Here is a 44661-nt window from a genome sequence, read left to right as displayed (position 1 = left end):
GCGCCCCGACAGGGCCCCCCCCCCGAACACGGGGGGCGCGCCGCCCCCATCAACCCCCGGACCCCCCCCCCCCCCCCCCCCCCAACCCCCCCCCCGCCCCCCCCCCCCCGGGGGGGGGGGGCCCGACGGCCTGTGCGCGATCTCTTGACGTGTACTTGTCGCAGTGGCTTTATGGGAGCGCTCCCACCCATCCTCCCGATGCCTGAGTTTCTGGCGCTCACTCCTGGAGTCGCAGTGAGAAGAGCACGCAGCACGACCCGAAAGAGGTTCCTGCCCGCTCCCGGCCTCGCCCCGGCCCCCGCCCCGGCCGGTCCACGTCACCTCGCCCCCTTCCTGGCCGGTCTGCTCGCCCTCGCCGTCGTCCTCGGCTTCCTCGCCCCGGCCGGCGCGCGGGCCGCCGAGGCCCCGCGCGCCCTCGCCACCGGCCTGCACATCAGCGGCGGACGTCTGCTGGAGGGCAACGGCAACGATTTCGTGATGCGCGGCGTCAACCACGCCCACACCTGGTACCCCGGTGAGACGCAGTCCTTCGCCGACGTCAAGGCGCTGGGCGCCAACACCGTCCGCGTCGTCCTCTCCGACGGCCACCGCTGGACCAGGAACACTCCCGAGGACGTGGCCGCCGTCATCGCCCGCTGCAAGGCCAACCGCCTCATCTGCGTCCTGGAGGTGCACGACACCACCGGCTACGGCGAGGACGCCGCCGCCGGCACCCTCGACCACGCCGCCGACTACTGGATCGGCCTGAAGGACGTCCTGGCCGGCCAGGAGGACTACGTCATCGTCAACATCGGCAACGAGCCCTGGGGCAACACCGCCCCGGAGGGCTGGACCGACCCGACGGTCGCCGCCGTGAAGAAACTGCGCGCGGCCGGCCTCCAGCACACGATCATGGTCGACGCCCCCAACTGGGGGCAGGACTGGCAGGGCGTCATGCGCGCCAACGCCCGGACCGTCTACGACGCCGACTCCACCGGCAACCTGATCTTCTCCATCCACATGTACAGCGTCTTCGACACCGCGGCGGAGATCACCGACTACCTCAACGCCTTCGTCAGCGCGAGACTCCCGCTGCTCATCGGCGAGTTCGGCGGGCCCGCCGACCAGTGGGGCGACCCCGACGAGGACACCATGATGGCCGCCGCCGAACAACTCGACCTCGGCTACCTGGCCTGGTCCTGGAGCGGCAACACCGACCCGGTCCTCGACCTCGCCACCGACTTCGACCCGACCCGCCTCAGCTCCTGGGGACAGCGGATCTTCAACGGCGCCGACGGCATCGCCCAGACCGCGAAGGAGGCCACCGTCTTCGGCGGCGGCACCCCGGGCGACACCCGGGCGCCGACCACCCCCGGCACCCCGGCGGCCTCCGCCGTCTCGGCCACCTCCGCGACCCTGACCTGGGGCGCCTCCACGGACGACGTCGGCGTCGCCGGGTACGACGTCGTGCGGATCAGCGGCGGTACCGAGAGCAAGGTCGCCGCGTCCACGACGAACACCGCCACGCTGACGGGCCTCACCCCGGAAACGGCGTACACGTTCGCCGTCTACGCCCGTGACGCGGCCGGCAACCGCTCGGCGCGCTCGGCCACGGTGAACGTCACCACCGGCAAGGGCGGTGGCACCCCGGGAGCGGCGTGCTCGGTCGGCTACCGCGTGGTGGGGCAGTGGCCCGGCGGTTTCCAGGCCGAGATCGCCCTGCGCAACACCGGTACGGCGGCGGTCGACGGCTGGACCCTCGCCTTCGCCTTCCCGGACGGCCAGACGGTGGCGAACATGTGGGGTGGAACCCCCACCCAGAGCGGGAGCGCGGTGAGCGTGACCGCGGCGGCGTACACCGCGAAGATCCCCGTCGGCGGCTCGGTGACCGTGGGCTTCATCGGCACCAAGGGCGCCGCCAACGCGGCACCGGCCGCGTTCACCCTCAACGGCACCGCCTGCACGACCGGCTGAGCGACCCGTTCCGTCGGCCGGCGCGGGCACCGGGCCCTCGCCGGCCGACGCGCGCCGAGGGGCCGGTCCCGGAAGGCGCGCACCCCTTCCGTTCCGTGCCCCCGGCCGCCGGCGCACCGGCCGCGCCCGCGGTCGGGGGCGACGGCCCCGGCCGCGGACGCGGCAGGCGTCAGCGGGCGGCCGTCCAGCCGTGGGCGACGTCGACGACGAGGCGGCCGTCGAGCCGCTGCACCCGGAAGGGCAGCCGTGCCCGCACTCCGAGCCCGATCTGCGTGTCGCCCTCGAAGCTGCCGGCGTACCGCGTGTCGCGGAAGGTCCGGTAGCCGGTGACGTCCACACCGGGCAGCGGCTGGGCGACGCGCGCGGGGTACGTCGGGGTGCCGGTGTCGGGGTCGTAGGCGGGCGCGCTCACCCGCACCTCCAGGATCGCTCCGCCGCCCACCGGGATGTAGCGGCCGGAACCGTCCTGGTAGAGGCGGTCCACGTAATGGACCGAGTAGCCGAGTTCACCGGCGGTCGCGCCCGGAACGTCGATGACGAGCCGGTCGTGGCAGTCGTGCTGTCCGGTCCGCGCGTTGCGCACCGGCGTCGCCGTGCCGGCGGTGTACGCCTTGTCGAGGCTGCCCCAGCCGGTGGGGCAGGCGGCGGCCGCGCGCGGGGCGGCCGCCGTGGCGGCCTGAGCCGGGACCGCGGCCGCGCCGAGCGTGGCGGTCATGACGGCGGCGATGACCCAAATGGTTCTGTTTCGCACCATGGTGTCCCCCTGGGGGTGCGTGTGACGGTTATCGGGTGAGACAGCCCGCTTGGCGGAATGGTTGCACCGTTCGGCGGATCCGTCTGCCGAGTCGGCGGATCCGTCACCCGGGCCGTCGGCCCGCCGGGCCGCGACCGGGTGCGGGCGCCGTGCGCGCCCCGGCGCGCACGGCGCCCGCACCCGTGGGTGTGCGGTCCTCGGTTCGGCCTACAGGCTGAGCGCGTCCTCCGCGTCGTTCACCCACGGGGTCACGGAGTTGGTGTCGGGGGAGACGTACAGGCCCGGGGTCGGGGCGTCGAGGGGGGTCTGTTCGAGATCGGACTCGGTGTCCATGGTCATCGCGATCGACGCGACCGTCCTGCCCTTGCCGTCGTCGGCTCCCCCCATGAGGCCGGCGTAGGCCGACTCGCCCGGTTCGAGCCGGAGCGCGTCCTCGATGCCGGGGGCCGTGCCCCGCTCCGTGGCCTGGCCGTCCAGCTCGCCGAAGGTCACGACCGGGTGGCCCAGCGCCCGGCAGGCCTTCCCGCTCTTGTTGGTGATCTTCAACAGGTAGCTGCCGGTGGTCGGTTCGGCGAGGTTCGCGGTGAACTTCACGTCGTACGTGCTGCACGGGAAGACGTCGTGGTCGGCCGGGGAGCCCCCACCCGACGACCCGCTTCCGGTGCCGGACGAGCCGCCGCCACCGGTCGAGCCGGTGCCGGACGATCCGCTCCCGCCGGTCGAGCCGCCCCCGCCGGTCGAGCCGGGGCCCGACGGACTTCCGGTGGGGGAGGCCGGCCCCGACGGTGGCGTCGACGGCGTCTTCGGCGAGGCCGCCGCCGAACTCGCGGGCGGCGTCGTGTCGGTGTCGTCCGCCGCGCCGTCCTCGGTGGGACCGCAGGCGGTCAGGGCCAGTGCGGAGAGGGCGGCGAGGACGACGGCTGCTCTGCGTGCGGTGCTCATGACGTGGATCCCCCGATGAGAAGCGTGGTGTTCCGGAGTGCCGCTCCAGCGTCCCGCGGGTTCTTCACAGCCCGGTGACAGGATCTCGCCGGATCCATCACCGTTCACGGCGCCGGGGGCCGGCGCCGTGAACGGGCGGGGCTCAGCGGACGTACTCGACGATCTGCATCATGCCCTGGTCCTCGTGCTGGAGCTGGTGGCAGTGCAGCATCGAACGGCCCTCGAAGTCCTCGGCGCGCAGCCGGAACGTGATCGTGCCGCGGGACGGGACGGTGACGGTGTCGCGCCAGACGGGGGTGGCCAGCGGGCGGCCGTCGACCGCCGTGAGCAGGAAGTGGTGGGTGTGCAGGTGGAAGGGGTGGTGGGGATGGCTGTGCGAGTCGTTGGCGACGGTCCACTCCTCCACTTCGCCCAGCCGGACGCGGTGGTTGACGTGATCGGGGGAGAAGCGGCCCCAGGCCGGGTCCCGTACGCCCGCCGCGGCATCGGCGTGCGGCGTCTCCCCGTCGCCCAGGATGCGGTAGGCGTTGGGGAAGGCGCCGGGGAAGACGTTGCTGTAGCTGCGGAAGGCCAGGTGCCGGGTGCGGGTGGGGGCGGGCAGGGTGGTGGGCCGTCCGGGCAGGCCGGCCGGCAGCGGCATGTCGCGGGGCGCGCCGGTGACGACCACCGTCATCAGGGGACGGTCGACGCCGTCCGTGACCAGTTCGTAGGTGCCGGGCTCACCGCCGCGGACCAGCACGTCGGCCCGGCCGCCCATGGGCAGGGCCACCGCGGAGGAGGGGACGGGGGCCATGAGGGTGATGCCGTCCTGGGCGATCCGGTGCATCGTGTGCCCGTCCAGCCGCAGGGTGAGCGGGGTGGTCGCCCCGGCGTGCACGATCCGCCACCGCTGGACCTCGCCGGGCGCGAGGGCGAGGACGGGGTTCTTCGCGCCGTTGACGAGGAAGGTGGGGGCGATGCCCTCGAAGGCGCCCTCCGACGTCATGTCCGGCACCCGTCCGCCGCTCAGGCGGAGTTCGTTGAAGCAGACGACGACCTCCCGGGCGGCGGCGATCTCGGGGACCTCGTCGACGTCGCCCTTCACGACGATGACGCCGGCCATGCCGTTGAGCACCTGGGTGGCCGTGGACCCGTGGTGGTGGGGGTGGTACCAGAAGGTGCCGGCGGGGTGGTCGGCCGGCACGGTGACGCTGCTGCGGTGGCTCGTGGTGCCGCCCGGCTCCGTGGCGGGCGCGAAGGCGCGGAAGACGTTGTCCGCCTCGCCCGTCGGGTCCACGTGCATGCCGTGGGTGTGCAGGTTGAGGGTGTTGAAACGGTGGGGGACGTTGATGTCCTGATGGGGGCCCGCGGCGTCGGGCGGCAGCGCGTTGACGTGTGTGATCTCCAGGCTGTCGCCGGGGCGCACCCGCAGGGTCGGTCCGGGGACCGTCCCTTCGTAGGTGCGGACGCGGACGGTGCCCACGCCGGGGAGCGCCACGTCGGTGAGGCCCACCGTGAGTCGTGTGTTCAGGGTGGTGCTCAGGGGCGGGGTGCCGCGCGTCTCCGGCTGGGGGAAGCCGGGGACGTCCTCGCGGCGCGGCACCGCGTGGGCAGGGGCGGACGACGCCGCGTGCGCACCCGTCGACGACGCCGCGTACGCGCTCGCCGCCGGGGCCAGGACCGCCCCGGCGGCGAGCGGCAGGCTTTTCAGTACACCGCGTCGGGGCAGAGCGGTCACGGGGCGCCTCCTCGGGCAGCGGACGGAGAGTGGACGGGGGCGTCCACATCCATGGGAAAAGTGGCAAAAGGGTATTTTTTGACACGGGAGTGATCGCAGTGTAGGGGGCGTCCGGCCGCGGCGACGGCGCAACACGGCGGGCGCGCACCCGGCGGCTGCCGGCCCGGATTCCCCCGCGTCGCCCGCCCCCGCCCGACGGCGGCCCGCCCGGCCGTGCGGCCGTGGCGGTCACCGCCGGGTGCGACCCCGACGACGCCGGCCCGCGCCCGGGATCCCGGTACGGCCGCCGAGGTACCGGGATCGCCGGCCGCCGGATCGCCCGCCGCCGGATCGCCCGTCACCGGGCCGCCGACGCACCGTGCCGCCGACGCACCGGGCCGGCGTAGGCGCGTCGGTGTGGGCGTGCGGGCGTGGGCGTGAGGGCCTTCAGTCCGCCGGCAGTGCCGACCACCGCGGCGAGCGGGTGGCGTGCAGGACGAGCGCAGCGCCGCCCACCACCGCGGCGTCCGTGCCGAGCGGCGACGCCCCCACCGCGCCGACCCGCCCCTCCGCAGCGGGCGGGCGCGGGAATGGGACCGGGACCGGTCAGCGCACGTGGGCGGCGATGGCACGCGCGCACGCCAGGGACTCGCTGTGCGTGGTGTCGACCTCCAGGTCGTAGACCACTCCCCGGTGCACCGCGTCCGCCTGCGAGGCGGCCATTCCCCGGGCCCGGTCCCCGCGCGCGATCTCGCGGCCCGCGGCGACCTCGCTCCCGCACCTGACGCCGACCCACAGCACCGCCACGTCACCCAGTGCCTTCTGCCACCGCTGCTGGGAGGCGGCCCCGCCGAGGAAGACCTCGTCGACGACGATCCGGGCGCCGGCGCGGGCCGTCGCCACGACGCCCTCGGTCCAGGCCTCCTCCAGCGCCCGGAAGTCCGCCCCGACGCTCACCCGGCCGTCCGCCGCGATCTCCAGCCCCGACCCGGACGCCCGGAGCGCCGCGGGCAGCGCGTCGACGAACGCGTCGACGCCGAAGGCGAGCCACGGATCGGGCAGTACGGCCTGGAGACAGCGCACGATGCCGGACTTCCCCGAGCTGGAACCGCCGTTGAGGATGATCATCCGGGTCGTCGTCACCGCGCCACACTACAAGTCGTCCCCCGGCGTGCGGGGGGACGATCCGCCGTGGTGGGGACCGTTGGGCGGCCGGTCCCGGACGAGCCGCGGGAGTCGTCGCGGCGGGTGGTGCCGGCAGGGCGCGAAAGCGCCCGGGACCGGCGCGGTCGCCGGCCCCGGGCGGGAGTCACGCCATCACCACCACGGGGTGCAGTAGGAGACGCTGCTCTCCCCGACCAGGCGGCCGCAGGCCCGGAAGCGGTAACTGGTGCTCGGGCTGGTCACCTTCGCCGCGCTGGTGTTGGGGCTGCCGTTCGACTGGACGGTGAAGGGACCGCACTGGATCCAGTGCACCCCGTTGTCCCAGGTCCAGTCCATCCAGACCCGGTCGCCCGCGAAGGTGTCGCCGTCGATGCGGGCCCACCCGTGGTTGCTGCCGTTGACGTACCCCTGCTGGAGCTTGACCGTGACCCCGCCGCCGATGCCGACGGAGTGCACCGTGCTGCCGTTCTTGTTGTACGGGATGCCGGTGAAGCCGTTGGCCCCGTTGGTGCACTCCGCGGCGGTGGCCTGCGCGGGCGGGGCGGTCATCACCAGGCCGGCCGCGGCGACCGCCGCGGCGGCCGTGGCGGCCAGGGACGTGCGTATCCGTGTCATGAGGTGACCCCCGGTTCGTGGACGGGCTGCCGGCGATCGCCGGGCCGCACCCATTGCGGCACGGACGCCGGGCCGCCACCAGGTGCGGCGGTCGCGTTGGGACGCCGGGGACGCCCGCGTCCCGCCTGGTCACGGGGTTCCGTCCGGTCGGTGGGACGCCGGTGGGACGCCCGGACCGTCGACGCTCTGGTGCGCGCGGCGGTGGGGCTGGCAATCTGGGACGCCGTCACGCCGACGGTGCGCCCCACGACCGTGAGCCTCCTCTTTCCCGACTCCTCCCCGAAGGGACGTCATGGCCGAACTCCTGCCGGAGGTCGCCCGGTTCGCGGCGCAGCTGCGGATGCTCAAGAACCGCGCGGGCGGTTCCTACGAGAGCGTGGCGAAGGCCGCGGGAGTGGGCAGGTCCAGTCTGCACCGGTACTGCGCGGGCTCCCACGTGCCACCGGACTACGGCACCGTGCACGCCGTCGCGGTGGCCTGCGGGGCGTCCAACGCGGAACTGCGCGAGCTGCACCGGCTGTGGGCTCTGGCGGACGCCGCGTCACGGCCCGACGCGCACCTCGGCGACGCCTTCGCGTCGCGGGAGCCCGAGCCGCCGTCGGCGGAGGCGCCCCCCGGCGCGGGACGGCCCGCCGGCGCGGCCGCCTCCGGTGCCGGCCGGCCCTCCGCCACCGGGGCCGGGCCGTCCCCGGCGGGTCCGGACTCCGTGCCGTCGCCGGACGGACCCGGCGCCGTACCGCCGCACGCCGGACCGGTGACGCGGTCCGGGCCGGCCGGCCCCCGTGTCCTCGGAACGCCGCCCCGGCGCCGGCGCGCGGTCCTGGCCGGCGTCGGCGCGACCGCCGTCCTGCTCGCCGCGGCGCTGGTCCTGCCGAACCCTTTCGGACGCGGCGGCGAGCCGGACGCGCGGGTCTCCCGCACCGCGACCGCTTCGGGGGAGCGCCTGCTGCTGTCCGCGGCGTGCCGTCCCGTCGTCACGATGGGCCAGCACGACGCGTGCGTGGCGGAGTTGCAGCGGCTGCTGCGGGCCACCGGCGGAAACCTGGCCGTGGACAGCGACTTCGGACCCGAGACGCTGCGCAGGGTGACCGCCTTCCAGGCGCTGGCGGGCCTGCCGGTGCGCGGCATCGTCGACGAGCCCACCGTCCGGGCGCTGTACGAGCGCCGGGTGAGCATGCGGACCTGGCCGGCGCAGCGGGTGGAGGCGCGAGTGCGGCAGGTCTTCACGGAGGCACCGGACCGTGCCGTCGGGATCGCGCGCTGCCAGTCCTTCCTCGATCCCCTGCACGTCCTGCCCAACACCAACGGCACCCGCAACTGGGGCGTCTTCCAGATATCCGACATGCAGTTGCGGCGGCTGGGCGGCGACCCGCTCCGGGCCCTGGACCCGGAGTGGAACATCCAGGCCGCGCATCGGCTGTGGCTGCGCCACCGCGACTTCCGCGACTGGCCGCACTGCGACCAGCCCTATCACTCCTCGTCACCGGTCCCGTCCACCGCCTCCGCCTCCGCGGGGTGAACGGCCGCCCGCGCGGGCGTGCCAGGGCGTCCGGCCGTCGCCGCAGGCGGCCGCGGTCGTGTCCCCGCGTGTTCCGGGTCGCCCCGGGGGACGGGGCGGACGTCACCGGGACGGCTCGGTGACGTCCCGGCCGACGGGCCGCGGCCGTCCCTCCCGGCCCGTCAGGGAGGCCAGGGACAGGGCGCCCGGCCCGAAGAAGACCAGCAGCAGGAAGCCCCAGCAGAACAGGGCGGGGGAGAGTCCGCCGTTCTGCAGCGGGAACAGGCCGTCCCGCTGGTGCTCGGTGAAGTAGGCGAAGGCCATCGCGCCCGAGCTGAGGAAGGCCGCCCCACGGGTCGCCACCCCCAGGAGGACGAGTACGCCACAGGTCAGTTCGATCACTCCGGCGTACCAGAAGGGCCAGTCGCCCGCCGGAGCGGCCTCGCGCCCCAGCACCCCGAAGAGCGTGGCGGCGCCCTCGCTGGCGAACAACAGGCCGAGGACCATGCGGAACAGGCCCAGCACGAGGGGCTGGTGCGTCGCCAGCCGGTCGCTGAGGCGCGGAGTGGTCATCGGTGCTCCTTGAGTGGCTGCGGTTTGAGTGGCTGCGGTCCGGGTGCGGGACGAGGCGTGTCATGACGCGGGGGCGGGGCTCCCGGTTCTCCCTACGTGCGGACCGCGGGCCCCGTTCACACGACGCGGCTCCGAATGACGGATTGACGGCCGCGCGACATGGGCAGAGGGCCAGCAGCATGTGACATGAGCACGCCCACCTTCCCCCACAGGAGGTCGACCATGCACTCACGCACCCGCGTCCCGGCCCTGGCCGCCGCCCTCACGGCGGCCGCCACCCTCTTCGCAGGCCCGGCCTACGCGCACGCGCAAGCCCCCGCCGACCAGCCCCTCGCCGCCCGGATCGTCACCTACGACGCCGGCGCGTCCGCGGAGTTCCGGGCCGCCGTCGACCGCGGCGCGGCGATCTGGAACGAGAGCGTGGACGGCGTCGAACTGCGGCCCGTCGCCTCCGGGCAACGCGCCAACATCCGGATCCTCGCCGACAACGGCTGGCCCCGCGCCCTGACCACCTCGCTCGGCAACGGCACCGTCTACATCGGACGGCAGGCCGTCGACCAGGGCTACAACACGGTCCGCATCTCGGCGCACGAACTCGGCCACATTCTCGGCCTGCCGGACCGCAAACCCGGCCCCTGCACCAGCCTGATGTCGGGTTCCAGCGCCGGTGTCGCGTGCACGAACCCCTACCCGAACGCGGCCGAGAAGGCGGAGGTCGAGGGCAACTTCGGCGTCGCTCCCGCCCGTCGGGCGGGAGCGACGGGGACGGTGACCGTCGTGGACTGAAGCCATCGCGCGCCCGGGCGGGCCGCCGAAGCTCTGGAGTTCCTCAAGACGCGCTTGCTCCCTCCGCCCCGCGGGGCATGGTCCTGACGGAAGTCGTCGTCGGACGGCCACGGGGGTGGAGTGCAGTGGAATTCGTCATGATCGCGGGGTTCGCGCTCGTCGTGATCCTTCTCGCGGGAGCACGCGCCGGCCGGCGCGGCGGCAGGTCGCGGCGCCGGTCCTGGGGCGGCGACGGGGGCGGTGACGGCGGCGGGGGCGACTGGTCGTGCGGCGGCGGTTCGTCCTGCGGAGGCGGCGGAGGCGACTGACCGTCACGGAAGGTCCCGTCGCGCGCACGTGGCGTCACCGTCCATCCATCGGCTGAGAACAGGTCACGATGGAGAAGTTTTTGAGCGCCAAGTGCGGATTGCGGGGCCCTTCGTGGGGTAGAACGGGTCTGGGACGCGATCCATGATCATGGATGGCGCCCACACCCATTCCAGCCGGCGTCCGCCGGCGAGAACGAAGGACACAGCAGTATGGCCAGCGGCACCGTGAAGTGGTTCAACGCCGAAAAGGGCTTCGGATTCATCGCCCAGGACGGCGGCGGCCCGGATGTCTTCGCGCACTACTCCAACATCTCCGGCAACGGCTACCGTGAGCTGGTGGAGGGAGAGGCGGTCACCTTCGACGTGACCCAGGGACAGAAGGGTCCCCAGGCGGAGAACATCGTCCGCGGCTGACCCCCTGTGCCCAGCCCGCCCGGATCGCCGTGTAGAGTGGCAGAACCGACGCGGGGTGGAGCAGCTCGGTAGCTCGCTGGGCTCATAACCCAGAGGTCGCAGGTTCAAATCCTGTCCCCGCTACCAAAGAGAGGGGCCCGGCATCAGCCGGGCCCCTCTTCTGTGCGCCCGTTCCGTCCCCCTGACGCCTCCGTGCGCCCATGACGCCGGTGCGCGGCCGGAGCGGTGCCGTCACAGCCGGGGTCTGATCTCGAAGCGGGGCCCCAGGTCCGGGGTGTCCGATCCGGCCAGTTCCGCGGCGAGGCCGTGGACGGCCACCAGGTCGTGCAGCAGCGCGGAGGTCTCCTCGGGCGGCAGGCGCGAGGCGCTCGCCACCTCCTCCAGGTGGACGGCCTCGCCCCGGTGCGCCCGCTGCAGGCGGCCCAGGACCTGGAAGACCCGCTCGTGCTCCTCGGAGTAGGGCCCACGGTCCCCGAAGGACCGGCTCCGCGGCGCGGTCCCGCCTCGCCCCACCCCCTCGTCATCCCGTCTCCCGCGGCCCATGACCAGGGGTTCCTTTCCCTCCGCCCCCGCCCGCGCCGGCGGTGTGTCCGTGCAGGATCCGCGTGACCTCCTCGTCGCCGACCTGCTCGAAGTCGGCGTACCACAGGCCGACCGCCCTGAAGTCCGGCGGCTGGTGCAGGCAGACGACGTCGTCCGCCTCCGCGCGCATCGCCGCCGCCGACTCGGGTGCGCCGACCGGGACGGCGAGGACCAGCCGCGCGGGCCCGCGCCGGCGCAGGTGGCGCAGGGCGGCACGCGCGGTGACGCCGGTGGCGAGCCCGTCGTCGACGACGACCACGGTTCTGCCCTCGACGCGCGGCGCGGGCCGGTCGCCGCGGTACCGCCTTTCCCGGCGCCGCAGTTCGGCCCGCTCCCGGGTCACGTCCGGCCGGAGCCCGTCCTCGCTCAGGCCGAGCATGGCCACCGAGCGCCGGTCGAACAGGGGAGGGTCGTCCCCGACGATCGCGCCGATGCCGGTCTCGGGGTGCCCCGGGACGCCGATCTTCCGTGCCACGAGGACGTCGAGCGGTGCGCCGAGCGCCCGGGCGACCTCGGCGGCCACCGGGACACCGCCCCGGGGGAGGGCCAGCACGAGGGGATCGACGAGAGCACTGTCCGCCGGCCGTTCCAGCAGCCGGGCGGCGAGTTCCCGGCCGGCGTGGCGGCGGTCCTGGAATCGCATGACCTGTGACCTGCCTTCCTCGGACGACGACGTGCGCGCGGTCCCCACAGCGGGCCGGCCGCGTCGCCGGGGACGTCCTCCGCCCGCAGAGGTGCGCGCGGTGCGCCCGGCCGTCCCCTCCCGTCCGGGGTTTCCTCCCGGACGGCGGCCAAACGGGACCCCGCTCCCGCGCACGGGTTCCCCCCGGCATCGTGGGTACGCGGTGCGGGACGCCCGGGTCGTGGCGATCCGCGCGATCGGCCGATGGGGAAGAGGCGGATACCGATGACCTCCGACATGGTTCTGGTGCCCGCCGGTGAGGTCACGCTCTCCGGCGATCTCGTCGTCCCGGCATCCGCGCGGGCCGTGGTGCTCTTCGCGCACGGCAGCGGGAGTTCACGGCACAGCCCGCGCAACCGCATGGTGGCCGCCGAACTGCGCACCGCCGGGCTGGGCACGCTGCTGATGGACCTGCTCGGCGAGCGCGAGGAGCGGCACGACGCGCTGACCGCCGAGCACCGGTTCGACATCGCGCTCCTGGGCGGGCGGCTGGTGGCCGCGATCGACTGGCTGGGGACGCGGCCCGACACCCGCGGCCTGCCCGTCGTCCTGTTCGGCGCCAGCACCGGCGCCGCCGCGGCGCTGGTGGCGGCCGCCGAACGGCCCGACCGCGTGCTGACCGTGGTGTCACGGGGCGGGCGTCCGGACCTGGCGGGGGACGCCCTGGAGCGGGTGACGGTTCCGGTGCTGCTCCTGGTCGGCGGGCGGGACCACCAGGTGCTGGCCCTGAACCAGGAGGCGGCCCGGCGGCTGCGGTGCCCGCACGCCCTGCACGTCGTCCCCGGGGCGACGCACCTGTTCGAGGAGCCGGGCGCCCTGGAACACGTCGCCGGGACGGCCGGGCGCTGGTGCGGCGACCGGCTGCGCGCCACGGACGAGGCCCGGACGACCGCCGGGGCGGGGCCGGCCCGGGCCCCGGACCGGGAGGGGACGTGACCGGCCGGACGCGGGGCCGCCGCGGCGCACGGGGACGGCACGACACGGCCCCGGCGGGGACGTCCCCGCCGGGGCCGGGCCCGGTCCTCGTTCAGCGCCGGTAGAGCGCCACGAGGGTGCCGTCGGCGAGTCGCCGGTCGTCGACGACGCGGTGCACCTGGTCGGCGCTCGGCGCCTCGGGCAGGACGCACGGCTCCCCGAGGGCGTACAGCCGGAAGCGGTACCGGTGCGCCTCGTCCCCCGGCGGCGGGTGCGGTCCGCCCCAGCCCCGTTCGTGGAAGCCGTTGACGAGTTCGGTGCCGCCGGCCGGGACCTGGCCCGCTTCCGTACCGTCGCTGCGGGGGTCGATGCCGACCACCACCCAGTGCACGAACGTGCCCGACGGCGCGTCGGGGTCCTCGCACAACAGCACCAGCTCGGTCGCTTCGTCCGGGATGCCGCTCCACGCCAGCGGCGGGGATTCGTTCTCTCCTTCGTACGCGTACCTGCGCGCCAGAACGGCGTGGTCGTCGAACGCGCTGCTGATGAGTTCGATGCCGGCCATGGAGTCCGGAGTACCCGCCCGGGCCCGTGCGTACCGGCGGGGGCCGCTGCGCGTACCGCGGGGCGGCGCGAGCCGGGTCGGCGTGCCGCCACCGGGCGCGCCGGACCGTGCAACGGTGTCGCAACGTACGGCCGGGCAAGGTGGGCGCTGCCCGGGGCGGCGGCCTCACCCGGGCCGGAGCGACCGGACCCGTACCGACGGCGGCACGGGTCCGGTGGCCGGCCGGGCGTGCGCCCGGCCTACAGCCCCGTGACCTTCGCGCTCGCCGACAGCTCGTACACCAGGGTGATCGTGCGCCGCCCGCCGGGAGGCAGGACGACGTCCCAGCGGGCGATGCCCTCCGCGTCGACCGTGTCGGGCACGGGGGAGCAGGCTTCCTCGCACAGGCGCACCTCCACCGCCGAGACCTCGGAGACGGGGACGCGCTCCCGCACGGCGACGCGTTGCCCGGCCCGTTCGGCGGGGGCGGAGAAACGGGAGAGGTGCAGCCGGACGGTGCGGGTGGTCACGGTCCGCTGGGTCAGGCCGGGAGAGGCCTGGGACTCCTCGGCGTACCGGACCACGCGGTAGTCGTCGCAGCTTCCGAAGGCCAGCTCGACGGGGGCGCCCGGAGCCGTGAAGTCCAGGGTGCCGCGGCCGGTGAACCCGCTGTCGCGGACCAGGTCCACGGGCCCGGCGAGCAGGGCGTGGCCGGAGCGGTTGTCGAACCGTGCGACGCGGGTGACCAGGGGGGACAGCTCGGGCGCGCAGGCGTACTCGCTCCGCGCCGCCGTGGTGAAGGAGGACACGGGCACACGGTGGGCACGGCCGTCCGCGGGCACCGAGACCGGCGCGGGGGCGTCGAGCACGCGTGTCTCGCCACCGTCGGCGACCCCCGGCAGGCCGAGCACGGGAGCCGGGCCGAGGTCACCGATCCGCTGCTCGCGCAGTTCGACGTCGACCGCACGGCGCTCCGCCGGGGTGCGGTCCGTCAGCGTCAGCCGGTCCTCCCGCAGGCTCGGCGGCTCGGAGGCCGACGCGGACCGGGCCGTCGACAACGTCAGCCGTACGTCCGACCAGTCCTCGCCGGTGCGCTGCCAGACCATCGCGTCGGTCTCCAGCGTGAGGGAGTCGCCGTCGAGCACGGCCCGGTAGGCGGGCCGCCACAGTGCGCACGGGGTGAGGTGGGTCAGGCGCAGCCCCACCGGGCCGGCGGCGCCGGTCTCCACGGTCAGCTCGACGTACCCGACCAGCTCGGCGGTTTCCGCCTCCGCGAGGTCCACGGCCCGCCGGACCTCCCCGAGTTCGGCGGCCAGGGCGGTCAGCCGGGCCTCCGCGGCGCGCAGTCGCTCACCGCAGGCGTCGCGCTCGGCGTCCACCCGGTCCAGCTCCCGACTCCAGCGCGGCCCCTCGGTCTCCCCGTGGCCGGCGCCCTCGCCGATCTCCCGCAGCAGGTCGGCGGCGAGGCGGCCGAGCAGGTCGAGGCGGGACCGCAGCCGGTCCCGGCGCTGCTCGACGGCGAGCCGTTCCTCCTCCAGGGCGTGCACGTGCCGGCGGAGGGCGGAGTCGTCGTCGGCGGACGGCAGCGGCCCGCGCGGCGTCCAAACGCGGACGATCCGCACGTCGAGCACAGTCGCGTCGTGCCCGGCGGTCAGTTCGGCGTGCAGGGTGCGGTCGACGGCCAGCGCGCTGACCGGTCCGAGCCGCAGCCGCCGGACACCGGCCGGCAGGTCGAGCACGGCGGAGCGTTCGACGTGGGCGCGGTCCTCCAGGCAGGTGACGGCGGTGACGGGGAGGGCGATCGGCTTCGGGGTTGTGGACATGGGTGGGTCAGCTCCTGCGGTTGCCGCCGACGAGGGTCTTGCCGGCCGGGATGCGGATCTCGTAGCCGCCGTCGAGAGCGGTGGTGCCGCCGGCGGGCAGCGTCACCCGCCAGACGCGGGTGGCCGGTGCGTGCCGGTCGGACCCGACGCCGTCCTCGGGGGCCGTCCAGTCCGCCCGCTCCTCGATCCGGACGTCCGGGTCGGAGGTCACCGGCACCGGCTCGCGCACCTCGACGGTCACGGGCCCGGAGAGCCCGTTGGCCAGTTCCACGTGCACGCGGTGGTCGAGCACGGTGATGTTGTTGCGCAGCCCCGCCGTCGACTCGCGCAGGTTCGTGCGGCGGGTGACCCGCACCCCCTCGGCCGGCCCGAGTCCCACCCGGCGCACACCGCCGGGCGCGAGGGTGGGAAGTGCGGCGGTCAGCAGGAAGTCGTCGTCGACGGTGACCTCCACCGGGCCGGCCAGCAGGGCCTGGTCGGTGGCGTTGGAGAGCACGAGGGTGGCGTACACGGTCGGCTCCACCGACGGTACGCACAGGTACTCGGTGCGCAGGCCGACCGGGATCTCGCCGACGGTGACGGTGTGCCAGGTGCCGTCGGAGGGGATGTCGGCGCGGGCGGCGGCGTCGAAGCGGTGGTCGAACGAGCCCGCCGACTCGCGGGGCCGCACGGCGTGTCCGGGCAGCGGCAGCGCGGCCACCGCCTCGGCGCGGCGGCGGTGCTCGACCGCCACCGGGTCGAAGGAGGAGTCGGGGAACAGCCGGCCCCGGCGGTCGCCCTGCTCGTCGGGGCCGCACAACACCAGGGCCGCGTAGTCGAGTTCGGTGCCGCTCGGCTGCGGCGGACCGACCGCCGGGGCGGGCGGCGGCGGGGGCGCGGGCCGCCCCGGAGCCGGGGGTGCCTTGGCTGCGGGAGCGGCGAAGGCCCGGGCGGCGCCGCGCGGCCCGCCGCCCGGACGCGCCATGGCCGGCTGTGCCGTGGACGGTTGCGCGAGGTCGGGCACCGGGCCGCCGAAGGGCGTCGGAGCGGCGGCGGGCGGCCCGCCGGGCCCCGCGGGCAGGGGCGGTGGCCCGCCGTAGGAGGGCGCGGGCGGGGGCGGGGCGACCGGGGGAGTGGGCGGGAGAGCGGATCCGGCCGCGCCGGCCGTGTGCGCCGCCCCCGAATTCCTGGGTGCGGCGGCCGTGGCCGGACGCGGGCCCGGGGCGTCGTACCCGGTGAACAGGTCGGCGAGCCCGGCCGGGGGCTCGCGCCAGCCCGAGGGGGCGGGGGCGGGCTGACGGCGTCCGATCCGGATCGAGTCGAGCCTCGGCAGACCGGTGCGGCGCCGCAGGTCGGCGGTGGACAGGGCGACCCGTACGCCCGTCCAGTCCTCGCCGGTGCGCTGGGCGACCGAGGCGCGCAGCACCAGACGGCCGCTGTCCTCGCCCCGGCGGTGGCCGAGACGGTAGGCCGGCACCCAGACGGCGCCCGGCACCCCGTACTCCAGTTCCAGTTCCGCTTCCGCGTCACCGGTGGCGCCGACGAGGGTGAGGACCGCGCAGACCGTGGTCGCCACGTGCGTCGGCGGTACGTCGGTGGAGGCGCGGGCCAGCCGGTCCGTGGTGACGGCGAGGTCGTGCCCGGCAAGGCGCAGCGCCTCGTCGAGTTCGGTGAGGCGGGCGTGCAGGGCGGTCAGCCGTCGCTCGACGAAGTCGCCGAGTTCCAGCCACGCGTCGACCGGGGTACGGCGATGCGGGTCGTCGCGCCTGCGGGCCGGCGGGACCGGGTGCAGGGCCGCGACTTCCCGGATCAGGGTCAGCTGCCGGTCCCGGCGCCCCTGTGCCGCCGCGTACGCCTCGCTCAGCCGCTCCACCTCGCGCCGCAACGCGTCGGGGGCGCCCGCGTCCCGCGGCTCGGCCCCGACCTCCACCCTGGCCTCGACGACGCGCACGCCGGGAGTGCCGAGGACCCGCGCCCGCAGCGAGCCGGGATCCAGCGAGCGGGGCAGCCCCGTCACCCGCACCCGCCCGTCCGGCGGGACGCTGCCGCGGGCCAGCCGGCGGCAGAGCGCGCCCTGCGCGTACACCACGACCGAATCGAGGGCCGACCCCCAACTCCGTGCTTCTTCCACCCGCATGTACGCCCCCACCGTGTCCGTGCCGAGCACAGCCTACGTCTCGTGCGCGTCGTGGCGCGATGATCGGATCGGGCTCGGTGACAGGTGACAGGTGACGGGCCACGGGTGATCCGGGAGGCGGGCGGGCTGGGGAGCGGGGCGGCGGCGTGGGCTCGCCGCCCGGGCCGGCGGGGACGCGAGCCTGCGGCCACGGCGAGCCGTCCGGCCGGCGGCCCAGGTGCCCGGCGCCGGTCCGGGGACGCCTCGCCGACCGCGGCGCACCGGTCGGCCTGTTCCGGGGTCCCGTCGCGATCCACCGGCGGCGCACGCGGCCGGGCCCGTCCCCGGGACCGGGCGGTCCGGGTCGCCGCGCGGCGGACGCGGCGACCTCGTGGACCACGCGGGTGGGGGCAGGGAGAGCCGCCGGTCCCGTCCTACGCGGACCGCCCCTCCCGTGGTGCCTCCTGCGTGCCCGTGGCCGGGGCGGCGGGCGCCTCCGGAGAGGTGTAGAAGACGGACGTGCCCTGCTTGCTGCGCTGGGCGTGGTTCTTGGCCACCAGCCCTTCGAGGGTGGTGCGCACGACGGTGGTCTTGATGCCCCGTTCGGGGTGCTGCTTACCCAGCGACTGGGCGACCTCGGCCGCGGAGCGCGGCTCGCTCTGCCCGGCGAGGTGCTCGCGGACCAGGGAGACGAGCGAGGGCTGATCCGTCTTCGGGGCCGTCTTCGGGGCCGCCTCGCGGGCGGCCGCCTTCTTGACCGCGGGCTTGGCGGCTGCCGCCGCGGGCTTGGCGGCCTTCACCCGGCGGGAGGCGCCGGTCGGGGCCTTCTTCCGGGGAGCGGGCACCGCCGTCGCCTTCTCCACCGCGGCCTTCCCGACCCCGGCCTTGCCGGTCGTGGTCTCCTCGACGGCGGCCTTCCCGGCCGTGGGCGCGGTGGAAGCGGGCTCCACACCGAGGGCCTGCTGCACGTTCAGCAGCACCGTGCGGTCCTTCTCCAGGGAGGCCAACTGCTCCTGCAGCGAGGCGATCTCACCGGCGACGCGGTCCTGCTCCTTGAGGTTGCGCTCCAGGTCACCGGCGACCTGCGCCACATACTGGCTGGTCACCCCGTTTGTCTGTGCGGTGGTCTCCGACATGACGCTCACGCTCCTTGATAGGACCCGGCAGGTCGTCGCGGGCCGCCGACCCACGACCCGTACGGCGTTGTGTCGAAGTGATACTACGGAGCGCGGCCTTCCCGCGGTCAGCCCCCGGTCGCAGCGCGTTGCCGCCGCTCGCACGGCGCGACCGGCGCGACGTAAGGATTCCGTCATCGGTCACGGAGCGCGTGACGGCCGTCCGCGCCCGTTGAACGGACGGACGATGAAGTGAACTCCTGAGGATCGGGGCGGAGACGGGGCGTGTGCGCAGGGTGCTGACCGGACCGTCGGTCATCGCGGTGCTGGTAGTGGCGGTGACGGGCGCCGGGTTCGGCTTCTCCTGGTTCCAGCCGTGGAAGCTGCGGCAGGACGAGTTCGTCCAGGAGGCGCTCCCCGGAGCCGTGCGCATTTCGGCCCCTCCGGCGTCGGCTCCCGCGGCAGCCCTCTCGGACGAGCCCTTCGGGCAGTCCGTCCCGGCCACCGGTCCGCACACAGTGGCGAGTGGTGAGTTGATCAGCCACGAGCACGCGACCTCGGGCACGGTGAAGCTCGTACGGCCGGCCGACGGCTCCCACGTCGTCCGGCTGGAGAACCTGGACACCAGCAACGGGCCGGACCTGCGCGTCTGGCTGACCGACGCGCCGGTGCGGCGGGGCAGCGCCGGATGGCACGTCTTCGACGACGGAGACCACGTCGGCCTCGGCCGGCTCAAGGGCAACAGGGGGAGCCAGAACTACGTCCTTCCCGCCGACGTGGACCCGTCGGACTACCGTAGCGTCAGCATCTGGTGCGACCGCTTCGACGTGTCCTTCGGCGCGGCCGAACTCGCCCGCACCTGAGGGCCGTTCGTCCGCGCGGGGAGGTGCGACGGTCGCGCGGCGGGCGGGACGCCGCGCGACCGCGGCTCCCGGTCAGCCGCTGCCCGTGAGTTCGCCGCTGAGCGTTTCGTGGATGCGGGCGCTGGGCTCGTTGAGACCGGTGATCTCGACGGTCTTGCCGCGCTGGGCGTACTTGTGCTCGACGGCGTCCAGGGCGGCGACGGAGGAGGCGTCCCAGATGTGGGCGGCGGACAGGTCGATGACGACGCGGTCGGCTTCGGTGGCGTAGTCGAAGCGGTCGACGAGCTCGTTGGAGGAGGCGAAGAACAGCTCACCGGTGACCCGGTGGACGACGGTCGAGCCGTCGGGGTCGGTGACCACGCTGACCTCGGTGAAGTGGGCGACGCGTTTGGCGAAGACGACCATCGCCGTGACCGAGCCGACGACGACACCGATGGCGAGGTTGTGGGTGGCGACCACGCAGACGACGGTGACCACCATGACGGTGATCTCCCCGGCCGGCATTCGCCTGAGCGTCTTCGGCGCGACGGAGTGCCAGTCGAACGTGGCCACCGACACCATGACCATCACGGCGACGAGCGCGGCCATGGGGATGTCCGAGACGACCGGGCCGAAGACGATGCACAGCACCATCAGGAAGGCGCCCGCCAGGAACGTCGACAGGCGGGTACGGGCACCGGACACCCGTACGTTGATCATCGTCTGACCGATCATGGCGCAGCCGCCCATGCCGCCGAAGAAGCCGGTGACGATGTTGGCCACGCCCTGCCCGACCGACTCACGGGTCTTGGACGAGCGGGTGTCGGTGATGTCGTCGACCAGTTTGGCGGTCATCAGCGACTCCATCAGCCCGACCAGGGCCATGGCGAGCGAGTACGGGGCGATGGTGGTCAGGGTGTCCAGCGTGAACGGAACGTCCGGCAGGCCGGGCACCGGCAGCGCGGAGGGAAGGTCCCCCTTGTCGCCGACGGTCGGCACCGCGATCCCCGCCGCGACGGTGACGACCGTGAGGACGGCGATGGAGACCAGCGGGGCCGGGACCACCGTGGTGACCTTGGGGAAGAACACCAGGAGGGCCAGTCCGGCGGCGATCAGCGGATAGACCGGCCAGGGCACGTCCGTCATCTCCGGAACCTGTGCCATGAAGATCAGGACGGCCAGGGAGTTGACGAAGCCGACCATCACGCTGCGCGGCACGAAGCGCATCAGCTTCGCCACCCCGAGCGCGCCCAGCGCGATCTGGAAGACGCCGGCCAGGATGACGGCCGCGACCAGGTGGCCGAAGCCGTGCTCGCGGTTCAACGGGGCGATGACCAGGGCCACCGCGCCGGTGGCCGCGGAGATCATCGCGGGCCGGCCGCCGACCACGGCGATGGTCACGGCCATCGTGAACGAGGCGAACAGACCGATGGCCGGGTCGACACCGGCGATGATCGAGAAGGAGATCGCCTCCGGGATCAGGGCCAGGGCGACCACGAGACCGGCCAGTACCTCGGTGCGCAGCACCTTCGGATCGGACAGCCAGGAAGGACGCCGGGAGCCGCGCAGCCACGCGGCCGGGGACAGGGGGGACGGTGCGGAGGAGGGCAAGGGAAGGCAGACCTGTCGTGCTCGGGCGCACCCGGCCTCACGGCGGGCGCGCGGAGAAGGCATGGGGACATGGGAGGCGTGCGGACCCGGAGCGCGCGGGCGGCCGGTCCGGCCCGCGGGGAATCCGGGAGGGCGGGGCGGGATCCGCGGAGCGGTTCGCAGGAGAGCCGCGGGGACGGCGGAGACCGCCCGGCGGCTCGGGCTCACGGCGGGAAGGGGGTGACGCCGGTCGTCACGGACATGCGCACGCTCTCTCCTGCGGACGGCGGACCTCGCCGGGGGCTTCGTCGGCCCCGACACGGCGGACTGCGCGGGACGACGGGCCCGCACCGGGAAAAGCACGGCGCGGAGCCGCCCCCGGGCCGGAGCAACTCTACCCTAACGTTAGGGTAGGGATCGGCGCCGGTGTCCGGCGCTCGCCGCCAGAGACGAGAAGGGCTCCCGCGTGAGCAGCGAGCACATGCAGATCGGCGAGGTCGCCGCACGGACCGAGCTGTCGTTGCGCACCATCCGGCACTACGAGGACGCCGGCCTCGTCGTCCCCTCCGCCCGCTCCCAGGGCGGTTTCCGCCTCTACACCGAGGCGGACGTCGCCCGCCTCATGGTCGTCCGCCGGATGAAGCCCCTCGGCTTCACCCTCGACGAGATGCGCGGCCTGCTCGACGCGACGGACCGTCTGGACGCGGGCGGCGAACTGTCGCCCGCGGAGCGGGACGAACTGCGGACGCGCGTCCGCGGCTTCGAACAGGCCGCCCGGCGGCGGGTCGAGGATCTGCGCGTCCAGCTGGCGCGCGCCGAGGAGTTCGCGGCCACGCTCGCCGAACGGCTGACCCGGACCGCTGCACCCTGACCGGCCGGCCCGGTCCGCGCCCCCTGGCCGACCTGCCGGTTCCGACCGCGCCCCTGGCCGACCTGCCGACCGGCCGGCGCCCACCGTGACCACCCGGCCGGCTCCGCCCGCGCCCCGGCCGACCGACCGGCTCCGTCTGTGACGCCTCGGCCGGCCGGTCGCCTCCGACCGTGACCACCCGGCCGTTCGGCCGACCTGCCGGATCCGCCTGCCGTGCCCTGGCCGACTGCCTCGCCGACCCACTGGCCGCCCGGCCGGCTGATCCACTGGCCGGCTGACCACTGGCCGCCTGGCCGGCGCCGCCCGTGACGCCCTCGCCCGCGGTCCGGTGGACGCTCGCGTCGGTCGAGGCGGTGCGGGGGCGCCCGGCCGGTGCCGCCCCGGAGGTGAGGGCTGCCGCGGCCGTGGCGATCGCCCCGGCCTCGGCGGGGACGGCGAGGCCTTCATGGTGGTGCCGCCCGGACTCCCCCGCTGATCACGTACATCACTCCAGTTCACGTATGGGAACGCGAAGTGAGGGTGGGCGTCATGCCGCCTGGGGAGCCCGGTTGCGGCGGAAAGGGCCGGGCGGGCAGGGGAGTGCCTTCGCGGAAGCAACATCGCAGCCAGGGTGGGGGTGCTGCGGGCCCGGAAACGGAAAGGGGCGGCGGGTGATTCCCGCTCTCCGTACCCGCCCCTCTCAAACCCTTGCCACCTCGCTGCGGGACCCCTATCGTCGCCGCACGGAAAGCGCTTTCTCGGAGCCGGGACCGTTCCGGGAAGGGCCGACCGTCGCGGTGGACGCCGCGACTTGTGCACGAGCCGCCAGTGACCCGGCATCAGGTGTCCCGCGACGCCGACGTGCCGTCGAACGAAAGGTGCACGTCATGACGAGCCGGCATGCGACTGTTCCCCCTGCTCTCCTCGCCGGCCTTGATTGACGGTCCACGGACAAGCTTTCGCCGTGTGCGGCAGCAATGCGAGGCCGGGCAGAACGAAGAATCAGGAGACATCCATGCAAAGAAAAGTCGCCCTGCGACTCTCCGCAGCATCGGCCGCGATGGCCCTCGCGGCCGGGGTCGGTGTCGTGCTGTCGATGCCGGAGGCCTCCGCGGCGACCGGTGCCGCGACCGGTTACGCGACCCAGAACGGCGGTACCACGGGCGGAGCCGGCGGTCAGACGGTGCGGGCCACCACGGGAACCGCGATCCACGCGGCCCTGTGCGCCAGGGCCAGCAGCAGCACCCCGATCACCATCGAGGTCGAGGGGACCATCAACCACGGCAACACGGCCAAGGTGTCGGGCAGCAGCTGCAACACCGCCGCCGGGGTGATCGAGCTGAAGCAGATCAGCAACGTCACGATCGTCGGCGTCGGCGGCGGAGCCGTCTTCGACCAACTGGGCATCCACATCCGTGAATCCAGCAACATCATCATCCAGAACGTGACGATCAAGAACGTGAAGAAGTCGGGCTCGCCCACCTCCAACGGCGGTGACGCCATCGGCATGGAGAGCGGCGTGCGCAACGTCTGGGTCGATCACGCGAACCTGGAGGCGTCGGGCGGGGAGTCGGAAGGCTACGACGGCCTCTTCGACATGAAGGACGACACCAAGTACGTGACGCTGTCGTACAGCGTCCTGCGCAACTCCGGGCGCGGCGGTCTGATCGGCTCCAGCGAGAGCGACCTGTCGAACGGGTTCGTCACCTTCCACCACAACCTCTACCAGAACATCGACTCCCGCACGCCCCTGCTGCGCGGCGGAACGGCCCACATCTACAACAACCACTACGTGAGCCTGAACGAGTCCGGCATCAACTCCCGTGCCGGGGCGCGCGCCAAGGTGGACAACAACTACTTCGAGGACTCCAAGGACGTCCTGGGCACCTTCTACACGGACGCGGCCGGCTACTGGCAGGTCAGCGGCAACGTCTTCGACAACGTGACCTGGTCGAGCCCCGGCACCGAGAACAAGCCCGCCGGGCCCGACCCGCAGTCCAACACCACGGTCAGCATTCCTTACGCCTACACGCTCGACGCCGCCGCGTGCGTGCCGGACGTGGTGAGCCGCACGGCCGGGGCGGGCAAGGGCCTCCAGGTGTCGAACGGCAGCTGCTCGGTGCAGTCGCCCACGTCGAGCCCGACCGCCCCGCCCACGTCGGCGACGCCGACCCCGTCCTCCAGCCCCACCTCGGGACCGAGCCAGCCCAGCGGGACCAACCTGAGCATCGGGGCCGGGTCGGACGGCTCCAGCAAGGCCGGTGGCACGAGTTACGGCAACGTGCGGGACGGCGACATGAGCACGTACTGGTCGCCCGCCGCCTCGACCGGCGCCATCTCGATCAAGTGGGGCTCCGCCACGTCCGTCTCCAGGATCAACGTCCGGGAGGCGGCGGGGGCGACGGGTGTCATCGGCGCCTGGAAGGTGCTCAACGGTGACACCGGCGCCGTGCTCACCTCGGGCAGCGGCGCGGGGTCCATCACCTTCCCGCGGACCTCACTGAGCAAGGTCACCTTCGAGATCACCGGTTCGACGGGCACGCCGAAGGTCGCCGAGTTCGAGACCTACGCCCAGTAGGCGAGCGGTCCGGCCCGCCCCCGGTGCCCGACGCGGCACCGGCACGGGCCGGACCGGTCCCCGCTCCCGACACCGGACCTGCTCCACCCCCGCGTCTCGCGGGGGCGGAGCAGGTCCGGTGCGTCGCGGGGGCCGCCGGCGGGCGCGCCGTCGCGCTCAGCCGGGGAGCGCGTCGTCGCTCTCCGGATCCCGCAGCCGGGGGATGAACAGGGAGAGGGCCAGGGCCGACAGGGTGACGAGGGCGCCGAGCCAGAAGACCCAGGCGTAGCCGGCGTCCTGGTAGAAGGCGGTGCCGTCGACCACGGTGCTGTGCGCGTTGAGGAGGGCGTAGGCGCCGGCGGTGACGATCGCGCCGAACAGGCTGACGAGCATGTTGAGCATGCCGCTGCCCAGCCCCTGTTCGTCGCGTGAGACGACGCCGACGACGAGCACCGGAGCGGTCGCCACCACGATGCCGGAACCGATGTTGGCGACGCACGACGTCAGGATCAGTTCCGTCTCGTCGCCGTGGAGGAAGCCGACGAGCGCGTAGCCCAGCGCCATGACCGCCAGGCCGGCGATCCAGACCTTGCGAGGGTCCAGGCGGCGCAGGAAGCGGCTGACGAGGAGGCCGGTGCCGAACATCACCAGGTTCCAGCTCACGCTGACCACGGCGTTGTGCTGTGCCGTCCAGCCGAGGCCGGCGGAGACGCCGGGGATGTGCGGGAAGAGCGCGAGCAGGATGGCGAGGCCCGGCATCGTGAACGCGACGGTCTGGGCGAGACCGCCCGCCGTGAGGGCGAGAGCCACGGGGCGTCGCCGGAGGACCTCCAGGTCCAGGATCGGGTGCGCGCTGGCCCGCTCGACGAACAGGAAGGCGACCAGCGCGGCGGCCCCGGCGGCGAGCCAGCCCAGGGTCCTGCCGTCCGCCCAGCCCCAGCTCTGCCCCTGCCCGACGGCGTAGACCACGGCGGTCAGACCGCCGCCGAGGACCAGGCCGCCGAGCCAGTCGAAGCCCGTGTCGAAGGCGTGCCGGGGTGTCTCCGGCACCAGGAACGCGACCAGCAGGAAGGCGACGGCGGTGGCGGCGGCGAGGAACCACAGGGCGCCGCGGTATCCCCAGCCGTCGACGAGCCGGCCCGCCAGGAACGGTGTGCCCAGGGCCACCAGTCCGACGCTGCTGCCCATGATGCCGCTGGCCGGCTTGACCAGCTTCTTCGGGAAGACGTCCCGCACCGCAGCGAAGGAGAGGGCACCGAACGGACCGTAGAAACCGGCGACGGCCCGGCCGACCAGCACCAGCCAGAAGTCTCCGGCCAGTGCGGCCAGGGCCTCGCCGCCGGTGCCCAGCGCCATCATGGCGAGCATGACGCGCTTCCTGCCGTACAGGTCGCCCAGTTTGATGGCGAACGGCGTGAGCAGGACACTCGCCAGGGTGAGCGTCAGGCCGAACCACGCGACCTGCGTGGTGTGGAAACTCTGGGCGACGCTCGCGGTGGCGTTGGCACCGAGGATTCCGCCCGCGGCCAGCAACTGGGTGGGCCACGCGAGGGCGATCAGCACCGCGACCAGGCGGGGATTCCATCGTTCGCTCGTCTCGACAGGAGGTGCGCTGTCGAGTGAGGGGCTTGGTGACGTCGGTGTCACGCCATGCCCTCCTTTCACGGAGGTGCCGAAGGGAGTGAGAGGAGATGTGGGGGGGCGGTGCGGGGCGCACGGATGGACGGGCCCGCCGTTACGCGCCGGTGACCGGGAGATGACGGCCCGGCGATCCGTCGGCGCGTGACGTCGATGATGACCCGAACGCCTAGTGGTCGCTAGGTTTCCGTCGAGTGACCCACGTCACAGGCGGACACCCCGCTTCCGGTCCGTCGCCGTCGCCGCGCACCACCCCGGTACGGTTCTGGCATGGCGACACCCAGGGGGCCGCGCGGCGGCTACACGGCAGGCAGGGCCCGGCGTACCCAGATCCTCGAAGCGGCACTGCTGCGCTTCGGGCAGGACGGCTACCGCAAGACCTCGCTCGCCCGTGTCGCCCGGGACGCCGAGATCACCGACGCCGGCCTGCTCCACCACTTCCGTGACAAGCAGCAACTCCTGCTGGCGGTCGTCGAGCACTGGCACGACCGCATGGACACCCGGTGGCAGCGGGTCTCGGGATCGGTGCGCGACGCCTTCCGCTGTCACCTGGAGGACACCGCCCAGCGGCTCACCATGCCCGGCATGGTGGAGCTCGCCGTCGTGGTCGCCGCCGAGGCGACCGCCCCCGACCACCCCGCCCACGACTTCTTCACCCATTGGCAGGAGAAGGGCGTGCGGGAGCTCGCCGAGCGGCTGGAGGCCGGCAGCCGGAGCGGGGAACTCCTGCCGGACATCGACCACGGCGGCATCGCCCGCGAGTGCGCGGCCCTCGACGCGGGCCTGCGCCAGCAGTGGCTCGCCGGTGGCCGCTCCTTCGACCTCATCGCGGTCATGCGCGCGCACCTCGACCGCCTCATGCGCTCCATATCCGTCGACGGGCAGGGGCTGTAGGGAGCCGGACCCCGGCGGCGGGCCGTACGGCTCCGGTCGGCCGGGCGCCGCACGGAGCCCTACTTTGTCATGAACTCGACAGAGCGAACGCGTCCCGGTCGGGCGCGTGATCCACGTCACGCAAGTCAAGGCCTAGCGTTCACTAGGTTTTGGGGCGCATGATCGACCCTGCCTCCCTCCCCCCGCCCGACGACCGCACCCGCCGACGACCCCACCCGCCCCAGGCACCACCCGCGCCCACCGCGCCGAGGACCCGACATGCGCCACTTCCGGACCGCCCGCGTCATCGCTCCCCGCCGACAGGCGGACCCCTCCGTCACCGGGGCCCGCCCCGCCGCCCTGCTGCGCGCCGAGTTCACCCTGCGCGCGGCGCCCGCCGCGGCCCGGCTCTCCGTGACCGCGCTCGGCGTGTACGAACTGCAGCTCAACGGCACCGTGGTGGGCGACCACGTCCTGGCCCCCGGCTGGACCAGCTACCGCCACCGCCACCGCTACCAGGAATTCGACGTCACGCACCTGGTCCGCGAGGGCGCCAACGCCTGGGGCGCCCAGCTGGCCGACGGCTGGTACCGGGGCCTGCTCGGCTTCAACGGCGGCACCCGCGACATCTACGGCACCGACACGGGCCTGCTCGCCGAGCTGCGCATCGAGTACGCCGACGGCACCACCGAGACCGTCGCCACCGGCGACCACTGGCGCTGGAGTCCGGGCCCCGTGCTCGCCGCCGGACTGTACGAGGGCGAGGAGTACGACGCCCGCCGCGCACAGGCCGGCTTCAGCGAGACCGGCTTCGACGACTCGGCGTGGGAAGCCGTACGGCTCCTGGAGTTCGACACCGGCGTGCTCTTCCCGGCGGACAGCCCGCCGGTGCGCCGCATCGAGTCGCTCGCCCCGGTCGCCGTCACCACCTCACCCGCCGGCCGCACCCTCGTCGACTTCGGCCAGAACCTCGTCGGACGCCTGCGCATCCGCGTCCGGGGCGAGGCCGGCCGCACGATCACCCTCCGCCACGCCGAGGTCCTCGAGGACGGCGAGCTGTGCACGCGCCCGCTGCGGCACGCCACCGCCACCGACCGCTACACCCTGTGCGGGGATCCGGAGGGCGAGGTGTGGGAGCCGCGCTTCACCTTCCACGGCTTCCGCCACGTCGAGATCGACGGCTGGCCGGGCGAGCCGGACCCGGCCGACGTCACCGCCGTCGTCCTGCACAGCGACCTGCGCCGCACCGGGTGGTTCTCGTGCTCGGACGCCTCCCTGGAGCGGCTGCACGAGAACGTCGTCTGGGGGATGCGCGGCAACTTCCTCGACGTGCCCACCGACTGCCCGCAGCGCGACGAGCGGCTCGGCTGGACCGGCGACGTCCAGGTCTTCGCCCCCACCGCGGCCTTCCTCCACGACGTCCGCGACTTCCTGCGCTCCTGGCTGCGCGACCTCGCCGCCGACCAGGGCGACGACGCGCACGGCGTACCGCCGGTGTTCAGCCCCGCGATCCCGGTGATCACGCCGGTGCCGATCCCGCCCGGCAACCCGCCGATGGCCGGCTGGTGCGACGCGGCCGTCATCGTCCCCTGGGTGCTGTACGAGCGCTACGGCGACGTCGAGGTGCTGCGCGAGCAGTACCCCTCGATGCGGGGCTGGGTCGACGCCGTCGACCGGATCGCCGGACCCGGCCGGATCTGGGGCGAGGGCTTCCAGTTCGGCGACTGGCTGGACCCGGCCGCGCCCGCGGACGACCCCGGCCGGGCGATGACCTCCTCCTCCCTGGTCGCCACCGCCTATTTCGCGCACTCCGCGCGCCTGCTGGCCCGGACGGCCCGGCTGCTGGGGGAGGACGACGACGCCGGGCGCTACCTCGCGCTGGCCGACTCGGTCCGCGACGCCTTCCTCGGCCGCTTCCACGGCGGGGGCGGCCGGCTGACGGAGGAGACCCAGACCGCGTACGCCCTCGCCCTGTGCTTCCGGCTGATCGAGGACCCCGCCGAACGCGCCGAGGCCGGGCGCCGGCTGGCCGCCCTGGTCGCCGGGGGCGGACACCGCATCGGCACCGGGTTCCTCGGCACCCCGCTGGTGTGCGACGCGCTGACCGACACCGGACACGTGGACACCGCCTACCGGCTGCTGACCCAGCGTTCCTGCCCGTCCTGGCTCCACCAGGTCGACATGGGCGCCACCACTGTCTGGGAACGCTGGGACAGCATGCTCCCCGACGGCCGGGTCAACCCCGGCGAGATGACCTCCTTCAACCACTACGCGTTCGGAGCCGTCGCCGACTGGCTCCACCGCACCGTCGCCGGCCTGGCACCCGCCGAGCCGGGCTACCGCCGGCTCCTGGTCCGGCCCCGCCCCGGCGGCGGCCTCACCTGGGCGCACGCCGCGCACGAGACGCCGTACGGCCGGGCCGAGACCGGCTGGCGCGTCGAGGGCGGCACGCTGCTCGTCGACCTCCTCGTGCCACCCGGTGCCACCGCGCTGGTCGATCTGCCCGGCGGGCCGCCCACCGAGGCCGGCCCGGGCCGGCACTCCTTCCGCGTCCCGCTCACCACGGTCGCGCCCTGACCACCACGGCCGCGCCCCGACCGCCGGGGCCCTGCCCCCTTCACCTTCCGGTTCGCCGGATCACCCGAGGAGCACCCATGACGCACAACCGCCTGCCCGACGGCTTCCTGTGGGGCGTCGCCACCGCGGGACACCAGAACGAGGGCGACAACCGCGCGAGCGACACCTGGTTCCTGGAGCACACCACCCCCTCGCTCTTCCGCGAGCCGAGCGGGCCGGCCTGCCGGGGCTACGAGCACTGGGAGAGCGACCTCGACCTGGTGGCGGGGCTCGGACTCGACGCCTTCCGGTTCTCCGTCGAGTGGGCACGCGTCGAACCCGAGCGCGGTGTCGTCTCCGCCGAGGCGCTCGACCACTACGAGCGCAGGATCGACGGCTGCCTCGCACGCGGCCTGGCACCCCTGGTGACGTTCAGCCACTTCACCGCACCGCACTGGTTCGCGGCGGACGGCTCGTGGACCGGGGCCGACGCCGCGGGCCGGTTCGCCGACCAGTGCGACCGCGTCATGGCGCGCTTCGGCGACCGGATCGCCTACGCGGTCACCCTCAACGAACCCAATCTGGAACAGCTGCTGCAGGCGGGCGCGAAACTCCCGGCCGAGGCGGAGGAGCTCAAGAGGCGGATGCTCGCGGCGGCGGCCCGCGCGGCCGGAAGCGACGGCTACGCCAGCGCGAACGTCATCCCCGCCGACCGGCAGGAGGAGTTCCAGGAGGCGTTCACCCGCGCCCACCGCGCCGCCCGCGAGGCGATCAGGGCGCGCCGCGGCGACCTGCCGGTCGGCGTCTCCATCGCCATCGCCGACGAGGTCGCGGTCCCCGGCGGCGAGCGGCGCCGGGACGCCAAGCGCGCCGCCGTCTACGACCACTGGCTGCGCGAGGCGCGCGACGACGACTTCATCGGCGTGCAGAACTACGAGCGCATCGTGCACGGCCCCGACGGCGAGGTGACGCCCGACGGGGAGCTGAACGGCATGGGCACCGTCATCGAGCCCGGCTCCCTCGCCGGGGCGGTGCGCTACGCCCACGAGGTGGCCGGCGTACCGGTGCTCGTCACCGAGCACGGCATCCAGACCGCGGACGACACCCAGCGCGCCGCGTTCGTCCCCGCCGCGATCGAGGCCCTCGCGGCCGAGACCGCCGCCGGCACGCCCGTCCTCGGCTACTGCCACTGGACGCTCATGGACAACTTCGAGTGGATCTTCGGGTACGGCGCCCAGCTCGGCCTGCACGAGGTCGACCGCGAGACGTTCGAGCGCCGTCCCAAGCCGAGCGCGAAGGTGTACGCCGACGTGGTGCGGAGCCACCGCGGGGTGCCCGCCGGCCGCGGCTGACGAGCGGCGGGCGGGGGCCGGCCGGGCCGCCGGCGGACGCGGCCGGCCGTCACCGGCGGGGCGGCGCCTGCCTGTTCAGCTCGGCCGTGAACTGGGCCCCGGCCAGCAGCGCGAGGTTGGACAGCCACAGCCAGATCAGGAAGACGACGATGCCGGCGAGGGAGCCGTACAGCCTGCTGTAGGTGCTCAGGGCGGAGGCGTAGAGCGCGAAACCCGCGGAGACCGTGAGCCACAGGCCCGCCGCCAGGGCGCCGCCGGGCAGGCTGTGCCTGCGCCGGCGCGCCGGGGCCGGCCCCATGTGGAAGACGACGACGACCAGGAGCGCGACCAGCCCCAGCAGCAGGGGCCAGCGCAGCAGGGCCCAGGCCCGTGCCGCCACCTCGTCGAGCCCGAGGAGACCGCCGACGGCCTCGGCGACCGGTCCGGTGAGCAGCAGGAGCAGCGAACTGACGAGCAGCAGGGCCAGCAGGGCGAGAGCGGTGAGGACGATGCGGGGGGCCTTGCGCAGGGGCGAGCGGCGGTCGGCGACGTGGTGCATGCGGTGCAGGGCCCGGCGGAACACGGCCAGGTAGCTGGAGGCGGACCACAGGGCGCTCACCGTGCAGGCGGCCAGCAGCGTCCAGGCCGCGGAGCTGCGCCGCGCCATCCGGACCATGACGCCCTGGAGTTCGCTCCCGGACTGCCCCGGGGCGTAGGCCGTCACGTGCGCGATGAAGTCCCCCGCGGTGGCGGGGCTGACCAGGCTGAAGGCGATGACGGTGACCAGCAGGGAGGGCAGGACGGCCAGGATGGAGTAGTAGGTGAGTGCGGCCGCGTAGTCGGACACGTCGTCACGCCACATCGACGCGGGGGTGCGGCGCAGGGCGGAGCCCCACGAGGGCGGTGACCGCCGTGCCGGGGCCGTGGGGACGACGACGGGCGAACCGGTGCGGGACGCGGCCCGCCGCCCGGCCGGCAGGGGGCGGGGACGCGGACCGTCGTCCCTCCGTCGTGCGTACGCCTCCATGGCCCGTCCTTCCCGCCGGCCGGCGGACCGCTTCCACCGTGTGAACCGACCCGGCCGCGGGACCGGCCGGTCGGCCGTGTCCAGGACGCGGAGGTCCGGGTCTGTGGGGCGGATACCCGGGAATCGCCCGCCCACGTCCTCGCCGGACCGGGGCACGGGTGCCGCACGGGCGGGCCGGTGAGGGCCGAGCGGGAGCGGGGCGGTGTGCGTCCGGTCGCGCTACCGGGGCCCGTACGACGGGACGGACCGGAGGGGACCGGCGGCGTTCGGCGAGTCGGGTGGGCGGGGCCCGGTGCGTGCGGCTGCACGGCGGAGGAGGGCGTCGATGCGATGAGGACCCCGCCGGCGGGGCCCGGAACGGGGATTCGCCGACCGGCGGCGCCGGGGGAGCGCGTGCCGGCCCCCGCGACACCGGCGCCGCCCGCCGGGCGGGCCTTACCGCGTCAGGTCCAGCGGTCGCAGCGTGCTCCAGTGACGGTGCAGCAGGTCCTCGGGCGACATCGCGCGGGGATCGCCGGGTGACGGGGGACGGACGGGGACCGGGTCCCGGCCGGTGTACGGGCGCCGCTTCCACCACAGGAGGGCGGTGACGGCCACTCCGCTTCCGGCGAGCGCCGCCGCGGCGACGGTGAGCGCGTGGCTGGTCCTGACCGGCATGGTGTCTCCCTGGGGACTGGGGCGGCGGTCGTGCCGCCGGAGCATCGTGTGACCCGGCCGGGCGCCTTCATGCCGAGGGACGTTCACTCCTGCGCGCGCCCCGCCGCCGGCTCCCACGCCTGCCGGTCGTCGTCCCCGCCCCGCCGGCCCTCGCTCTGCCGGTCGTCGTCCTCTGCCTGTCGGCCGGTCGCCGAGATCCCGGACCTCCGCGAGGAGTTCGTCGTCGACGCGGACGCGACGGGACGGGCGGTCCGCGGCCCCAGCTGCGTCATCTCGGCGAACCACCAGGTGCCCGCCACGGCGAGGGCCCAGACCAGCGCGTGCAGCAGCGACTCCGACCACGTGGCCCGCTCCGACTGCCGTTCCACGACGGTGAAGAAGGCCCAGCCGACCATCAGGACACAGGTGACGCGCACGCGTCGATGCTTGAACATGCGTGCCCGGTTACCCGAGCCGTCCCCGGTCCACACCCGGCCGGCCGCGGACCCCGCGCCCGGCACCGCCGACGCCACACCCCGAGCAGGTAAGGCAAGGCGAACCTAACTTGAGTTAATGTTCGAGGTGCAACCACTTGTCGCACGCACCCCCTGGGAGTCCGTCTTGCCGTACGCGATCGACGTCACCGTGGACGGGCCGGACGGAGCCGTCGGGGACGGCTGGGTCGAGCTGGGCTCGCGGGCCGAGCTGCGCGAAGTGCTGGGCGAGCCCTGGCCCGTGGTGATCGAGAAGGTCCATGACCGGCTCACCGGTCAGGACCTGGACATCCTGGCCCGTTCGCCCTTCTGTCTGCTGGCCACCTCCGACGCGGACGGCAACTGCGACGTCTCCCCGCGCGGCGACGGCCCGGGCTTCACCCATGTCGTCGACGCGCGCACGCTCGCCCTGCCCGACCGGCCGGGCAACCGGCGCGGCGACAGTTTCCACAACATCCTCGACAACCCGCACGCCGGCCTGCTGTACCTGATCCCGGGCGGCAAGGAGGTCCTGCGGGTCAACGGGCGGGCCCGCATCCTCACCGACGCCCCGTTCTTCGACGCCATGAGGCGGGACGACCGGCGTCCCGCGCTCGCCCTGGTGCTGGAGATCGACGAGATCTACCTGCACTGCCCGCAGTCCCTGCGGCGCTCGGGCCTGTGGGACCCGACGTCCTGGCCGGCCGGACGGGGCGGCCCGGCCCCCGCGTGATCCAAGTCGATAAGGTTAGGCTAACCTTATCGACGTGAGATCTGGTGGAGAAAAAGCCGGCACCCCGCGCCTGCGCGGCCACGAACTGGCCGCGACGGACGTCACGGTGTCGTACGACGGCGTCGACGTCGTCCACGCGGCCGAGGTCGGGCTGCGGCCCGGTGAGGTGACCGCCCTGGTCGGCCCCAACGGGAGCGGGAAGTCCACGCTCCTGCGGACGATCGCCCGGTTGCAGCGGGCCCGGCACGCCGCGATCCGGATCGACGACGACACCGACGGACTCGCCCTGACACCCCGTCAGTTCTCGCGCCACGTCGCCCTGCTGACCCAGAGCCGCCCGACACCGAGCGGACTGACCGTGCGCGACATCGTCGAGTTCGGCCGCTACCCGTACCGCGGACGCTTCGGCCGGCCCGACCCGGACGCGGCCGCCGCGGTCGACCGGGCGCTCGCCCTGACCGGCGTCACCGACCTCGCCGGACGCGGCGCCGACCACCTCTCCGGCGGACAACTGCAGCGGGTGTGGCTCGCCGGCTGCCTCGCGCAGGAGACCGGCGTACTGCTCCTGGACGAGCCCACGACCTACCTCGACCTGCGCTACCAGGTCGAACTCCTCGACCTGATCCGCGACCTGGCGGACGAGCACGGCATCGCCGTCGGCGTCGTCCTGCACGACCTCGACCAGGCGGCGGCCGTCGCCGACCGGATCACGCTGCTCGACGCGGGCCGCGTCGTCGCCGACGGCCCGCCCGCCGACGTCCTGACGCCGCAACGCCTCACCGCCGTCTACGGCATCCGCATCGAGGTCGACCACGACCCGCTCACCGGCCGGCTGCGCACCCGCGCCATCGGCCGCCACCACACCCGCCCCACCCTCAGCGAAAGGCTCGGCACCACCTCATGAGACGCCTCCTGCTCACCGCGGCCACCACCGCCGCGGCGCTCACCCTCGCAGCCTGCGGCACCACCGAGCCCGCCGCCGACGACGCGAAGAAGACCTCCGAGGCGATCACCCTCACCGGCGCCACCGGTACGAAGGTCACGCTCGACGGCCCCGCCACCAAGGTCGTCACCACCGAGTGGAACGTCACCGAGAGCCTCCTCACCCTCGGCGTCGACCCCGTCGGCGTCGCCGACGTCAAGGGCTACAAGACCTGGGACACCGCCGTCCCGCTGACCACCGAGCCGAAGGACGTCGGCACCCGCGGCGAGCCGAGCATGGACACCATCGCCTCCCTCGCGCCCGACCTCGTCCTCGCCACCACCGACCTGCCGCCCGCCGCCGTGAAGCAACTGCGCCAGATAGCCCCCGTGCTGGAGGTGAAGTCCGCCGACTCCGCCGACCAGATCGGGCTGATGCTCGACAACCTCGACCTCATCGCGCGGGCCACCGGCACCACCGACAAGGCCGAGACGGTCCGCACCGCCTGGGAGACCAAGGTCGCCGAGGGCCGCAAGGCCCTCGCCGACGCCGGTCTCGACGGCACCGGACTGGCCTTCGCCGACGGGTACGTCACCTCCAACCAGGTCTCCGTGCGCCCGTACACCGCCGGTTCGCTGATCGGCAGCGTCAACGAGGCGCTCGGCCTGAAGAACACCTGGACCGTCGAGGGCGACGCGAGCTACGGCCTCGGCACCACCGACGTCGAGGGCCTCACCGCCCTGCCGAAGGACACCCGGTTCGCCTACATCGGCAGCGACGGCGACAAGAACAGCACCCCCTTCACCGGTGCCCTGGCGAAGAACGCCGTATGGACGTCCCTGCCGTTCGTCAAGGCCGGCGAGGTGCACCGACTGCCCGACGGCATCTGGATGTTCGGCGGACCCGGCTCGATGCAGGCCTACGTCGACGCCCTCGTCGACGCCCTGACGAAGTAGGGGCGACGCAGCCGTGGCCGTCACCGCAACCGCCCCCGCCACCCGTCCGCAGGCGGCCCCGCCCCGCAGGGGTGCCGCCGCGGTGACGGCCGCACTGGCGCTCCTGGTCGCCGCCCTCGCCGTCGTCGACATCACCCAGGGCACGGCCGCCGTCGGACCGGCCGAGGTCTTCAAGGCCCTGACCGGGCGGGCAGATCCGGCGGACGCCTCCGTCGTGGTCGCCTCCCGGCTGCCCCGCATGACCGCGGGCCTCCTGGTCGGAGCCGTGCTCGCCGTGGCGGGCGCCGTGCTCCAGGCCGTCAGCCGCAACGTGCTCGCCTCGCCCGACACCCTCGCCGTGAACGCCGGTTCCTACCTGGCGCTCGGCGTGGTCGGGGCCACCGGCGTCTCGCTGCCGCTGCTCGCCTCCTCCGGGGTCGCCTTCGCCGGCGGACTCCTGGCCGCGGGCGTCGTCCTCGCCCTGTCCGGCCTCGGCACGGGCACCGTACGGCTGGTCCTCGCCGGCACCGCGCTGGCGCTCGGCCTCAACTCCGTGACCGAGGGCCTGCTCCTGCTCTTCCCCGAGCAGACCGAGGGCCTGTACCAGTGGAACCAGGGCAGCATCGGTCAGAACGGCTTCGACGGTGTCCTGCAGATGCTGCCCGTCGCCGCGGCCGGCCTCGTCGGCCTGCTGCTCACCGCCCGCCGCGTCGACGCCCTCGCCCTCGGCGACGACGCCGCGCGCGGACTCGGCGTCCCGGTCCGCGCCACCCGCGTCACGGTCGTCGTCCTGGCGGCACTGCTGTCGGCCGCCGCCGTCACCCTGGCCGGGCCCATCGGCTTCGTCGGCCTGTGCGCCCCGGCCCTGACCCGGCCGCTCGCCCGCCGGTTCCCGGCCTTCGCCCGCGCCCGTGCCGGCTGGCCCGTGGCCGGCCTGGCCGGTGCGGGACTGGTCCTCGGGTCGGACGTCCTGCTGCGGGCCCTGGTGCCCGCGGACACGGCGGTGGCCGTCCCCACCGGAGTCGTCACCGGCCTCGTCGGCGCCGTGTTCCTGGTGGTGACGGCCCTGCGGCTGCGGGACACCGCCGAGGCCGGCGCCCCGGACCGGCTGCGCACCCCCGGCCGCACCGCGTTCCGGGTCACGGTGGCCGTCCTCGTCGTCACGGTCGCCGGCGTCACGGTCGCCGGCGTGCTGCTGGGCGACACCGGGCTCCTGCTCGGCGACGTCGTCAACTGGGCGCGAGGGCGCGCCGGGCAGACGGTCTCCTTCGTCCTCGACACCCGGGTGCCGCGCGTGCTCGCCGCCCTGTGCGCCGGCGCGGCCCTCGCCCTGGCCGGCACGCTGGTGCAGGCCGTCACCCGCAACCCGCTGGCCGAACCCGGCGTCCTCGGCGTCTCCGGCGGAGCCGCGCTGGGCGCCGTGCTCCTCGTCACCACCGCGCCCGTCGCCGGATCCTGGGCCGTCGCGGGGGCGGCGTTCGCCGGGGCCGCCACGGCCTCCGCCGTCGTCTTCGGACTCGCCGCCCGGGGCGGTTACCGGCAGAACCGGCTGGTCCTCGTCGGCGTCGGCGTGGCCGCCGCCACGACGGCGCTGATCAGCCTGCTCATCGTGCTGACCGACCCCTTCAACGCCACCAAGGCGCTGACCTGGCTGTCCGGTTCGACGTACGGGCGGACCCTGCCGGACGTCCTGCCCGTCGCGCTGGTACTGGCGCTGGGCATCGGGGTGGCGGTCGCCCGCCGCACCGAACTGGACCTCGTGTCCCTGGACGAGGACACCCCGCGGCTGCTCGGTCTGCGGCTGTCCCGGGTCCGCCTGGGCCTCCTCGTGGTGAGCGTCCTGCTCAGCGCGACCGCCGTCGCCTCGGCCGGCACCATCGGCTTCGTGGGCCTCGTCGCACCGCACGCGGCGCGCACCCTCGTGGGCCGGCGGCACGCACGGGTGGTGCCGGTCGCCGTCCTGCTCGGCGCGGCCCTCGTCTGCGTGGCCGACCTGATCGGCCGCACGGTCATCGCGCCCGCCCAGCTCGGCGCGGGCCTGGTGACGGCGGTGATCGGGACGCCGTACTTCCTGTACCTGCTCGTGCGCGGCCGTCGCTAGCGCGTGTCCGGCGCCCCGCGGTGCGGCCGGTACGGCCGGTCCCGGTGAGCGCGCTCACCGGGACCGGCCGTACCGGGGGAGCGGTTCCCGCTGCGACGCGAGGACCCGCCGACGCTGGATTCCGTGACCCCCGGGACGGAAGAATGCGCCCTCCGATGATTCTCCCGGCCCCCGAGCCGGGGCCGTCCGTCCCGGAGGCTGTGATGTCGACCCGCTCGCGTATCCCGTCGGAGACCGTGGAGACGAGGACGGGGACGGCGGCGGCACCCGCCTGGCCCGTCCAGGTCGCCGGGGCGCTCGTCGAGGAGGCGGACCCCACCGACGGCCTCGGGCACCTCGGCGCCGGGGTGCCGTTCGCGGCCGTCCACCTCTGGCACGCCGGCGCGGTCGCCGAACTGCTCGCCGAGGCGGTCGCCCGGCGCGGCGGCGATCCGGCCCCGCACGAGGCGCTGCGGGCGCTCCACGAACGCGCGGCGCGGGGCGAGACGTTCGGCGAGGACGTCTGGTCCGCCGCGCTGGAACCGGCGCTGCGCGAGGTGTACCGGCTGGCCTATCCCCGCGAACAGGTCCGTGCCCGGGCCGCCGCGGCCGCCTCCTCCTTCGCGCTCGCGCGCGGCTGGGCCGGGAAGGACGCCGAGGAGTACGGCGAGACCTACGCCCGGATGGACACCGAGGTGAGCGAGCGGGTGCACACCGAGGCCAACACCGTCGCGAACGCCGCCGCCTACGCCCTCGCCTTCACCACCGGTGAGGCGGACGAGTACGCCCGTGCCTGGCCGTTCGCCCTGGTGCAGGCCTGGATCGCCGCCTGGGCGGGAGCGGACGGTGCCGGCGGTCCGGCCGCCCGGCAGGCCCGGGCACGCCTGCGCCACGGTCTCGCGCAGGCGGTCCGGCACGCCACGGCGTGAGCGGGGGAACACCTCAGGCGTGGTGCCCGGGCCGTGGAGGCCCGGGCACCACGCCTGAGGCTTCGTCGCGTCGTCAGCCCTTGACCGGGCCGCCGTCGATGGCGACGCGGCGGCCGTAGCGGGTGTAGGGGTAGTAGTCGTAGACCGCGTGGTGCTGGACGCAACGGTTGTCCCAGAAGACGAGGGTGCCCGGGCTCCAGCGCACGCGCAGGTGCAGGACGGGCCTGCCGGCGACGGTGTCGAAGAGCAGGTCGAGCAGGGCTCGGCTCTCCTGTTCGGAGAGTTGCGGGACGCGGCTGGTGTAGGCCTTGTTGACGTACAGCAGCTTGCGGCCGGTCTCGGGATGCCGTGCGACGAGAGGGTGTTCACTCCTGGGGACGACGTAGTCGGCCGGCGGGGTGTAGCCCGCGAGGGCCTGCGCGCCGTCGTGGACGGCGGTGAGCCCGTCCAGCAGGGAGCGCAGGGCCGGGGAGAGCATCTCGTAGGCCAGGTGCATGTTGGCGAACAGGGTGTCGCCGCCGGAGCCGGGGCCGGGGATCTCGGTGATGTACAGCATCGACCCCAGGGACGGTTCGGCGTCGGCGGTGCCGTCCGCGTGCCAGCCGTTGCCCGCCACGTTCGCCGCGGCCGAGGTGGTGCGGATCTCCAGGACGCAGGGGTCGCCCTCGGGCGGCGGGGGGTTGACGGGCCGCAGCTCGCCGAAGGCGGAGGCGAAGCGCTTGTGGTCCTCGACGGAGATGTCCTGGTCGCGGAAGACGAGGACGTGGTGGTCGCGGAACGCGGTGCGTATCTCGTCCAGTTGCTCGTCCGGGATCTCCCCGGACAGGTCGACGCCGAGGACCTCCGCGCCCAGCACGGGGGTCAGCCGCTCGACCCTCAGGGTGCGGTAGTCGTGCACGGGGCGGGTGGTGACCGCTTCCAGTGCCTCGCGTTCGTAGGGCTCCATGACGTCCTTCCGGGGATCGGGTGTTCTACAGGCCTCGGTCGAGCAGTTCGGCGAGGACGATGCGGCCGAAGGCGAGGTTGCCGTGGATCTCGTCGTCGGCCTCGCACAGTTCGGGGCGTTGCAGGCCGTCCGGGCCGGTGGTCCGGCCGCGCAGGTCCACGACGTCGACGCCGAGATCCGTCACGGCCAGCCGGACGCGCTCCTGGGCAGCCAGGAACACCGCGGGGTCGGAGCGGCCGGGTATCCGCTGCGGGGGCATCACCGCGACGACCCGCAGACCCAGGCCGACGGCGTGCCGGTAGAACGCGAGGGCGTCCCGGACAGCGGCGCGCACGATCGCGTCGAACAGGGCGCCGGCCAGGAAAGCGGCGGGCACGGCGCCGGCACGGTCGCGGTACAGGTCCCAGTTCTCCCGCAGCGCGATGAAGTGCGCGCAGAACCCGAACGTCGCGACCAGCGGTACGCCCAGTTCGGCGAGGCTGTCGGCGCCGAGCTCCCCGAGGAAGCGGCGGTAGTGTTCCTGCGCCTCCCGGGAATGGAAGACGATGTCGCCGCCGTGGCGGACGGTGAAGAAGCTGTCGGTGAAGTCCCGTCCGGCGCCGACGGGGCCGCCCTGGAACGGGATGCCGGACTGCCGGGCGGCCCGTCCGATCGGACCCGCGTGGGAGTCGCCGAGCAGCAGGAACCTAGCGGGGGCTGTAGTAGTCAAGGACGGCGTCCTCACAGGCGGCATCCGCCGGACGGGATGCGGTGGTGGAGGCGGACGGGGGCTGCGGCGCGTGCCCGTGGAGGCCGGCGACGAAGTGCCGCATCACGAAGTCGACGCCCTCGGCGGTCACGGTGCGCTGGTTGGGTCCGAAGAACCTGCCGCCGAAGACCGGCCCGGTGACGAGCTCGTAGGACGGGAAGTAGTCGACCTCCGGGTCCTCCAGGGCGAGCTGGCCGGCGACCGCGCGCAGCACGGACTTGGTGTAGCCGTTGGCGGGCAGCGCGTGGTCGCCGGTGGCGGTCGCGGTCAGCGGCTGCGGGGACACCGTGAGCAGGACGCGCAGACCCGGATTGGCCTGGCGCGCCATCGCGATCGCCTCGGCCATGTCCCGGTGCGCCTCGGCGAACGTGAAGTGGTGCAGGACGTGGCGTGAGGCGTCGAAGACGCCGCGCACGGTGCCGGGGCAGGTGGGGTGCACGGTGTCGTCGACGGTGTCGCGCCAGGCCTCGGTGAGCCCCATGGTGAAGACCAGGCAGCTCGCCCTCAGGACGGCGGAGCGGACGGCGTCCAGGGTGACCTCGCGCGCCAGGAGCATCTCCGCGGGCGAGCCGAAGCCGTCGGGCTCGATCGCGGGACGGTAGGGGTCGACGTAGCGGTCCCCGTCGGGCCACGCCTCCCGGGGCGGGCGGGTGTGCCCCAGGGCCCACGACAGCCACTGCCGCAGGACGGCCGGCGTGTAGATGTTGCCGGTGCGGAAGGAGAATTCGCCGTAGTGGCGGGCCCGGCGCTCCTCGCGGGTCAGGCCCGGCGGGGCGGGCTCGGTGTCCAGCCAGTTCATGCCGGAGTCCAGCAGCGCGCGGCCGAGCCGCGCGGCGAAGCAGGACCCCGCGGTGACGACCGGGTCGTCCTGGCCGAGGGCGAACTTGGGCCTCCACACGTCGGTGATGGCCAGCGGGTCCGGTTCGGCGACGGCGGGGCGCCAGAACGACCGCGCGGGCAGGGACTGGTAGGGGTTCACTGATCGGTCTCCGATTCGTGCGCGCGGTGGGGCCGGGCACCGGCGGCGTCCGCGAGCGTCGCCGTGACGGCCTCGGCCACGGTGTGGACGTGGGGCGGCGCGACGATGCCGTAGTGGTCGGTGGGCAGCGTGCGCCGCACGGCGGAGGAAGGCAGGAGCGCTTTCCACCGGCGGGCGGTCTCCCGCGGGTCGCCGGGCGCGGGCAGACCCGCCGTGGGCTGCCCGGCCAGCCACAGGAAGGCCGGGGTGAGGGCGAGCGGACGCACCTCGTGCTCGCCCAGGGCCCGCAGGTTCGCACGGCAGCAGCGGGCCAGCCGCTCGGCGTACACCTGCGCGTGCTCCGCGGTCGGGGAGGCGGCCCCGGTGCCGAGCTCGGCCGCGAAGACCGCTTCGAGACGGGTCTCGTCGTAGGCGGCGACCAGCGCGTCCGCCCGCGGCGGCGGCGGGTCGAGCAGGTACAGCGCGTGCACGGGACGCCCGGACGCCTCGGCGAGGGCGGCCATCTCCATGGCCACCCGGGCGCCGAACGACCAGCCCCCCAGGTGGAGCCGGCGGTCCGGGCCGCCGAAGCGGTCGCGCAGCGCGGTGTCGTAGAGGCGCGCGCGTTCGGCCAGCGACCACGCGGGCAGGTCCGCTTCCCGCAGTGCCGGGTCGGCGATCAGACACACGGTCGGTGCGGGCCCGAGCGCCGCCACCAGCGACCGGTAGGCCTGGATGTCGCCGCCCACCGGGTGCACCAGGCACAGGACGGCCGTACCGGTTCCCTCCTGCCAGACATCGAGGACCACGTGCGGGGCGTCGTGCGCGGCCGCCCGGGGAAGGGGCGCGACGGGCGCGAGGGCCTCCTCGAGGTGCTTGAGGATCTCGGCGAGGCTGACCCGGTGGCTCAGGGAGGCCAGGTCGAGCGCGACGCCGAGCTCGTCCTCGACGTCGGCGATCAGACCGAGCAGGGTGAGCGAGTCGGCGCCCAGGTCGTAGAGCGAGTCGTCGGCGCCGAACCCGTCCGTGCCCAGCAGGTTCCGGATCAGGCGCGCCACGGCGGCCGCCTGTTCCCCGGGGCCGCCGGTGTCCGTGGCCGTCGCCCCGGGGCGGCCCGGGTCCGTGGTCGCCGCCGCGTCGTCCGGGGCCTGGGCGGTGGCCCCGGGAGCCGCGGGAGCCCGGCCGGGGTGTCCGGCGGCCGCGGTGTAGAAGACGCGGGACGCCTCGATGTCGGTGGTGGAGACCAGCAGGTGCGGCAGTTGCAGGGCCAGGGCCCGGGCGAAGACCGCCGTGCCCTCCTCGTCGCTCAGGCCGACCTCCAGGTGGGCCCGGTGACGGCCGTCCGCGGCCAGGGCCCGGGTCGCCATGCCGCTCTCGCGCCAGATGTCCCAGGACACGGCGATGCGCGAGGTCGTCTCCGTCTCGTCGCGGCGGTGGTGGGCGAAGGCGTCCAGGAGGCTCGCCCCGGCGGCGTAGTCGCTCTGCCCGACACCGCCGAGCAGGGCCGACATCGAGGAGCAGTAGACCGCCCACCGCGGGTGGAACGTCTCGATCAGCCCCTCCACGACGAGGGCGCCGTTGTCCCGGACCGCGGCGGGTCCCCGCATCGCGCGGGCCTCCCGCCGTACGAGCAGGCCGCCGAATCCGACGCCGGCCGCGTGCACCACGCCGTCCAGCCGCGACGTACGGCCGGTGACGGCGGCCACCACCTCGTGCACGGGCGCGGTCGCCAGATCGGCTGCGATCAGCTCGACGCGGTCGGCGAAGCCGGCCAGTTCGGCGGGCAGCTGCGCGGTGCGCGACAGCAGCAGGACCCGGCCCCTGGTGTGTTCCAGCAGCCAGGCGCCGACGGCGCGGCCGATGCCGCCCGTGCCGCCGATGACCAGGTGGACCGCGTCGTCCCCGGACGCCGCGACACCCTCCGCCCCCTCCGCCGAGGTCGGTGCCGGCACGGGCGTGGTGGCGGACCTCCACCAGAAGCCGTCGCGCAGTGCCAGCCGGCGGGGCGGCGCCGGGTCGCCGCCGGCGGCCGCCCGGCGGGCTTCGGCGACGGCCGACGCCACGTGCCCCGCCCAGCGGGAGAGGTCGCCGTCGGGAAGGTCCAGCCAGTGGCCGGACAGGGCGTTCTCCTGGGGGCCGACCTCGACCGGACCGGCGAGGAGGGCCAGTTCGGGCCGCTCGACCGTCCCGGTCACGGGCTGGGCGCCGTACGACAGCCACCACACCCGCGGCGATCCGGTCCGGCCCGACAGCGCCTGCGCCAGGGCCGCCGTGCTGTCCAGGCAGGCGTGGCGCGCGTGCTCCAAGGTGCCGGGGCCGACCGGCCCCGCCACCGCCAGGGGCAGCGCGTGCACCCATTCCACGTCGTCCAGGCCGCCGTCGCCGGTGCCGTCCTCGGACAGCGCGTCGAGCAACCGCCGCAGGGACGACGGGTCGGCGGGATCGACCTCGAACGCGTCGGGTCCGCTACGGGCGAAGGCGCCGCCCGGGCGCACCCGCACCACCCGGGAGGCCACGGCCTCGAACGGCGTGCACGCCTCCCGCGGCACGGACTCCGCGGCCACGACGACCACGACGGACGCACGGGTGGCGGACGCACGGGTGCTGGACGGGATGGCCGCGGCCGCGCGGCGCAGCCGCACCCAGTGCGGCTGGTGCAGCCACGCGGACCGGGGAAGCCGCCGGGGATCCGAGGGCCGGGCCGGGGGCGTGCGGTCGAAGTCGTGTTCGGCCAGCGCGAAGGACGGCGGCGGGAAGTCCCACGGCGCCGCGGCGGGGCCCGGCTGCCACGCGACGGGCCGCCCCGCGGTCCAGTCGGCGGCGAGATCCCGCGCCGTGCGTCCGGCGGCGGCCACCGGGGCGGCGTCCGGGTCGGCCGTGCCGTGCGGGACCTCCCCCGCCGCCACCGCGCGCAGCCAGCGCACGGCGGACCCGGCGTCGGCGAGGGCCGCCGCGGTCCGCAGGCGGCGGGCCGGCCGCCCGGCCTGGAGATGGCGCAGCACGGACGCGTACTGCTCGGGCCGGAGCCGGAGGTGGTCGGCGATCCTGCCGGCGTCCGCGGCGAGGGCGTCCGCGCTGGAGGCGGACAGCACCAGGCAGCGGGGCACCTCGCCGGCCGCGGCGGGCCGTGTCGTGGTCTCCTCCTCGACGACGACGTGGGCGTTGGTGCCGCCGATGCCGAAGCTGCTGACGGCGGCGACCCGTGGGCGCCCCCCGGGCCACGCGGTGGACCGGGTGGGGACGTGGAAGGGGGTGGGATCGGGGCCGATCTCCGGGTTGAAGGCACGGAAGCCCGGGGTGGGCGGGATCACCCCGTGGTGCACGGCGAGAACGGCGCGCACCAGGCCCACCACGCCGGCGGCCGCGCCCATGTGCCCGAGCTGGCTCTTGACGGAGCCGAGCGCGCAGCGGCCGGACTCGTCGACGTCGAACGCCTGGCGCAGCGCGCCCACTTCGACGGGGTCGCCCAGCCGGGTGCCGGTGCCGTGCGCCTCGACGTAGCCGAGATCGGCGCCGGTGCGTCCGGCGCGGGCCAGGGCGGTGCGGATCACCTCGCGCTGTCCGGCCAGCGACGGAGC

The 44661-nt window shown here is 74.6% G+C and carries 37 protein-coding genes and 1 tRNA gene (1 of these 38 cut by a window edge); 17 read left to right on the top strand and 21 right to left on the bottom strand.

Annotated elements, in window-relative coordinates; translation table 11 throughout:
- Window positions 1-333: 333 nt before the first annotated feature.
- Window positions 334-1953 (top strand): cellulase family glycosylhydrolase, encoded by a 1620-nt coding sequence (locus ACZ5FU_RS25655; RefSeq protein ID WP_451530903.1) that lies wholly within the window; start codon window positions 334-336, stop codon window positions 1951-1953.
- Between the two features lie 169 nt (window positions 1954-2122).
- On the opposite strand, the gene ACZ5FU_RS25650 is transcribed toward ACZ5FU_RS25655, so the two are convergent.
- The 5 genes from ACZ5FU_RS25650 to ACZ5FU_RS25630 form a co-directional block, all read right to left on the bottom strand.
- Complete coding sequence (locus ACZ5FU_RS25650) at window positions 2123-2707, bottom strand: AMIN-like domain-containing (lipo)protein (protein ID WP_469046715.1); 585 nt, start codon at window positions 2705-2707, stop codon at window positions 2123-2125.
- A gap of 207 nt (window positions 2708-2914) precedes the next feature.
- Window positions 2915-3649 (bottom strand): DUF4232 domain-containing protein, encoded by a 735-nt coding sequence (locus ACZ5FU_RS25645; protein WP_469046713.1) that lies wholly within the window; start codon window positions 3647-3649, stop codon window positions 2915-2917.
- A gap of 142 nt (window positions 3650-3791) precedes the next feature.
- Window positions 3792-5366: a multicopper oxidase family protein gene (locus ACZ5FU_RS25640; protein WP_451531207.1), complete on the bottom strand. Its 1575-nt coding sequence runs from the start codon at window positions 5364-5366 to the stop codon at window positions 3792-3794.
- Between the two features lie 585 nt (window positions 5367-5951).
- Window positions 5952-6473 (bottom strand): chloramphenicol phosphotransferase CPT, encoded by a 522-nt coding sequence (cpt, locus tag ACZ5FU_RS25635; protein WP_468646457.1) that lies wholly within the window; start codon window positions 6471-6473, stop codon window positions 5952-5954.
- A 189-nt stretch (window positions 6474-6662) separates the two neighbouring features.
- Window positions 6663-7124 carry a hypothetical protein gene (locus ACZ5FU_RS25630; RefSeq protein WP_451531206.1) on the bottom strand — a complete coding sequence of 154 codons (462 nt, stop codon included), beginning with the start codon at window positions 7122-7124 and terminating at the stop codon, window positions 6663-6665.
- A 292-nt stretch (window positions 7125-7416) separates the two neighbouring features.
- Here ACZ5FU_RS25630 and ACZ5FU_RS25625 point away from each other — a divergent pair, with 292 nt between their 5' ends.
- Window positions 7417-8643: a helix-turn-helix domain-containing protein gene (locus ACZ5FU_RS25625; RefSeq protein WP_451531205.1), complete on the top strand. Its 1227-nt coding sequence runs from the start codon at window positions 7417-7419 to the stop codon at window positions 8641-8643.
- Window positions 8644-8745: 102 nt separating this feature from the next.
- Here the strand turns inward: ACZ5FU_RS25625 and ACZ5FU_RS25620 are convergent, their stop codons facing one another.
- Window positions 8746-9195 carry a DoxX family protein gene (locus ACZ5FU_RS25620; protein WP_451531204.1) on the bottom strand — a complete coding sequence of 150 codons (450 nt, stop codon included), beginning with the start codon at window positions 9193-9195 and terminating at the stop codon, window positions 8746-8748.
- A 222-nt stretch (window positions 9196-9417) separates the two neighbouring features.
- Between ACZ5FU_RS25620 and ACZ5FU_RS25615 the strand changes: the two genes are divergently transcribed.
- The 3 genes from ACZ5FU_RS25615 to ACZ5FU_RS25605 all read left to right on the top strand — a co-directional run bounded on the left by ACZ5FU_RS25615 (window position 9418) and on the right by ACZ5FU_RS25605 (window position 10829).
- Entirely contained in the window at window positions 9418-9981 is a 564-nt protein-coding gene (locus tag ACZ5FU_RS25615) for a snapalysin family zinc-dependent metalloprotease (protein ID WP_451531203.1), read from the top strand.
- Window positions 9982-10499: 518 nt separating this feature from the next.
- Window positions 10500-10703, top strand: a complete 204-nt coding sequence (locus tag ACZ5FU_RS25610; protein ID WP_073499692.1) for a cold-shock protein — start codon at window positions 10500-10502, stop codon at window positions 10701-10703.
- Between the two features lie 49 nt (window positions 10704-10752).
- A tRNA-Met gene (locus ACZ5FU_RS25605) sits at window positions 10753-10829 on the top strand.
- 105 nt (window positions 10830-10934) lie between these two features.
- Here ACZ5FU_RS25605 and ACZ5FU_RS25600 read toward each other — a convergent pair.
- On the bottom strand, window positions 10935-11246 hold the full coding sequence (locus tag ACZ5FU_RS25600; RefSeq protein WP_451531202.1) for a hypothetical protein: 312 nt from the start codon (window positions 11244-11246) through the stop codon (window positions 10935-10937).
- Window positions 11224-11928 carry a phosphoribosyltransferase gene (locus ACZ5FU_RS25595; RefSeq protein ID WP_451531201.1) on the bottom strand — a complete coding sequence of 235 codons (705 nt, stop codon included), beginning with the start codon at window positions 11926-11928 and terminating at the stop codon, window positions 11224-11226. The genes ACZ5FU_RS25600 and ACZ5FU_RS25595 overlap by 23 nt, the downstream gene beginning before the upstream one ends.
- Before the next feature lie 264 nt (window positions 11929-12192).
- Here ACZ5FU_RS25595 and ACZ5FU_RS25590 point away from each other — a divergent pair, with 264 nt between their 5' ends.
- Window positions 12193-12903, top strand: a complete 711-nt coding sequence (locus tag ACZ5FU_RS25590) for a dienelactone hydrolase family protein (protein WP_451531200.1) — start codon at window positions 12193-12195, stop codon at window positions 12901-12903.
- Window positions 12904-12994: 91 nt separating this feature from the next.
- Here the strand turns inward: ACZ5FU_RS25590 and ACZ5FU_RS25585 are convergent, their stop codons facing one another.
- From ACZ5FU_RS25585 to ACZ5FU_RS25570, 4 genes are all read right to left on the bottom strand, one after another.
- Window positions 12995-13447, bottom strand: coding sequence for a YbhB/YbcL family Raf kinase inhibitor-like protein (locus tag ACZ5FU_RS25585; RefSeq protein WP_451531199.1), 453 nt, complete (start codon window positions 13445-13447; stop codon window positions 12995-12997).
- 239 nt (window positions 13448-13686) lie between these two features.
- Window positions 13687-15249 carry a DUF4139 domain-containing protein gene (locus tag ACZ5FU_RS25580; RefSeq protein ID WP_469046712.1) on the bottom strand — a complete coding sequence of 521 codons (1563 nt, stop codon included), beginning with the start codon at window positions 15247-15249 and terminating at the stop codon, window positions 13687-13689.
- A gap of 7 nt (window positions 15250-15256) precedes the next feature.
- Window positions 15257-17365 (bottom strand): DUF4139 domain-containing protein, encoded by a 2109-nt coding sequence (locus ACZ5FU_RS25575; protein WP_469046725.1) that lies wholly within the window; start codon window positions 17363-17365, stop codon window positions 15257-15259.
- A 413-nt stretch (window positions 17366-17778) separates the two neighbouring features.
- A complete protein-coding gene (locus ACZ5FU_RS25570; protein ID WP_451531197.1) occupies window positions 17779-18480 on the bottom strand; it encodes a hypothetical protein in 702 nt (233 codons plus the stop codon).
- Between the two features lie 266 nt (window positions 18481-18746).
- Here ACZ5FU_RS25570 and ACZ5FU_RS25565 point away from each other — a divergent pair, with 266 nt between their 5' ends.
- Entirely contained in the window at window positions 18747-19322 is a 576-nt protein-coding gene (locus ACZ5FU_RS25565; protein WP_469046710.1) for a DM13 domain-containing protein, read from the top strand.
- Between the two features lie 72 nt (window positions 19323-19394).
- On the opposite strand, the gene ACZ5FU_RS25560 is transcribed toward ACZ5FU_RS25565, so the two are convergent.
- On the bottom strand, window positions 19395-20912 hold the full coding sequence (locus tag ACZ5FU_RS25560) for a SulP family inorganic anion transporter (RefSeq protein ID WP_451531195.1): 1518 nt from the start codon (window positions 20910-20912) through the stop codon (window positions 19395-19397).
- 445 nt (window positions 20913-21357) lie between these two features.
- Here ACZ5FU_RS25560 and ACZ5FU_RS25555 point away from each other — a divergent pair, with 445 nt between their 5' ends.
- Both ACZ5FU_RS25555 and ACZ5FU_RS25550 read left to right on the top strand, forming a co-directional pair.
- Window positions 21358-21762 carry a MerR family transcriptional regulator gene (locus ACZ5FU_RS25555; protein ID WP_451531194.1) on the top strand — a complete coding sequence of 135 codons (405 nt, stop codon included), beginning with the start codon at window positions 21358-21360 and terminating at the stop codon, window positions 21760-21762.
- Window positions 21763-22756: 994 nt separating this feature from the next.
- Window positions 22757-24319: a pectate lyase family protein gene (locus tag ACZ5FU_RS25550; protein ID WP_469046707.1), complete on the top strand. Its 1563-nt coding sequence runs from the start codon at window positions 22757-22759 to the stop codon at window positions 24317-24319.
- 156 nt (window positions 24320-24475) lie between these two features.
- Here ACZ5FU_RS25550 and ACZ5FU_RS25545 read toward each other — a convergent pair whose 3' ends face one another.
- Window positions 24476-25945, bottom strand: coding sequence for an MFS transporter (locus ACZ5FU_RS25545; RefSeq protein ID WP_469046706.1), 1470 nt, complete (start codon window positions 25943-25945; stop codon window positions 24476-24478).
- 261 nt (window positions 25946-26206) lie between these two features.
- On the opposite strand from ACZ5FU_RS25545, the gene ACZ5FU_RS25540 reads away from it, so the two are divergent.
- From ACZ5FU_RS25540 to ACZ5FU_RS25530, 3 genes are all read left to right on the top strand, one after another.
- Window positions 26207-26830, top strand: coding sequence for a TetR/AcrR family transcriptional regulator (locus ACZ5FU_RS25540; RefSeq protein ID WP_469046705.1), 624 nt, complete (start codon window positions 26207-26209; stop codon window positions 26828-26830).
- A gap of 258 nt (window positions 26831-27088) precedes the next feature.
- On the top strand, window positions 27089-29386 hold the full coding sequence (locus ACZ5FU_RS25535) for a family 78 glycoside hydrolase catalytic domain (protein WP_469046704.1): 2298 nt from the start codon (window positions 27089-27091) through the stop codon (window positions 29384-29386).
- Window positions 29387-29463: 77 nt separating this feature from the next.
- Window positions 29464-30717 carry a family 1 glycosylhydrolase gene (locus ACZ5FU_RS25530; RefSeq protein ID WP_451531357.1) on the top strand — a complete coding sequence of 418 codons (1254 nt, stop codon included), beginning with the start codon at window positions 29464-29466 and terminating at the stop codon, window positions 30715-30717.
- Window positions 30718-30766: 49 nt separating this feature from the next.
- On the opposite strand, the gene ACZ5FU_RS25525 is transcribed toward ACZ5FU_RS25530, so the two are convergent.
- From ACZ5FU_RS25525 to ACZ5FU_RS25515, 3 genes are all read right to left on the bottom strand, one after another.
- Window positions 30767-31558 carry a YihY/virulence factor BrkB family protein gene (locus ACZ5FU_RS25525; protein ID WP_451531364.1) on the bottom strand — a complete coding sequence of 264 codons (792 nt, stop codon included), beginning with the start codon at window positions 31556-31558 and terminating at the stop codon, window positions 30767-30769.
- Window positions 31559-32158: 600 nt separating this feature from the next.
- Window positions 32159-32380 (bottom strand): hypothetical protein, encoded by a 222-nt coding sequence (locus ACZ5FU_RS25520; RefSeq protein ID WP_451531358.1) that lies wholly within the window; start codon window positions 32378-32380, stop codon window positions 32159-32161.
- 83 nt (window positions 32381-32463) lie between these two features.
- The gene (locus tag ACZ5FU_RS25515) at window positions 32464-32814 is read right to left on the bottom strand and encodes a hypothetical protein (RefSeq protein ID WP_451531359.1); all 351 of its coding nucleotides are present in this window, start codon (window positions 32812-32814) and stop codon (window positions 32464-32466) included.
- Window positions 32815-32932: 118 nt separating this feature from the next.
- On the opposite strand from ACZ5FU_RS25515, the gene ACZ5FU_RS25510 reads away from it, so the two are divergent.
- The 5 genes from ACZ5FU_RS25510 (at window position 32933) to ACZ5FU_RS25490 (ending at window position 38431) form a co-directional block, all read left to right on the top strand.
- On the top strand, window positions 32933-33565 hold the full coding sequence (locus ACZ5FU_RS25510; RefSeq protein ID WP_469046703.1) for an MSMEG_1061 family FMN-dependent PPOX-type flavoprotein: 633 nt from the start codon (window positions 32933-32935) through the stop codon (window positions 33563-33565).
- Between the two features lie 34 nt (window positions 33566-33599).
- Window positions 33600-34469: an ABC transporter ATP-binding protein gene (locus ACZ5FU_RS25505; protein WP_468646445.1), complete on the top strand. Its 870-nt coding sequence runs from the start codon at window positions 33600-33602 to the stop codon at window positions 34467-34469.
- A complete protein-coding gene (locus ACZ5FU_RS25500) occupies window positions 34466-35443 on the top strand; it encodes an ABC transporter substrate-binding protein (protein WP_451782020.1) in 978 nt (325 codons plus the stop codon). Before ACZ5FU_RS25505 ends, ACZ5FU_RS25500 begins: the two co-directional genes overlap by 4 nt.
- Before the next feature lie 13 nt (window positions 35444-35456).
- Entirely contained in the window at window positions 35457-37523 is a 2067-nt protein-coding gene (locus tag ACZ5FU_RS25495; RefSeq protein WP_469046701.1) for an iron ABC transporter permease, read from the top strand.
- Window positions 37524-37726: 203 nt separating this feature from the next.
- A complete protein-coding gene (locus tag ACZ5FU_RS25490; protein WP_469046699.1) occupies window positions 37727-38431 on the top strand; it encodes a SpcZ in 705 nt (234 codons plus the stop codon).
- A gap of 73 nt (window positions 38432-38504) precedes the next feature.
- On the opposite strand, the gene ACZ5FU_RS25485 is transcribed toward ACZ5FU_RS25490, so the two are convergent.
- The 4 genes in view from ACZ5FU_RS25485 to ACZ5FU_RS25470 are tightly spaced (at most 25 nt apart) and all read right to left on the bottom strand, a layout consistent with a single transcriptional unit that may run on beyond the window.
- The gene (locus ACZ5FU_RS25485) at window positions 38505-39377 is read right to left on the bottom strand and encodes a TauD/TfdA dioxygenase family protein (protein ID WP_469046698.1); all 873 of its coding nucleotides are present in this window, start codon (window positions 39375-39377) and stop codon (window positions 38505-38507) included.
- Between the two features lie 25 nt (window positions 39378-39402).
- Window positions 39403-40101, bottom strand: coding sequence for a hypothetical protein (locus ACZ5FU_RS25480; protein WP_469046696.1), 699 nt, complete (start codon window positions 40099-40101; stop codon window positions 39403-39405).
- A complete protein-coding gene (locus tag ACZ5FU_RS25475; protein WP_451781828.1) occupies window positions 40064-41104 on the bottom strand; it encodes a GSCFA domain-containing protein in 1041 nt (346 codons plus the stop codon). Before ACZ5FU_RS25475 ends, ACZ5FU_RS25480 begins: the two co-directional genes overlap by 38 nt.
- Window positions 41101-44661, bottom strand: partial view of an amino acid adenylation domain-containing protein gene (locus tag ACZ5FU_RS25470; RefSeq protein ID WP_469046695.1) — the final stretch only. Its footprint extends 5787 nt past the window's final position; the window shows 3561 of its 9348 coding nt (coding positions 5788-9348); its start codon lies beyond the right edge, outside the window; the stop codon is at window positions 41101-41103. The genes ACZ5FU_RS25475 and ACZ5FU_RS25470 overlap by 4 nt, the downstream gene beginning before the upstream one ends.

It is taken from the genome of Streptomyces sp. NPDC031554 (genome assembly GCF_055580685.1).
Note: the sequence above shows the minus strand (reverse complement) of the source record. Positions and strands in the feature narration are given on the sequence as shown.

Excerpts from the sequence above, each read along its gene's own strand:
- ACZ5FU_RS25650 (WP_469046715.1), bottom strand. The coding sequence starts at position 2,707 with ATGGTGCGAAACAGAACCATTTGGGTCATCGCCGCCGTCATGACCGCC.
- ACZ5FU_RS25645 (WP_469046713.1), bottom strand. The coding sequence starts at position 3,649 with ATGAGCACCGCACGCAGAGCAGCCGTCGTCCTCGCCGCCCTCTCCGCA.
- cpt (WP_468646457.1), bottom strand. The coding sequence starts at position 6,473 with ATGATCATCCTCAACGGCGGTTCCAGCTCGGGGAAGTCCGGCATCGTG.
- ACZ5FU_RS25630 (WP_451531206.1), bottom strand. The coding sequence starts at position 7,124 with ATGACACGGATACGCACGTCCCTGGCCGCCACGGCCGCCGCGGCGGTC.
- ACZ5FU_RS25625 (WP_451531205.1), top strand. The coding sequence starts at position 7,417 with ATGGCCGAACTCCTGCCGGAGGTCGCCCGGTTCGCGGCGCAGCTGCGG.
- ACZ5FU_RS25620 (WP_451531204.1), bottom strand. The coding sequence starts at position 9,195 with ATGACCACTCCGCGCCTCAGCGACCGGCTGGCGACGCACCAGCCCCTC.
- ACZ5FU_RS25615 (WP_451531203.1), top strand. The coding sequence starts at position 9,418 with ATGCACTCACGCACCCGCGTCCCGGCCCTGGCCGCCGCCCTCACGGCG.
- ACZ5FU_RS25610 (WP_073499692.1), top strand. The coding sequence starts at position 10,500 with ATGGCCAGCGGCACCGTGAAGTGGTTCAACGCCGAAAAGGGCTTCGGA.
- ACZ5FU_RS25600 (WP_451531202.1), bottom strand. The coding sequence starts at position 11,246 with ATGGGCCGCGGGAGACGGGATGACGAGGGGGTGGGGCGAGGCGGGACC.
- ACZ5FU_RS25595 (WP_451531201.1), bottom strand. The coding sequence starts at position 11,928 with ATGCGATTCCAGGACCGCCGCCACGCCGGCCGGGAACTCGCCGCCCGG.
- ACZ5FU_RS25590 (WP_451531200.1), top strand. The coding sequence starts at position 12,193 with ATGACCTCCGACATGGTTCTGGTGCCCGCCGGTGAGGTCACGCTCTCC.
- ACZ5FU_RS25585 (WP_451531199.1), bottom strand. The coding sequence starts at position 13,447 with ATGGCCGGCATCGAACTCATCAGCAGCGCGTTCGACGACCACGCCGTT.
- ACZ5FU_RS25580 (WP_469046712.1), bottom strand. The coding sequence starts at position 15,249 with ATGTCCACAACCCCGAAGCCGATCGCCCTCCCCGTCACCGCCGTCACC.
- ACZ5FU_RS25575 (WP_469046725.1), bottom strand. The coding sequence starts at position 17,365 with ATGCGGGTGGAAGAAGCACGGAGTTGGGGGTCGGCCCTCGATTCGGTC.
- ACZ5FU_RS25570 (WP_451531197.1), bottom strand. The coding sequence starts at position 18,480 with ATGTCGGAGACCACCGCACAGACAAACGGGGTGACCAGCCAGTATGTG.
- ACZ5FU_RS25550 (WP_469046707.1), top strand. The coding sequence starts at position 22,757 with ATGCAAAGAAAAGTCGCCCTGCGACTCTCCGCAGCATCGGCCGCGATG.
- ACZ5FU_RS25540 (WP_469046705.1), top strand. The coding sequence starts at position 26,207 with ATGGCGACACCCAGGGGGCCGCGCGGCGGCTACACGGCAGGCAGGGCC.
- ACZ5FU_RS25535 (WP_469046704.1), top strand. The coding sequence starts at position 27,089 with ATGCGCCACTTCCGGACCGCCCGCGTCATCGCTCCCCGCCGACAGGCG.
- ACZ5FU_RS25530 (WP_451531357.1), top strand. The coding sequence starts at position 29,464 with ATGACGCACAACCGCCTGCCCGACGGCTTCCTGTGGGGCGTCGCCACC.
- ACZ5FU_RS25525 (WP_451531364.1), bottom strand. The coding sequence starts at position 31,558 with ATGTGGCGTGACGACGTGTCCGACTACGCGGCCGCACTCACCTACTAC.
- ACZ5FU_RS25520 (WP_451531358.1), bottom strand. The coding sequence starts at position 32,380 with ATGCCGGTCAGGACCAGCCACGCGCTCACCGTCGCCGCGGCGGCGCTC.
- ACZ5FU_RS25515 (WP_451531359.1), bottom strand. The coding sequence starts at position 32,814 with ATGTTCAAGCATCGACGCGTGCGCGTCACCTGTGTCCTGATGGTCGGC.
- ACZ5FU_RS25510 (WP_469046703.1), top strand. The coding sequence starts at position 32,933 with ATGTTCGAGGTGCAACCACTTGTCGCACGCACCCCCTGGGAGTCCGTC.
- ACZ5FU_RS25500 (WP_451782020.1), top strand. The coding sequence starts at position 34,466 with ATGAGACGCCTCCTGCTCACCGCGGCCACCACCGCCGCGGCGCTCACC.
- ACZ5FU_RS25490 (WP_469046699.1), top strand. The coding sequence starts at position 37,727 with ATGTCGACCCGCTCGCGTATCCCGTCGGAGACCGTGGAGACGAGGACG.
- ACZ5FU_RS25485 (WP_469046698.1), bottom strand. The coding sequence starts at position 39,377 with ATGGAGCCCTACGAACGCGAGGCACTGGAAGCGGTCACCACCCGCCCC.